Consider the following 57314-nt stretch of genomic DNA (forward strand, 5'->3'; position numbering starts at 1 on the left):
GCCACTTGGGGATTAGCCGTGACCATGGGCGGTTTAATGTTCGCCGGTTTGGTGTACATCGCTTTAAGCGGCTTGGTGAAACTGAAAGGCGCAGGCATCTTACAACGGGTCTTTCCACCGGTGGTGGTCGGGCCGATTATCATCATTATCGGTATGGGGCTGGCGCCGCTGGCGGTGAATATGGCAATCGGCAAAGGCGGTGACGCACAAATTTATCCGTATGAACAGGCAATTCTGGTTTCCATGGTGACCTTAATCACCACGCTGGTGGTCGCCGTCTTTGCCAAAGGCTTGATGAAACTGATTCCGATTATGTTCGGCATTGCGGTCGGGTATATTTTGGCGCTCTGCCTGGGCTTGGTCGATTTCAGCGCAATCCATCAAGCCGCATGGTTTAGCGTGCCGACCCTGACCACGCCGGAATTCAAACTGGAAGCGATTTTGTATTTGCTACCGATTGCGATTGCACCGGCGATTGAACACGTCGGCGGCATTATGGCGATCAGCTCGGTCACCGGTAAAGATTTCCTGAAACAACCGGGCTTGCACCGCACTTTGCTCGGCGACGGCATCGCCACCTCCGCCGCTTCTTTCTTGGGTGGCCCGCCGAATACCACCTATGCCGAAGTAACCGGCGCAGTTATGCTGACCCGTAATTTCAACCCGAAAATCATGACTTGGGCGGCGTGCTGGGCGATTGCCATCTCGTTCTGCGGCAAAGTCGGCGCATTTTTATCCACCATTCCGACCGTCGTCATGGGCGGCATCATGATGTTGGTATTCGGCTCGATCGCCGTGGTCGGCATGAGCACCCTGATTAAAGCACAAGTCAACGTGTCCGAACCGCGAAATTTGTGTATTATTTCCGTCGTCTTGACTTTCGGCATCGGCGGCATGATGTTGAATGTCGGCGAAGTGTCTTTAAAAGGCATCAGTTTATGTGCTATCGTGGCGGTGATTATGAATTTGGTTTTACCGAAAACCAAAGAAGACGGTATGCATTGATTGTAATAAACCGATTAAACAAACACAGGCGGCGTCGGCTTGCCGCCGATTGCAAATAGCGGATAACGTTTTGACAGCACCGATCCAACTGACTTTACCTATTCAGCAAGCAGACGATTTGACCCTGCAAAATTTCTGTGGGGAAAACAACCCCGTGCTGCTGGATTCGCTGTTTCAGGCGCTGCAACAACGGCAGCAACAATTTTTCTATCTGTACGGAGAACACGGCAGCGGCAAAAGCCATTTGCTGAAAGCCTGTTGCCACTTGCTGTTTGATCGCGGCGGACGCGCCAGCTTTATCCCGTTAAAACAAGCCGCACAGTTTTCGCCCGACGTATTGGATAATTTGGAAACGCAGGATCTGGTCTGCATTGACGATCTGCAAACCATCGCCGGACAAGCCAAATGGGAAACCGCACTTTTTGATCTGTACAATCGGATTAAAGAACAGGGCAAAACGATTTTGATGTTGAGTGCCGCCGAATCGCCGCGCCACCTGCCGTTGGAGCTGAACGATCTGCGCTCGCGTTTAAGTTGGGGCGAAATTCATAAGCTGCAACCGTTGGACGAACGGCAAAAATTGAAAACGCTGCAACAGCGTGCCTATCAGCGCGGCTTGGAACTGCCGGACGAAGTGGGATTGTTTCTGTTAAAACGGCTTGAACGCGACAGCAAAAGTCTGTTCGACACGCTGCAACAACTCGATCAAGCCTCGCTACAAGCGCAACGCAAGCTCACGATTCCGTTCGTGAAGCACTGCCTGCAACTATAAAATCGCCAACACAGCCTCCGGCGGCCGTCCGATTTTGGCTTTATCGCCGTTGACCACAATCGGGCGCTCCAACAAGGCGGAATGTTCCACAATCGCCTGCAACAACTGCGCCTGACTCAACGCCGGATCGTCCAGTCCCAAAGTGCGGTACAGTTCGTCTTTCACCCGCATCATAGCCCGCACATCGGCAATGCCCAACTTCTCGGCAAGCTGCTGCAATTCGGCAACCGAATACCGTTTGTTCAGATAGGTTTCGATTTCCGGCTGGATTCCGCGACTTTCCAACAAATTAAGGGTTTCACGGCTTTTTGAACATCTCGGATTGTGTAAAATTTTTATACTCATGCGCTGCTCCTTTTTATTTTGTGAAATTCAAAATAGTTTTAATCTTTCATAAAGTCAATAACTTGTTATAATCGCTCTAGCCGATTCATTAACAACGATACATAAACGCCATAGGGAAAAAACGTTATGTGGGAAATGTTTCAAAACTGGTACCGACGCCGCTTCAGCGATCCGCAAGCGCTCGGGCTGTTCGCCATTCTACTGTTCATTTTTATCGCCATTTATTTTTTCAGTGATATTATCGCGCCTTTGTTGATCGCACTCGTCATCGCCTATCTGCTGGAAGCGCCGATCACCTTTTTATCCAAAACCCTGAAATTGCCGCGTTCGGTGTCGGTCAGTATCTCGCTATTCTTGTTTGTTGCGCTGATCATTTTTATCATGGTGGTGTTTATCCCGCGTTTATGGACGCAAACCATTTCCTTAACCCAAGATCTGCCCGGCATGATCAATCAGTTGCACGACTGGCTGCTGACCCTGCCGGAGCACTATCCGGGCTTGATTGACTACCAAATGCTGGATTCCTTATTCAGCAACACCCGCGCCAAATTGCTGGCGTTCGGCGAATCGGCATTGCGCTACTCGCTTTCGTCGCTGCTGAGCTTGGTGACTATCGGCATTTACGCTTTTCTCGTGCCGTTAATGGTGTTTTTTCTGGTTAAAGATAAACAGGAATTGATTCAAGGCGTTATGCGTTTTATGCCGCGCAACCGCACTTTGGCATCGCAAGTCTGGCGCGAAATGCAAACCCAGATTTCCAACTATATTCGCGGCAAGTTTTTAGAAATCATCGTGGTCGGCGCTTTCACTTATGCCCTGCTGCTGTTTTTCGGTTTACGCTATCCGTTGCTGTTGGCGTTCGGCGTCGGCTTATCAGTGTTAGTACCCTATGTCGGCGCGGTTTTGATCACCATTCCGATTGCACTGGTGGCGCTGGTGCAATTCGGCGTTACCCCGACATTCTGGTATTTGATATTGGGCTATGTCATCATTCAAATTTTGGACGGCAATCTGCTAGTGCCGATTCTCTTTTCCGAGGCTGTCAATCTGCACCCGCTGACAATTATTTTGTCGGTGTTGATCTTCGGCGGTTTATGGGGCTTCTGGGGTGTATTTTTCGCCATTCCGCTGGCAACGTTGGTCAAAGCGGTGGTCAACGCTTGGCCGTCCAACGAAGAAACCGAATCGGCTTAAATCCGGCAACCGCAAACAACGTGTTGTCCAAACACTTGGTTATCTTTAATCATAAAAATCCGCACCTCAATCGTTTGGTTTTGTAATCTAACTTTTGGGGTGCGGATCAGAAACCGCACTTTGCCGTTTTTTCATTCTCCTCAAAACTTTACCCAAATCACATTTTCCGCTTTTACCGCTTGTCGTCGCCGACTATCTTGCTTATACTCGCCTCTCTTGTCGGAGTGCCAATCATGATTGGCTGAGACCGTAAATCGGGATCCGTGGAACCTGCTCGGGTTAAGACCTGCGAAGGGAACAAGTCAATCATCACCTTATTTTGCAAACCGATGATTTTCTCTGATCGCTAAACCGCACTTTGTTGCCGTTTCACACGCGACAATTGCCGTTTACCGACTTCCACCCTTTTTCTTCACTCTGGACAAGCATTTCTTGGTTATTTTTACCGACTATAAAAGGAATTTGCCATGTCTGATACCACTATTTATACCGAAACAAACAGCCGCCGCCAAAAACGGACTGCGGCGCAGCAATTTATCAACACGCTGAAAGGAGCGCACTACCCCAGCTCAAAACGCATTTATCTGCAAGGCTCACGCGCCGATATACAAGTGCCGATGCGTGAAATCCAGCTCAGCCCGACCTTGATCGGCGGCGATAAAAACAATCCGCAATACGAACCGAACGACGCGATTCCGGTGTACGACACCTCCGGCGTGTACGGCGATGAAACGCAAACGATCAATATCGCACAGGGAATCAAGGCATTGCGTGAGCAATGGATTGCGGAACGGCAAGACACCGAAGTGCTAAGTGCGGTCAGTTCCAACTACACTCAAGCCCGTTTACAGGACAAGGCGCTGGACGAATTGCGCTTCCAACTGCAACGTCCTGCCCGTCGGGCGCAGGCAGGCAAAACCGTGACCCAGCTGCATTATGCCCGTCAAGGCATCATCACGCCTGAAATGGAATTTATCGCCATTCGCGAAAATATGGGGCGCGCACGGGTTCAAAGTGCGGTATTGTTGCAGCAACATTCGGGACAAGCCTTCGGCGCCGACCTGCCCGCCGTTATCACACCGGAATTTGTGCGGCAGGAAGTGGCGGCGGGACGGGCGATTATTCCGTGCAATATCAATCACCCCGAATCCGAACCGATGATTATCGGGCGCAATTTTTTGGTGAAAGTGAATGCCAATATCGGCAATTCGGCGGTCACGTCTTCGATTGAAGAAGAGGTCGAAAAGCTGGTGTGGGCGACCCGTTGGGGCGCGGATACGGTGATGGATCTCTCGACCGGCCGCAATATCCACGAAACCCGCGAATGGATTCTGCGCAACAGTCCGGTGCCGATCGGTACGGTGCCGCTCTATCAAGCGTTGGAAAAAGTGAAAGGCATTGCCGAAAATCTAAGCTGGGAAGTGTTTAAAGACACGCTGATCGAACAGGCGGAACAAGGCGTGGATTACTTCACCATTCACGCCGGCACGCTGTTGCGCTATGTGCCGATGACCGCCAAACGCCTGACCGGCATTGTGTCGCGCGGCGGATCGATTATGGCGAAGTGGTGCTTGTCACACCACCAAGAGAATTTTTTATATCGCCATTTTCGTGATATTTGTGAAATTTGCGCCGCCTATGATGTGGCGCTTTCGCTCGGCGACGGGCTGCGTCCCGGCTCTATTCAAGACGCCAACGACGAAGCGCAGTTTGCCGAACTCTATACCTTGGGCGAACTGACCAAAATCGCTTGGCAATATGATGTGCAGGTGATGATCGAAGGGCCTGGGCATATTCCGATGCAGATGATCCGGCGCAATATGACCGAAGAGCTGGAACACTGCCACCAAGCACCGTTTTATACGCTCGGACCGCTCACCACCGATATTGCTCCAGGCTACGACCATTTCACCTCCGGCATCGGCGCCGCTCTGATCGGCTGGTTCGGCTGTGCCATGTTGTGCTACGTCACGCCGAAAGAGCATTTGGGCTTGCCGGACAAAGACGATGTCAAACAAGGGTTGATCACCTATAAAATCGCCGCCCACGCCGCCGATCTCGCCAAAGGCCATCCGGCAGCGCAAATTCGGGATAATGCGATGTCGAAAGCCCGTTTTGAATTCCGCTGGCAGGATCAATTCAACCTATCGCTCGATCCGGAAACCGCGCAAGCCTACCATGACGAAACCTTGCCGCAAGAATCCGGCAAAGTCGCCCATTTCTGCTCGATGTGCGGGCCGAAATTCTGTTCCATGAAAATTTCGCAGGAAGTCCGCGATTACGCTGCTAACCTGTCAAGTGAACAGCAAGCGGGCCTAGCCGAAATGTCACAGCAGTTTAAACAAAAAGGCGGAGAAATTTACCATTTACCGACTGATCTGAAATAGCGCTTTCGCTAACGGCGGCAGGCTGCTCGCTTGCCGCTATTTTTGCAGATAATCCAACACCAGCTGCGCATGATCTTTGGTTTTGAATTTATCAAACACCTGTTCAATCACGCCGTTTTCATCAATTAAAAAACTGATCCGGTGAATGCCGTCATACACCCGCCCCATAAATTTTTTCTCGCCCCACACGCCGAATTGCTCGGCAACTTGATGATCCGGATCGGACAGCAGGGTGAAATTCAACCCTTTTTTCTCGATAAAATTTTGCAGTTTCGCCGGCAAATCCGGACTGATCCCCAAAATCACCACGCCCGATTGTGCCAACTGCGCCTTGCTGTCGCGCAGATCGCAGGCTTGGGTGGTGCAGCCCGGCGTTAAGGCTTTCGGGTAGAAATAGACCAAGACTTTTTGTCCTTGAAAATCAGACAGTTTGACCGCCTGTCCGTCATGGTTCAACAGGCTGAATTGCGGCGCCGTTGTACCGCACTTTAAAATCGATAACATGATATTTCCTCATTTAATGCATTTTATATAGAGTGCAAACTTATCACTAAACCACACTTTTTTCACTTTTTTTGATTTATGTGCAAGAAAATAAAAAAAGCACTTGCAAACTACAACCATTTTGGCAAGCTAAGTTAATGCTTCATCAATATCGAACCCGTTCATTTTCATCAATAAAACCAACAAAAAACCTACAGGAGAAGTTTTATGTCGGCCAATAACCCTCTATTTTCAGGCAGTATTGTTGCCTTAATCACGCCAATGGACAATTCCGGCGAAGTCAATTACAGCGAGCTGGAAGCCTTGGTCAATTTCCATATTGAAGCCGGAACCGATGCGATTGTTTCCGTCGGCACCACCGGCGAATCGGCGACGCTCAGCATTGATGAAAATGTAAAGGTTATTCTGAAGACCGTCGAATACGCCGCAGGCCGCATTCCGATTATTGCCGGCACCGGCGCCAACGCCACCAGCGAAGCGATTACCATGACCAAACTGCTGCACGGCAGCGGCGTCGCCGGTTGTCTGTCGGTCGTGCCTTACTACAACAAACCGACCCAAGAAGGGATGTATCAACATTTTAAAGCCATTGCCGAAAGCACCGACCTGCCGCAAATCCTGTATAACGTACCGGGACGCACCGGCAGCGATCTGAAGCCGGAAACCGTGGCCCGCTTGGCGAAAATTCCGAATATCGTCGGCATTAAAGAAGCGACCGGCGATGTCAGCCGTGTCGGCCAAATCAAAGAATTGGCAGGCAAAGACTTTATCGTGTTAAGTGGTGACGATGCAACCGGACTGGACGCGATTAAAGCCGGTGGCGAAGGCGTGATTTCCGTCACCAACAATGTTGCCGCCGCCGATATGGCGAAAATGTGTCGCTTCGCCCTTAACGGCGATTTTGCCCAAGCCGATGAAATCAACAACCGCTTAATGCCATTGCACAAAGACTTATTTGTCGAATCCAACCCGATTCCGGTAAAATGGGCGTGCCACAAAATCGGCTTAATCAGCGATCCTTTCCTACGCCTGCCGTTGACGGTCTTGAGCGAACAAGCCCAACCGATCATCACCGCCGCCTTAAAAGCATCGGGGTTATTGAAATAACCGGTTTAAACACTCAATCATCATCTAAAATCAAACGTGTGGTTATCCATTTTAAACCGCACTTTGATTTTTTATGATGACATCGACCGATGACTGACAAACAATAATCACCACCCCTTTATAATATTCCTAAACCATCTGTGTAATAGCTAACGAACATTATCGCTTTCAAAATTTGGGGCAAGTTTTCTAAACCATCTGTGTGATAGCTAACGTAAGGCATTTTCTGCTTCAAGCTCTGCAAGACTTTCTAAACCATCTGTGTGATAGCTAACAATAAATTACTTAATTCCACTATCGTCTTTCATTTCTAAACCATCTGCGTGATGACTAACGTTAATAACAGTCGTACGCATTCAGGCGATCATTTCTAAATCATCTGCGTGATGACTAACTAAACCCCGACGTGACAAAACTTCGGGTCGGTTTTCTAAACCATCTGCGTGATGACTAACCTGCAAGGCTTTCCCGAATCACCACTGCGTCATTTCTAAACCATCTGCGTGATGACTAACGCGGATATTGATAAAAATCGGGTGCCTTAAACGTTTCTAAACCATCTGCGTGATGACTAACTTGAGCAGAAATTAAAATCAAGATACTTACAATTTCTAAACCATCTGCGTGATGACTAACGACCTTTTAGAGCGTGGATTGATTAAACCGTTGTTTCTAAACCATCTGCGTGATGACTAACAAGAGCCCCTATCCCACGACTTACAGTTTCATTTTCTAAACCATCTGCGTGATGACTAACAATGTTTTTCTATCCATTTCGGATTGTGTTTCTTTCTAAACCATCTGCGTGATGACTAACTGTAATAGCCCATCAGACGGGCTAAAAATGCCTTTCTAAACCATCTGCGTGATGACTAACGATGACAAGGGGAATTACTTCAATCTCAGGACTTTCTAAACCATCTGCGTGATGACTAACGGTTCAACGCAAGGCACCATTAAAGAGGCTGGATTTCTAAACCATCTGCGTGATGACTAACGTAATTCCAAGGGGGAAACATGGAAAATCAAGATTTCTAAACCATCTGCGTGATGACTAACGGCGCCATTCCCTACACTGACCATATCTGTGACTTTCTAAACCATCTGCGTGATGACTAACACCGCCCAACGGCGTTAATGATAGGTGATGCTTTTCTAAACCATCTGCGTGATGACTAACGCTGTCGCCATCCATACTACCGCCACCACGTTTTTCTAAACCATCTGCGTGATGACTAACTGCTAAATCACAGCAAAGCCCGGTGTCCGGATTTTCTAAACCATCTGCGTGATGACTAACTTTTGAGATCAATCGCTTGATTTTTGATTGTCTTTCTAAACCATCTGCGTGATGACTAACCTTCTCGACCGTCTAATTTGCGGGGCAAGCAATTTCTAAACCATCTGCGTGATGACTAACTTAGCGCGCTTGGCTTCACTTAATTTCCGGTTTTTCTAAACCATCTGCGTGATGACTAACTCCGCCATTTCCTCACGTCCTCGCACGGCTGCTTTCTAAACCATCTGCGTGATGACTAACAGAGAGGTTGTTGTTACCGGATATGTGTTTGATTTCTAAACCATCTGCGTGATGACTAACTAGAACATTATCATAGAAAAAACAAATAAATCAATGGGCTAGAGATAAAATCCGATATTACCCAATTGTTTTTACATAAAACCTAACCAGTTGATAAATAATATATTTTAAAAGAACGTCCAAAAATAGGTTTGTTGAATTCAAAAGATCATGCCAAAGTTTGATGTAAGTGCGGTCAAATTGGCAATCTAACCGCACTTTAACGTCTATATCACCTACAACGTGATCATATCCGAACCCGTTGTGAGTGACCGACACTACCACAGTCGGTATCTACGCTAGGTTAAAACAGATATTAACCTACCACACACCAAAATAAAATACCCAATATCACTTTATTAAATATTCTTATGTATTTATACTATGCGTTTTCATATATACTATCCTTCTACTGATACAGTAGCTTAGAAAAATATCACTTTCTTTTACCCACCACACCGGTGGATTATTCTCCACTGGCGTTATTGCTCAACGCCAGTTGTTTCACTACATCAAACATAAAATCCAATACCTTGTGCTGAGTAAATGCCCGGAGGCATTCTTGGCGGAATTCCTGCTCCGTTGCTTGTTCTTTGGCGCAGATAAACGCCAGTGGCAACACGATGGCATCTTTGATTAGATCGGCAATATCGAAAACCAATGCGCCACGTCGGGTTTTGCCGTGCATCACCGCAAAGCCGTGGGGAATGCCCAGCACCCATGTCGTAGTCGCCGCCAATCCATAAGCAAGGTAATTTCCGTGATTGAGAAAAATATTAGCGCGATCGCCCGCTTCCCGTTCGCGGGTAAATTCGCCATGTTGGGTTGCTTGTGCGGCAAACTTATATAACTTTTTGGTGAAACGGGCTTCCAGTTGCAGCAAATGACTGACTTCATCTTGTAACGCAATTTGTTGCTGCTGTTGCGCTAAAAGTGCGGTGAGTTCAGGATTCGCAGCGTCAAATCCTTCTGCTTTTAATTCGCGATCGTTATCCCAAGCATGGCGTAAAAATTTAACTCTCGCCTGCTGCAAATATTTGGCTGCTTGCAATCGTTTTTGATCATCAAACCACCAACTCAGCCAACCTTGAATATATTCCGTCGGCCGATATTCGCTTTGTGGCGTGAACCATTCAATTTCCGTTCCCATAAAGAGCGGTGTGCCGCCACCGCCACTGAACCCGACCAACACACCGGCTCCGGCTAACATGCGGATTGCTGCCTGTGTGATCGACGTACCTGTGCCTAAAATAATACAAGTGGTATTGGCGATCGGAATATTCCAATACAGATTTTCCTTATCGCTTTCAGTCAAATACAGAATGCGCCCGTCTTTTTGCATCACCCGACAGTGCTCGATGTAATAAATATTGGCACGTTTGCTGTGTAAAATCGTCTTTAAATCGGAAGACGTCAGATGTTGCTGCGTTTGCTGCATAAATCCTCTCCATAATCCGCTCTGCGATAAAAAACAAAAGGACAACATTCTGTTGTCCTTCCTATCAATTGATTGTTATCCCATAAACAGCATTAGCAATACCGCCAACACTTGCGGTGACATGATCCGCATAAACATCACCAGAGGATAGACCGTTGCATAAGAGAGCGCCGCCGCGCCGCTGTCTTCTTTAATGCCGTTAGCAAAGGCAAGCGCCGGCGGATCGGTCATTGAGCCGGCGAGCAAGCCGCTTAATGTCAGATAGTTCATTTTGCCGTACACGCGGGCGACAATGCCGGTGATCATCAACGGCACAAAAGTAATAATCGCACCGAACATCATCCATTCCATACCGTCACCGCTGATAAGCGTATCAATGAAGTTCGCACCGGCCTTGATTCCGACCACCGAGAGGAACAGCACAATGCCGATTTCACGCAGGGCAAGGTTGGCGCTCGGCGGCATAAACCAATAGAGCTTGCCGATACTACCGATACGCGCCAAAATCAAAGCGACGACTAACGGGCCGCCTGCCAACCCCAGTTTTAAGGCTACCGGAAAACCGGGCAATGCAATCGGGATTGATCCGACCAACACCCCTAACAGAATGCCGATAAATACCGGCAGCATTTGCACTTGCTGCAATTTTTGCTGTGCATTGCCGATCACCGCCGTCACCGCTTCAATCGCGTCCAAGCGCCCGACCAGATTCAACACGTCCCCGAATTGCAGGCTGGTATTGCTGGTCGGCACCAGTTCAATCCCGGCACGGTTCAAACGCGAAATCACCACTTCGTATTTTTGTTTGATTTTCAGATCACGGATTTTCTTGCCCAACGCATTTTCATTGGTCACCACCACCCGCACCGAACGCAAATCGGTGCCACGGGTAGAAAGCGACTCCTTCACCACTTCCCCGACCACCAGCTGCACCCGTTGCAAATCCGGCATATCGCCGACCAAATGCATTAAATCCCCCACCTGCACTTCGGTATCCGCATGCGGTACAATCAATTCTGCGCCGCGTTTTAAACGTGAACAAAGTACGTTTTTCGCTTCGAAGCCGGGAATGGCGCGAATTTTCAAACCGCTGATATTCGGATTGGTAATTTTCACATTCAGGCTGCTCAAGCTCTCTTTATCGTGTCCCGATTCTTTTTCAAATTGCTGATGTTCTTCCTCAATCTTGATTTTGAAAAACAGGCGTACCAGCCAAATCGCCAATAAAATCCCGCAAATCCCGAACGGATAAGCGATTGCATAGGCCATACCCATGGTTTCGGTGATATTGGTCATGCCCAATTCCGCCAAAATCTGCTGTCCGGCACCAAGCGACGGCGTGTTGGTCACCGCACCGGAATAGATCCCTAAAATAATCGGTAATTCCACTCCGAAAACAAGGTGTAATGCCACCACCAATAAAGCCCCCAGCAACACAATCAGCATCGCAAACAGATTCAGTTTTAACCCCGATTGGCGCAGAGAAGCAAAAAAGCCCGGGCCGACCTGAATCCCGATGGTATAAACAAACAGAATCAAGCCGAACTCCTGAATAAAATGCAAGGTATGCGATTCGAGGCTCAAGCCGTATTGCTTGATAAAATGCCCGACCAGAATACCGCCGAACAACACACCACCGATGCCGATGCCTATTCCCCGGATTTTTAAATGCCCCAACCACAATCCAATCACGGCAACCAGAGCAAGCAGGCTGACCGTGATAGCTACATCACTCATAACATCTCCTATTATTGAAATTTTAAAAAATAAACTGCGTGTATTATACCTAGGTTAAAATGGCAAAAATTTGTTATAGTGCAAACTTTTGAAACAAAACTGAGATTTTTTATTTAAAAATTTGAGTGTGTTGTTAAACTTTTTAGCTATTTGCGAATCAAATGCTTATCCATTGTTAAATCGGAATTATTATGAACTGGCAACAAGAATTTTTTGACTCCGCCGTTTGGCTGGCACAAGCTTTTATCGGCAGTATCCTGTTTTTAGTGACACTGGCGTTTTTATTGATCAAAATCAGCCGCTGGGGCAAACAATTTTGGCAACTGGCCGCCGACTACATTGATCCCAAAACCAACCTCAAAGCCATTATGCTGTTTTTGGTGATCGTTTTATTATCGCTAATGGCCGTGCGCCTAAACGTCGTGATCTCGAATTGGTACAATATAATGTACGGATCGCTGCAAGATCTGAACGCACCGCTCTTTTGGCAGATGATGGCGGTATTCGGCGTGCTCGCCATCATCAACGTGGTACTGGTTTTAAGCAAGTATTACCTGTCGCAACGTTTTACCATTAACTGGCGCACCACCCTGAACCGCACTTTTGTCGAACGCTGGACGGCAAACCGCACTTATTACAAAACGCAATACAGCTACAATCGCTTGGACAACCCCGATCAACGGATTCAACAGGATATCCAATCGTTTGTATCCAGCTCGCTCAGTTTTTCCACCGGCTTAATCAGTGCAGTCACATCGATTATCGCCTTTACCATTTTGCTTTGGAAACTCTCCGGCTCGATTGCACTTTTCGGCGTGGAAATTCCGCACGGCATGGTCTTTGTTGTCTTCGGCTATGTGTTAATCACCTCGCTGTTCGCCTTTAAATTAGGGCGACCGTTGATTGCGCTCAATTTCTTAAATGAAAAACTCAACGCCAACTACCGTTATTCACTGATTCGGGTAAAAGAGTATGCGGAAAGCATCGCCTTTTACGGCGGTGAAAAAAGCGAACGCAGCACCTTGTTCAGCCAGTTTGAGAAAGTGATCGGTAACGTATGGCAAATCGTGTATCGCAGCCTGAAATTCTCCGGATTTAATCTGGTCGTCAGCCAAACTTCGGTGGTGTTTCCGTTTTTGATTCAAGCCGGCCGTTTTTTCAGCAAGCAGATTTCGCTCGGCGACTTAATGCAAACGGTCAATGTGTTCGGCAAACTGCACGACAGCCTGTCGTTTTTCCGCACCTCCTATGACGAGTTCGCCGCTTACAAAGCCACGCTCGACCGTCTAACCGGCTTCAACAGTGCAATGCGCAACGCTGAACAACTGCCGATGCCGACAATCAGCGCACACCCTAGCCATTTGCAGGTTACTAACCTGACGGTTAAAACGCCGGCGCAGACGCCGTTGATCAAAGGATTGAATCTGGACATTGCGCCGCAAACCCATTTACTGATTCAAGGGCCGTCCGGCGTCGGTAAAACCACGCTGTTGCGCACGCTGGCAGGGTTGTGGGCATATGCCGACGGCGAAATTGCCGCACCAAGCAATGCGCTGTTCCTGTCACAAAAACCGTATTTGCCGCAAGGCAGTTTGTTAGACGCGCTGTATTATCCCGACACACCGCCGCAAAAATCAGACTATCAACATGAACAATCGGTGTTGCAAAAAGTGGCGTTAGCGCATTTAAGCGATAAATTGACGGAGCGCAATGAATGGACGCAGATTTTATCCCTCGGCGAACAACAGCGGGTTGCCTTTGCCCGTTTATTGCTGAACCAACCGCAAGTGGTGTTTTTAGACGAAGCCAGCGCCAGCATGGACGAAGGGTTGGAAGATGCGATGTACCGTCTGTTGCAACAAGAACTGCCGGACAGTACTATTATCAGCGTCGGCCACCGCTCTACCTTGAAGCGTTTCCATAACAGCCTGCTGCATATTGAACAAGACGGCGGTTGGCGGTTAGAGTAAATTTGCGCTAAGTGCGGTTTGGACTTGGTTTGAACCGCACTTTGCTTTTGGTATTCGTTACTTTCATTCATCTAAAAATCGGTCGCCATCGGCGAAGCTCGATAGCTAAATTTTAGATGAAAGTAAAAAGACAAAGTACTATCGCGCAAATCGAAAAAGCGATAGTGATAAAAAAAGCAAACTGCGGTTTACGCCCCTTGAAATCCAATCAACCGCTCCCATATCTATCTCATTCGATTTATGTTTAACCAATAGAAAAACAGGAAATAACAATGAGCACCAATCAAGAAACTCGTGGTTTTCAATCTGAAGTCAAACAGTTACTGCAACTGATGATTCACTCCCTCTATTCCAACAAAGAAATTTTCCTGCGCGAGCTGATCTCCAACGCCTCCGACGCAGCGGATAAATTGCGCTTCAAAGCCCTGTCCGCACCGGAATTGTACGAAGGCGACGGCGATCTGAAAGTGCGGGTCAGCGCCGATAAAGACAAAGGTACGCTGACCATCAGCGACAACGGCATCGGTATGAACCGCGAACAAATCATCGACCACCTCGGCACGATTGCCAAATCCGGCACCAAAGAATTCTTAAGCAGCCTAGGTAGCGATCAAGCCAAAGACAGCAAACTGATCGGACAATTCGGCGTGGGCTTCTACTCTGCCTTTATCGTTGCCGACAAAGTCATCGTAAAAAGCCGTGCCGCCGGTGAAAGTGCGGTTCAGGGCGTGTTGTGGCAGTCTGCCGGCGAAGGCGAATATGAGGTCGCCGACATCGAAAAAGCCGAACGCGGCACCGAGATCACCTTGCACCTGCGTGACGACGAAAAAGAATTTTTGGACGACTGGCGTTTGCGCCAAATCATCAGCAAGTATTCCGACCATATCGACCTGCCGGTAGAGTTGCTGGTCAAAGAGTTCGATGACGAAGGCAAAGAAAGCGGCGTGAAATGGGAAAAAATCAACAAAGCGCAAGCCTTGTGGACACGCAATAAAGCCGACATCAGCGACGATGAATATAAAGAGTTCTATAAGCACATCAGCCATGACTTCAGCGATCCGCTATTGTGGGCGCACAACCGCGTCGAGGGCAAACAAGAGTACACCAGCCTGCTCTATCTGCCGGAAAAAGCCCCTTGGGATCTGTTCAACCGCGAACACAAACACGGCTTGAAACTATATGTGCAACGGGTGTTTATCATGGACGATGCCGAGCAGTTTATGCCGAACTACCTGCGTTTTGTCAAAGGCTTGATCGATTCCAACGATCTGCCGTTGAATGTCTCGCGTGAAATTCTGCAAGACAACAAAGTCACCGCCGCGCTGCGCAAAGCCCTGACCAAACGTGCCTTGGGCATGATTGAAAAATTGGCGAAAGATGAAGATAAACAAAAATACCAAAACTTCTGGCAAGAGTTCGGTTTGGTGCTGAAAGAGGGTTTGGCGGAAGATCACGCCAATCAGCAAGAGATCGCCAAACTGTTGCGTTTCGCTTCCACCCACAACGACAGCAGCGAACAAAACGTGTCGCTGGAAGCGTATGTGGCACGCATGAAAGAGGGGCAAAAAGCGATTTATTACATCACCGCCGACAGCTATGTCGCCGCCAAAAACAGCCCGCACTTAGAGCTGTTTAATAAAAAAGGCATCGAAGTATTACTGCTGTCCGACCGCATCGACGAGTGGGTGTTGGGTTACTTCAACGAATTTGACGGCAAACCGCTGCAATCGGTCACCAAATCCGACTTGGATCTGGGCGACTTAGCCGATAAAGAGCAGGAAGAGAGCCATAAAGCGCAAGATGAAGCATTCGGTTCGTTTATCGAGCGCGTGAAAGGCTACTTGGGCGAGCGCGTCAAAGATGTGCGCTTGACTCACCGTTTAAGCGATACGCCGGCAATTGTCTCCACCGACAACGATCAGATGACCACGCAAATGGCAAAACTGTTCGCTGCCGCCGGACAACCGGTGCCGGAAGTGAAATATACCTTTGAGCTGAATCCGGAACACGCGTTAGTTAAGAAAACCGCCGATACCAGCGACGAAACGCAATTCGGCGAATGGATCGAGTTGCTGTTCGATCAAGCGATGCTGTCCGAACGCGGTACATTGGAAAACCCGACGGCGTTTATCAAACGCATCAATAAACTGCTGGCGTAATCTCTTTAAGCCTTAAGTCATAAAGTGCGGTCAAGTCTGATATTTGACCGCACTTTTTAGGGGCTGTTGATGTTTGTTTTATAATTTGAGTTATAGACTATTAAAAATAGGTATAACGCACCAGATGGAAAAACACCGGGGCGGCAAAAAGCACTGAATCGATCCGATCCATAATGCCGCCATGTCCTGAGATCATCACGCCCCAATCTTTTGCGCCCATGCTGCGTTTGACCGCAGACAATGACAAACCGCCGAGAAAGCCACAAATCACTATCACTAACGAAAACAGCGCAGCATAACCGATACTGAACGGCGTGATCCACCAAAGTGCGGTACCGACCGCCACCGCCAACGCACCGCCGCCCAGCAAGCCCTCGACGGTTTTACTCGGGCTGACTTTTGGCGCAAGTTTATGTTTACCAAACAGTTTACCGACCACATACTGAAACACATCACTCAGCTGCACCACAATTAACAGATACATCAACAGCAATAAGCCTTGCCCCTGAAACTCCAAGTTCTGTAACAATAACAGTGCCGGCGCGTAACTGAGGCAGTAAATCGTCAGCATCATGCCCCATTGGATTTTGGTGGTACGTTCGAAAAATGCCTGCGTATCGCCGGATAATGCCTGAATTGCCGGCAGAATCAAGAAACCATACACCGGTAAACACATCACAAATAAGCCGTACCATTCAATCCCGATCAGCCAATATTGCAACGGAATGGCAATATAAAAACAGAACACCAACGCCCAATAATCGGCACGACGGGTTGGGGTCAGGGTGATGAATTCGCGCAAGGCGAAAAACGAGAGCAAGCCGTATAACACTAAGGTTGCCACTTTGCCGAAGATAAAACACAGCACCAAAATCGCCACCATGCCCCACCAAGCGTTAATGCGGTGATTCAGGTTTTCAATCACCTCACCGCTTTTTTTATGCGCCAACCAACGCCCGATCACCGTCGCAATCAGCAATAATGCCAACATTCCGCTCAGTACCCACCAAAATTTGTGCGGAATACGGTTAAGCGTTTCAATCAATACATTCCACATCGGCGACTCCTATTTCGTTGATGGCAGCGGTTGCGATAAGGCAATCACCGCTTGTCTGGCTTGGCGTAAAAATTCGGTTTTATCCCAACTCGGCTCGCATACTAACGGCTCGCCGAAAGTGACCGTACAGCTGAACGGTAGTGGTAAAAACGCCCCTTTCGGCAAGCTACGTTGGGTATTGTCCAAATAGACCGGCACGAGTTCCAATTGCGGGTAACGTTGGCTCAAATGGTACAAACCGGCTTTAAATTCCGCCGGTTTATTTTCCAGCGAACGCGTGCCCTCCGGAAACAGAATCAACGAATCGCCCTGCTCAAGTGCGGTATATAGCGGTTGCAGCGGATCATCGCTTTTGCCCTCGCGATCGATCAGCACCACATTTAAACCACGCTTGGCAATCAAGCCGCGCAGTCCACCTTTATCCCAATAGTCTTTTGCCGCCACCGGGCGAATCTTGCTGCGATATTCCGCGCTGAAAGACGACCAAATCGCCAGCGTGTCTAAATGACTGGTATGGTTGGCAAAATAGAGCCGTTGCTGCGGGCTTGGACGGTTATTGCGCCAATAGGGATACGCACCGATCAGCAATTTGGTTAGTGCCGCTAATAATTTGGTAATCATTGTGACCTCCCTTGTTGCGCCAATTCGGTAGAAATCTGGTGGGTGCGCAACACGCAGGTCAGCAACGAACCGAGCACAATCGTCAGTAATGCCAAGAATAAGGCATATTGGCTCTGCCATTGCAGCCATTCAAATGCGCCGAACAGGCAAGCGGCGGTTAAGACCGCCATGCGCTGCTGTTTTGCCATTGGACCGCTAAAACGTTGTTCCAATCCCAACGAGCCGCCGAGTACACGGATATAGGCGGTAATCGCCGCCAACAGTGCGCCCAGCCAACCGAGCCATGCCAGCCCGACGGCAAAGCCGAGTGCCAGAATCAACACCGAATCCGCCACCCGATCGGGAATTTCATTGTACAGCGCACCGTTGGCGGTTTTTTTACCGCCCTCCACCGCCACCATGCCGTCGAATAAATTACACAGTAAACGCAGTTGGATCAAAAGTGCGGTCAGGATCAAGCCGAAAGTGTTGGGTAAAAACGCCAGTAATACTGCGCCGAGTAAGGCAAATACGATACTCAGCAGGGAGATCTGATTCGGGGTCGGGGTATTGCGTTGCGCCAGTTTTTTGGCGAACGCCTGCGCCCAGCGGCTGTTGCGCACCGCCAACGGTCGGCGGTTTTTCTCGTTCTCGCTCATCATTATTCCTTATCTAATTGACTTGATAAATCAGCTGTTTTGTCAAGTTAGCAGAATTCATGTCATCGTGCCAAGCAAAAAGTTGCGGCGCTTTTTCATTGTCTTGTTGTAAAAAATAGGCGAGATAAAACGGTAATTCGTCGCTAAAAAACAGCTTGCCTTGCGGCGCATAGGCACATTCGATCTGTAACCTGTCCGGGCGGTGGATCACCGAGCGCAGTTTGACAATCCCGACCCCTTGCGATTTCAATACCGCTTCGCGCGGACACCAAGTGCGGTAAAATGCCGCTTCGGCATATGGTTGTTCGGCGAACCAGCGTTGCTCCTGCTCGGAGGCATAAAAGCGCAGCAAGCCGTTAAAATTGCGTGTTTTTTGCGGGCTTTCGATATCAATCGCCACCGCAACCGCACTTTCGCCTTGCTCGGCAATCGCAATCACCACCGCCACCCAATCCGCCGAGTGGCTGATATTAAAATCAATCTGCGGCGTGGCGGCAAAATAGGGGCGACCGCTGGCGGTGCGCTGAATTTGCGTTAGCAATTCTAACGGTTGTTGGAAATGCGCCAATAGTTTGGCCAGTAAAAAATGCGCCAGAATACTGCACCGCCGCCGTTGCTGCCTGCGGGCATTACTGCCGTCAGCCGCTTGCAGCAGATGAGCGGGCAAATACTTTTCCAGCTCGGACAACGGCGGCATTTGCGCCAAATTTCCCCAAATAACCGCTCTTTGCATGCCGTTTTCCCCAATTGATTAATGACAAGGTGACTTGATTTGATTAGACTAGCTTTTTATTGACAAAATAACAATATTCGCAAAACAACAGCAACATGAAAACCTCTGCTCCCGCAACATCAAATCAACAGACGTGGATCGCGTTAATCAAAATGACATTGCCCATTGCCATGGGTTATTACGCTGCCGGCATTGCCTACGGCATTCTCGGCGTTAGCGCCGGCTTACCGCTGTGGCTTGTGGTCTTGCTGAGCGTGCTGGTGTATTCCGGCGCGGCGCAATATGCCGCAATACCGCTCTTTGCCTCTGCCGCCGGCTTTTTTCCGCTCGTGATCAGCACGCTGCTGATCAGCCTGCGCCAAATTTTTTATACGTTGGCATTGCATCAGGATCTGCCGAAACACGGGTTAAAACGCTGGTACGCCACCGCGGCGATCACCGATGAAAGTTACGCTCTGCTATCCAGCCAAGACAGAAACCAGCGCCAAAACAACGTTACCCGCATTAACTTGTTGTGCCAGTTTTACTGGGTATCCGCTTCGCTGATCGGCGCCCTGCTCGGCGCGGAGCTGGCCGGTGCGATACCGCACTTGGCTTTTGCCCTGCCGTGCCTGTTTATTATTTTGGCTTATGAGCAATATCGCCAAGTGCGGCAAATTTCACCGATTTTTCTTGCCTTAATCGCTTTTATTGCTGCCAAAATTTTTGCCGCCGATTGGGTAATGTTAGCTGCTATTTTGGGCTGCATTTTCGTGATTTTAATCCGCTATAACCTGCAATTGAACGACAAGTTACACAAGGAAAGCCGTTGATGACGACACCTGATATTTTACTGACGTTATTCGGCATGGCGGCGGCGATTTTTCTCTGCCGTGCGCTACCGCTCTTTTTGCCGCAACGCTGGTTACAGCTCGGCTGGCTGCAAAGCCTGAACCAAACCTTACCGCTCTGTATCATGCTGATTTTGCTGTTCGCCAGCCTCAGCGTGCCCACCGCACTTTCCGCCGATTTTTCCGCCTTGTTGTTTGAAAGCGCTGCGCTCGTCGTGGTGCTACTCAGCTATATGTGGCTGCGCAACACCTTACTAAGCGTGATACTCGGCGTGGTGAGTGTCAATTTGCTGTATCTGTTGGGCTAATCCGCCACGCTATCCTTAATCTGATACCAAATCCCACAACAAAAAAGCCACAACCCGATTAATCGAATTGTGGCTGCTGTCTGCCGTCGGAAATTACATATTATCCACAATATCCTGTGCGAATTCGGAACATCTGCGCAACGTTGCGCCGTCCATCAGGCGCTCGAAATCGTAGGTGACGGTTTTGTTGGAAATCGCTTTTTCCATGCCGCTGACCACCAAGTCCGCCGCTTCGACCCACCCTAAATGGCGTAACATCATTTCGCCGCTCAGAATCAAAGACCCCGGATTGACTTTGTCTTGTCCGGCATATTTCGGCGCAGTGCCGTGCGTGGCTTCGAAAATAGCGCATTCGTCACCGATATTCGCCCCCGGGGCGATGCCGATTCCGCCCACTTGCGCCGCCAACGCATCGGAAATATAGTCGCCGTTCAGGTTCATGGTAGCGATTACGTCATACTCTTTCGGGCGTAGTAAGATTTGTTGCAGGAACGCATCGGCGATAACGTCGTTGACGGTGATGGTTTTACCGCTCTTCGGATTTTTGAAACTCATCCACGGTCCGCCGTCTAACAGCTCTGCGCCAAATTCTTCTTTGGCAACCTCATAGCCCCAGCTTTTGAATGCGCCTTCGGTGAATTTCATGATGTTGCCTTTATGCACCAGCGTGACCACTTCACGATCGTTGTCGATCGCATATTGGATCGCCGCGCGCACCAAGCGTTGCGTTCCGGCTTTTGAAGTCGGTTTGATACCGATGCCGCACTCGTCGGTGAAACGGATTTTAGTGACGCCCATCTGTTTGGTCAGGAAATCAATCACTTTCTCCGCTTCCGGCGTACCTGCCCGCCATTCGACACCGGCATAAATATCTTCGGAATTTTCACGGAAAATCACCATATCGGTATATTCCGGATGCTTCAACGGACTCGGCGTGCCGTCATAGTAACGCACCGGCCGCAAACAGATATACAAATCCAGCAATTGGCGCAACGCCACGTTTAACGAACGGATACCGCCACCGATCGGCGTGGTCAACGGCCCTTTAATCGCCACCCGATATGCTTTAATCAAATCCAGCGTTTCTTGCGGCAACCACTCGTTTTCACCGTACACTTTGGTTGATTTTTCGCCGGTGTACACTTCCATCCACTCGATTTTGCGCGCACCGCCGTAGGCTTTTGCCACCGCCGCGTCCAGCACCAAACGCATTGCCGGCGTCACGTCAACGCCGATTCCGTCCCCTTCGATAAACGGAATGATCGGATTATTCGGCACATTTAACCGCCCGTTTTCCAGCGTAATTTTGGTTCCTTGCGTAGGGACAACGACTTTACTTTGCATATCTGCTCCTTTATTCCGTTTTTTGGTGAGGGTTATCGTCGATAAAAATATACTATCTTCAAGCGTTAAGATAGTATAGCTTTTCTCAGATTATTTCTTTTATTCATATCACACTTTAACAAAATATTTAATAATTTTTTAACATTATGCGCAAATCCAACACCTCGAACCGCACTTTCCGCAAACCTGAGTTCTGCAAATCCAAGCCGCATTCAGGTCGCCAACCTGCCGTCACCCTCAGTGCCGCGCAAACCGAAGTGGTTTTATTTAACAAACCGTTCGACGTGTTGACCCAGTTCAGCGACGATCAACAGCGCCGAACCTTAAAGGATTACATTGCACTGAAAGCGGTATATCCTGCCGGACGTTTGGATCGCGACAGCGAAGGCTTGCTGCTGCTGACCAACAACGGCAAGTTGCAACACCGGTTGACCGATCCGAAGTTTAAATTGGCAAAAACCTATTGGGTGCAAGTGGAAAATATCCCCGATGAAACCGCACTTTGCGCCTTGCGGCAGGGGGTGATGTTAAACGACGGCAAAACCTTGCCTGCCAAAGTGCGGTTGATCCCCGAACCGACGGGATTATGGGAGCGCATTCCACCGATTCGGCAACGGAAAAGCATTCCGACCTGCTGGTTGGAGCTGCAAATCCACGAAGGCCGTAATCGCCAAGTACGGCGCATGACCGCCCATATCGGCTGCCCGACCCTGCGTTTAATCCGCGCCGAAACCGCCGGTTTTAACTTGTACGGGTTAAACAGCGGTGAATACCGTACGTTGAGCGAAGCGGAAAAAGTGCGGTTGTTCAAACAACTTAATTTATAATTCAAGAGGTTAGCATGCATAAACCGAATATTACCCTCGCCTGTGTCGTCCACTGCCAAGGAAAATTTCTCTTTGTCGAAGAATGGGATAACGGTATTTTGACTCTCAACCAACCCGCCGGACATCTGGAGAAAGACGAAAGCCTGCTCGACGGCATGCTGCGTGAATTGTGGGAAGAAACCGGCATTAAAAATGTGCAAATCCGCCATTTACTCAAAATCTATCAATGGCGCGCGCCGGCCGACAATACCGATTTTTTGCGTTTTACTTTTGTGTTGGAATTGGAACAGTGCTGCGCAATCACCCCGCACGACAGCGATATTATTCGCGGCTTATGGTTAAGCCGGCAAGAATTTCAGGATTATATCCGACAGCCCGGACAAGGCGCGAGAAGTCCGTTAGTGATTGAATCGGTTGAGGATTATTTTAAAAAACAGTTTTATCCTTCAACATTGCTGCATAATTTTTCTTAAAATGTGATCCAGATCACAAAAATAGCTGTATAATAGCTGCGAAAACGTATTTTTAGCGGAGCTTATTATGTCACAAAAAACCAAAAACATGCTTGCCGAAGTCGCTACACTAAGCGTTCTGTTTGGCGTTACCATTGCTTTTACCTTACTCAATGTGATTCGTTACTTACCGTAATTCGACTATTTTTGTAAAAACAAAGCATAAAAAAATCCGGGCAAACGCTCGGATTTTTTGTTTTTCAACCATGCCCGATGGTTAACGGAACGGAGCCTCTAACGGCACTTCCGCATCCGGTTCGTGAGTGATGCGGTTACGCAGATCACGGCGGATCACCTCGATGGTCCAGAACCAGAAGATGTGACCGACCAGTTCGGAAATATGTTCATACAACGGCCATTCTGAAACCGGCGGGGTCAAGCCCAACAGCGGAAAAGTGATGTAGTGCACACAGATATTGGCGACGATACCGGCTGCGATACCTTGCCATAATTTCACTTTCGGGAAGCGTTCGGCGACAATGCAGTAACCGATAGCGAAAACCAATGAGAAAATCATGTGGGTTACACCAATCCAGTTGAACGCATGGTCAGCAAAAGTAAACACCGCTTCGGTCGGATCAATCCCCAAATAGTCACGCAAGAAAACGTGCGGCGGATTCAAAAATGCACGAGAACAAACCTCTAACGCTTGTGACGGATCTTTACAGGCAGAGGTAAATAGATCTAGCGGGCTGCGCGGTGGAAACGGGTGCTCTGCGCCCCATTTGACAAAAGCGGAGATAATTCCGCCGATGATACCGGCAAATAATGCCACACCATAACGGCGGCGGCTCGGATCGGTTTGTTGAAACAACCATTGAAACATAATGTATAACTCCTGAAGATGATATAGCAAGTCAGGCTTGCTGTATGTTATCGGCTATGCTCAGCCTGAGAATAAACGACAACGCCTCTGATTTTTTATCCCGATACTTTCCGCGATATTTCGTTTTTAGCCAACTACCGATACAAAAAATCCCTGAGTTTTCAGCTCAGGGATTCGATTATACTTATTTTTGAGTATAAATTAAATATCAATTTATGTATGTGATTTCAATTAAACATCAATTCCGTCAAAAAGTGCGGTGCTGAGGTAGCGTTCTGAAGCCGACGGAAGAATAACCACAATTAATTTATCGGCGAATTCCGGCAATTTGGCGAGGCGATCCGCAGCTGCCAACGCCGCACCGGAAGAGATTCCGCCGAGAATGCCCTCTTCCGCCATTAAGCGGCGTGCGGTTGCAATCGCGGTTTCGCTGTCAACGGTTTCAACACGGTCAACCAGCGCCAAATCCAGATTTTTCGGAATAAAACCGGCACCGATCCCTTGAATTTTATGCGGACCCGGTTTGACTTCTTCGCCGTTACGGGTTTGCGTGATCACCGGCGATTCAGCCGGTTCGACCGCAACCGAAGTGATCGCTTTGCCGAAATCCTGTTTGATTGCGCGGCTGACACCGGTAATCGTGCCGCCGGTGCCGACACCGGCAACCAGCACGTCCACTTTTCCTTCGGTTGCGTGCCAAATTTCCGGTCCGGTGGTTTGCTGATGAATATTCGGATTCGCCGGATTCTCAAATTGTTTCAAAATGATATAACGGTTCGGATCAGAGGCGGCGATCTCTTCCGCTTTGGCAATCGCCCCTTTCATGCCTTTGGCGCCTTCGGTCAGCACCAAATTAACGCCCAGCCCTTTCAACAAACGTTTACGTTCCAAGCTCATGGTTTCCGGCATGGTCAATGTGATTTTATAACCGCGCGCCGCCGCCACATAAGCCAATGCGATACCGGTATTACCGCTGGTCGCATCGACGATCTCCTTTTCTTTGGTTAACGTACCGTCTTTTTCAGCCTGCCATACCATGTTGGCGCCGATACGGCATTTCACGCTGAAGCTCGGATTACGCGATTCGATTTTGGCTAAGATATTGCCGTTGTTGCCGAAATTTTTTAAACGGACTAACGGTGTGTTACCGATAGTTTGGGAATTATCTGCAAAAATTGTCATGTTAACCTCTGTCTGATCTAATGAACGGTAAAAAACGATGGTTAGAGCATAATCGCTTTTTTAGTAAAAAAGTAATGGTTTATCGTTATACTTTATAACCTGCGGTTATTTGTTGCGATAAAACTCCGCTACTGATTATTGCGATAAATCGCCGCTGCGCCGTTCGGTGCTGACTTGGCTTGACGTGCGGTTTGCCACGACACCGTTGCCGTTGCCGTTGCCGTTGCTGCCGCTGTTCGCATTAAAATCCGGATCCGCCATCGGTCGGTAGTGATCGACCCAAAGTGCGGTTGCGCCGCAAACTGCGACCGGAATAATGATGAAATTCACAAACGGAATAAACGTACACACCGACACCAAACCGCCGAACGTCAGATTCAAGCTGCGTTTTTCCGCCAGTTGGTAACGCATTCGCATAAACGAAATTTTGTGGTTATCAAACGGATAATCGCAATATTGAATCGCCGCCATCCACGCCCCGTATAGAAAAAACAGCGGTGGAATCACGGTTTGTCCGATGCCCGGCACGAAGCTCAAGACGAATAAACCGAGAAATTTCGGAAAGGAATAGACGAACTTCTGCCACTCCCGTCGCAGCATGCGCGGCGTGTCTTTAATTAAATCCATTGCACCCAAATTCTCTTCGCTGCTCTCTCCGGTCAGCAATCTTTCGACTTTTTCCGCCAGAATACCGTTAAACGGTGCGGCAATAAAACCGGCTAATAAGTTGAAAATAAAGAAAAAGATGATCAAGATTGAAATGATCGCCAAGATATAGATCAGATAGCTGATCCAATCAAGCCAGCCGGGCACAAAACTGACCGCCCACAGGGCAAAGCTGCCGATTTGTCCCAGCATCAGCCAAAAAACGGCGACCAACAATACAATATTAATTAAAATCGGCATTACCACGAAACGGCGTAATCCCGGACGGGTGATCAAATGCCAGCCGCGTAAAAAATATTCTAGTCCTTGTCTGAATTCTGATTGAAACATCGTTTATTGCTCTCACTCCGGTTATTGTTGCTTTGCCGGCTCACTATAAGTGACTGTCGGCGTTAAAGCAAATTTAGCCGTAGAAACTTTTCTTTCGCTAAATCGCTCATCAACACGATTTGTCGGTCTAAACATATTCCTTTGCCGAAAAAATATGATAAGCTACCAAAACCGATCTCCGTTTGTGCGTTTTAACAAATCGCCACAAGCATTTATGTAGCAGGAACAACTTTAAAGCATAGGTTCATAATGGATTTACATATCATTTTAATTGTTCTCATCATACTTATTTTGGTTATTCTCGTGGCGCACGGTTTGTGGTCGAGCCGACGCGAAAAATCACAAATGTTTAAGTCTGCGAATACTTTTACCTATGATTCCAGAACCGATGACGCCAAAAAAGCCGAGGGTGTCGATTTGCTTGATCAGCATACGCCGACCGCCGCGTCCAACCTGCCGCCGCAACATTCCGCCGTGCAAACCGCACTAGAACCTGAATACGCCGAGCCCGAAAACACGCTTTCGCCCCAAGCGCCACAGCCGCAAGTGTCGGTGGAACAAGCCGTCAGCAATATCCGGATTACCCTGCCGCAACAAGCGCAGCAACCGCAACAAAGCGCAAGTGCGGTTATGCCAAACAACAGCGGCGCAGAATCCCTTTCCCGTTCTGCATTACTCAACCGCACGATTGCCGATCTGGAGCAGGAAATCGACAGTGAAGAAGGGATTAACACCTCCTCCAGTATTTTGCGTGAAGAACTGGCCAGAGCGACCCAGCAAAACAAAATTATCCTCGCGGAGCCGGCCATTGAAAATGCGCCGATCAGCCCTACCACTGCCGCTGAAAGCGTGCGTGCGCAGCTGAATCCGCAACCGGCAAGCCAAGTAACTCTGCCGACAGCACAAGCCGCCCAAGTCGCCGCCGAAACAGCAAAAACAGAAGAAGCGCAAGTCCATGCCGCAACGCCGGAAAAACCCAAAACCCTGGTGCTGTATGTCGCCTCCTCCTCTAATCAAGGTTTTCAAGGGGTGCAAGTGGTTCAATCATTGGAAAGCCTCGGCTTTTTATTTGGTCAACACAGCTTATACCACCGCCACTTGGATCTGGACAGCAACTCGCCGATTCTGTTCAGCGCCGCCAATATGATGAACCCGGGCATTTTTGATTTGGACAATTTGGCAGACTTCCGCACCGCCGGTTTGGTGCTGTTTATGCACCTGCCGTCACCGGGCAACGATTTGGCCAATTTCCGCCTGCTACTGCGTGCCGCACAAACGTTGGCGGAACAGCTGGGCGGACAAGTCTTAAACGACAAGCGGCAGCCGTTTGACCAAATCTCAAAGGATTACTACTTAACACTGATTAGCTAATCTCCAATTTGCCAGTCCGATCGATAACCTAAACCGCACTTTTGAAAAGTGCGGTCTTTTTTAGAAAATATGATGAATACACAAACCATTTCACACCAAATCGAACAATTGCGCCAACAATTGCGCCACCACGAATATCTGTATCATGTGCTCGATCAACCGCAGCTGCCCGACGCAGAATATGATCGGCTGATGAATCGCTTAAAACAGCTCGAAGCCGACAACCCCGAACTGATTACCGCCGACTCGCCAACCCAACGGGTCGGCGCCAAACCGCTGGCAGGTTTTCGCCAAATCACTCACGAACTGGCGATGTTATCGCTGGATAACGCATTTTCCGATGACGATTTTCATGCGTTCAACCGCCGTATTCAAGAGCGGTTGGGCAACAGCGACGAACTGACCTTTTGCTGCGAACCGAAACTGGACGGCTTGGCGGTCAGTATTTTATACGTCAACGGCGTACTCACCCAAGCGGCAACCCGCGGCGACGGCACCACCGGCGAGGATATCACCGGCAATATCCGCACCATTCGCAATATTCCGCTGCAACTGTTGACCGACACACCGCCGGCTCGGTTGGAAGTGCGCGGTGAGGTGTTTATGCCGCACCACGCCTTCGAACAATTGAATCAAGACGCATTGCAACACGGACAAAAAACCTTTGCCAATCCGCGTAATGCCGCCGCCGGCTCGCTGCGCCAACTGGATCCGAAAATAACCCGCCAGCGCCATTTAAGTTTAAACGCTTACAGCATCGGCATTTCCGAAGGCATCGAACTGCCGCCCACGCATTACGAACGGCTGCAATGGCTGCAATCGATCGGCATTCCGATCAACAAAGAGATCCGCCTGTGCCAAGGCAGCGCCGAAGTGTTGGCATATTATCAACAGATTGCAAAAAAGCGCGATAGTCTGGGCTACGATATCGACGGCACGGTGTTAAAAGTCAATCAGATTGCGCTGCAAACGCAACTGGGCTTTGTTGCCAAAGCGCCGCGTTGGGCAATCGCTTATAAATTTCCGGCACAAGAGCAGTTGACCGTGTTGAACGATGTCGAGTTTCAGGTCGGGCGCACCGGTGCGATCACGCCGGTTGCCAAACTGGAGCCGGTGTTTGTCGCCGGTGTAACCGTCAGCAACGCCACCCTGCATAACGGTGATGAAATCGAACGGCTGGGCGTAGCGATCGGCGACACCGTGATTATCCGCCGTGCCGGCGATGTGATTCCGCAAATCACCGGTGTACTCTTAGAGCGCCGCCCTGCCGATGCCAAACCCATTACCTTTCCGCAGAACTGTCCGGTATGCGGTTCGGCGATTGTACGGATTGACGGTGAAGCAGTCGCGCGCTGCACCGGCGGTCTGTTCTGCGACGCCCAACGCAAAGAAGCGCTGAAACATTTTGTTTCGCGCAAAGCAATGGATATTGACGGCGTGGGCGATAAACTGATCGAGCAGTTGGTTGATCGCGAACTGCTGCACACACCGGCGGATCTGTTCCGTTTGGATCGGATCACCTTAATGCGTTTGGAACGTATGGGGGAAAAATCGGCGCAAAATGCACTGAACAGCTTGGAAAAAGCAAAGAAAACCACGCTGGCACGCTTCATTTTTTCACTCGGCATTCGTGATGTCGGCGAAGCCACCGCACAGAATCTGGCTAACCATTTTAAAACCCTCGAGGCAATCCGTGCCGCTGATCAAGAGCAGTTGAAAGCGGTGCAAGATGTCGGCGACGTGGTTGCCATGCGGGTCTATCTGTTTTGGCAGGAAGAACACAACGTCAGCGTGGTGGACGATTTACTGGCACAAGGGATTCATTGGGACGCCATCGAAGAAAAAGAGATTGGCGATAATCCGTTGAAAGGGAAAAGCGTGGTGCTGACCGGCACGCTGACCCAAATGTCACGCGATCAAGCCAAAGCCTATTTACAACAATTCGGCTGCAAAGTCAGTGGCAGCGTTTCCGCCAAAACCGATTACCTGATCGCCGGCGAAAAAGCCGGTTCCAAATTGGTAAAAGCGCAAGAATTGGGCGTGACAGTGCTGTCGGAGGACGCATTTTTGGCGTTGGTCGGCGAAGTAAAATAGCAGTAAAATAACGATCAGTTGCTAAGGTAATCTGCTTAGAGAATGCGGATTACCTAGCCGACCAAAATCTGTGCCAACGGCACGTCCCACTCTTCAATCGGCAGTTGTTCGACCTCTTGACAGCGGTGCGCCAAGCCGACCGGAAGAAAATTTTTGCGTTGCCAATGCTGCAAAGTGCGGTCATAAAAACCGCCGCCCATACCCAAGCGGTTGCCTTGCTTATCAAACGCCACCAGCGGCGTAAAAATCATATCCAGTTCGGCTTGCGGAATCAGCGTCGTGAGATCCAACGCCGGTTCAGGGATAGAAAACACATTGGCTTGCAGTACCGAATCAGGCTGGTAACGAAAGAACAGCAAATGTCCGGCGGCAAACGGGTGCAGGCGCGGCAAACACACGGTTTTGCCCGCTTGCCACAGTTTTTCAATCAAAAGTGCGGTCGAAACCTCACCGTTAAACGCTAAATACAATGCAATGGTCTGCGCTTTACGCCGTTCGATCAGCGCCAATGCCTGTTCACAAATGCGCCGTTCGGCTTGTTGCTGCTGTTCGATGCTCAACTGTTGCCGCTGCGCCTGCATTCGGCGGCGGATTTGGCGGCGTTGTGCCTGAACCGATGAAGCCATATTCGAAACGATAGTGCCAAGAGTCATAATCGCTGCTTGTGATGAGTAGAAATGAAGAAAGGAACCCGGGGTGCCGTTGCGAATAATCGGTCCTTGAACCCTACGGTTCAAGGGAGCCAGTCATACCGTCTTCAGGCTTCTCGGCCGAACCGAGCATGCACACCGACAGTGGGGGACCGACTCAATAAAATTTAAGTATCGGCTCAGGGACTTAATCCGCTGACGCACACCCCAGGAAATCTGTTAGTTAGATACTAGCTCAATTTGATAAAAAGCACCAGTGTTACAACGTGATAATGTGCTCACTCGCACATTTTTACGACTATCTGCCTAAAATTTGCATATCGCTGCCGATTTCCGCCAGCGCATTGCTTAAAGAAGTATCAAGCTGTTGAATTCGTGTCATCAGCGTGTCCTGCTGCGAGCTTTTTTGCTTTTCCTGCTGCAACTCAAACGTCAAATTCAGTGCCACAATCGACAAAATCCGATCCAATTGCAAAATACCGGTGCGCTCCTTCAGTTCACCGACCCGCTCTTCCAACTGAGAAGCGGCGGCTCGCAAGGCATCTTGCTGTTCTTCCGGACAATTTAATCGTAAAACCTGACCAAAAATATGTAATTCGATATTTTTAGACATCTGCTGACCCCGTGACTTGCTGATAACACATTTTATAAAAAAGTAGCGATTATTATGCCATAGTCTGTGATTTTCACCATAGACAAAAATTGTTTTCTTGGTCGTCATTCGCTTTGAATGCTAAAATAAGCGCAACTTATCAGGGAAACGACTATGACAAAAAACCTAGACTACCAACAATTCAACCAATTACTTCAATCTCACCAAATCGGCATGAATGCCGCCGAGCTGCACGGCTTTCTCAGCGGACTGCTGTGCGGCGGTTTACAGAACGACAACTGGAAAAGCCTGACTTATCAATTCACTAACGACGGCCATGCCTATCCAAGCGCATTAATCCCGAGTCTGGAACAGTTGCACCAAAGCATTAATGCCGAATTGTCCGACGAAGGCGATTTCGCTTTCGAACTTTGGTTAGATGAAAAAACACTGTTCAGCCGTGCCGATTCGCTGTCGGAATGGGTTAGCCACTTTTTGCTCGGCCTTGCACTGGCAAAACCCTATTTGGATCAGGAAGGCGAAGAAGTGAAGGAAGCGCTCGGCGATCTGAATGACATCGCCAACTTAGGCTACGATGAAAGCGACGATCAGGAAGAACTGGACGTTGCCTTGACCGAAATCAGCGAATATGTGCGTGCGATTGCCATGTTTTTCTATTCCGAATTTCATTCGAAAAGCGAAACGCCATCGAAAACCCTACACTAAAACGGCGCTATCACTATGGATTTAACCTATTTAGCCGCGCTGCCCAGCAGCGAATTTCAACAACGGCGCCAACGCCTGCTGGCGCAGCTGGCGGACAACAGCGCACTGATCGTGTTCTCTGCGCAGGAGAAACAACGCAACGCCGACAGCCACTACCCGTTCCGCCAAGACAGCTATTTTTGGTATTTAACCGGTTTTAACGAACCGGATTCGGCGCTGTTGCTGTTAAAACACGACGGCGAAAGCCAAAGTGCGGTTTTTCTGCGTCCGTCCGATCCGCTGCTGGAAACCTGGAACGGTCGCCGTTTGGGCGTTGACAATGCGCCGACGGCTTTAAATGTGGATCAGGCCTATTCGATTGAGCAAATCGGCAGCGAACTGCCCCGTTTATTAAGCGGCTCGACCGCACTTTATCACGCCGACGATCTGCAACGCTGGGGCGATCAAATCGTGCGTGACAGTTTGCGTTATGCGCGCGAACATCAGCGGCAAGGCTTGAATGCGCCGCCGCAACTGAACGACTGGCGACCCTTGTTGGACGAAATGCGGCTGTTCAAATCGGAATATGAAGTGGCGCTGTTGCAGCAAGCCGGACAAATCTCCGCCCTCGCCCATTTGCGCGCCATGCAGCAAGCACGGCCCAACCGTTACGAATACGAATTGGAAAGCGAAATGCTGCACGAATTCAACCGCCACGGCGCACGTTTTGCCGCTTACAACAGCATTGTCGCCGGCGGTGAAAACGCCTGCATTTTGCACTACACCGAAAATGATCAACTGCTGAAAGACGGCGAATTGGTGCTGATCGATGCCGGCTGCGAATTTGCGATGTATGCCGGTGATATCACCCGCACTTTTCCGGTCAACGGACAATTCAGTCCGGCGCAAAGAGCGGTTTATGAGGTGGTATTGAAAGCGCAAAAACGCGCAATCGAGCTGTTGGTGCCGGGCGCGAGCATTTATCAAGTCAATCGGGAAGTGCTGAAAATTAAAGTCACCGGTTTGATCGAATTGGGCATTTTGCACGGCGAGGTCGAACAGCTGATTGCCGACAAAGCCTATCTGCCGTTTTATATGCACGGCTTGGGGCATTGGCTCGGCTTGGACGTGCATGATGTCGGACATTACGGCGAAAACCGCGACCGCACTTTAGCGGTCGGCATGGTGCTGACGGTGGAACCGGGGCTGTATTTAAGCCGTAACAGCGAAATTCCTGCGCCATATCAAGGCATCGGCGTGCGGATTGAGGATAATATCCTGATTACCGAATACGGCAACAAAGTGCTGACCAGCGCCGCGCCGAAAGAGATTGACGAAATCGAAATCATTATGCAGAAGAAATAACCCGAAGGATCGCGGCAATGGAAAAACAGTATGATCTGGTCATCATCGGCGGCGCAATGAGCGGCTGCTGTCTGGCGTTGGCGATTGCCCAACAACTGCCGCAATGCAAAATTGCCGTGATCGAACAAAAAGCAGCGCAACACCACCGAAAGAGCGGTTTTGATGCGCGCAGTATCGCGCTGGCGCAAGGTTCCTGCCAAAAGCTGCACCGAATCGCCTTTAACGCCGAACAGAGCCTGTGGCAAAAAATCGCGCCGTCGGCGGAAACAATCCGTCACATTCACGTCAGCGATCAAGGCCATTCCGGCATTGTTGAACTATCAGCGCAAGCCTTGAATTTAAGCCGCTTGGGCGTGGTGGTCGAACTGGCGACGATGGGTAAAATCCTGCTTGAAGCGATTGCGCAACAGCCGAATATTGATTACTTGGCGCCGATGAGTGTCAGCGAATTACAGCGCAGCGACAACAGCGTGCAACTGCAACTCAGCGATCACTCGCGCTTGCAAACCGCACTTTTGGTCTGCGCCGACGGCAACCACTCCAGCATTGCGCAACAATGCGGCATTCGCTATCAAACCCTGAACGATTATCAACAAAGTGCGGTGATCGCCAATGTGAAAAGTGCGGTGGCGCACAACGGACAAGCCTTTGAACGCTTCACTGCGCAAGGCCCGCTGGCGCTGTTGCCGCTCAGTGACAATCTGCTGTCGCTGGTGTGGTGCGTCAAGGATCCGGCGGCACTGTTGGCGTTGGACGAAACGCATTTTTTAGCACAACTGCAACGGCAGTTCGGCTGGCGTTTGGGCAAATTCGAACAGGTCGGCAAGCGGATTGCCTATCCGCTCAAGCTGCAACAAGCCGACCGCCCGATTCACCACCGCCTTGCCTTAGTCGGCAACGCCGCGCAAACCCTGCACCCGATTGCCGGACAGGGCTTTAATTTAGGCTTGCGTGATGTGGTTTGTTTGGCAAATATTGTGGTCGACGCAGCGCGTCAACGGCAAGATCTCGGCTCAAGTGCGGTCTTGCAACGCTATCAGCAGCAGCGCCAAGCGGATCGCACACGCATGATTGAGTTGACCGACAGCCTGCTGAACACCTTTGCCAATGATCTGCTACCGTTGCAAATCGCACGCAACGCCGGCTTATTGGCGCTTTCCGCTTTCGCACCGCTGCGACAACAGTTTATTAAACCGACTTTGGGTTGGCTATAACGGGTAGGTAGAACATGAAAAATGTGGATTTAATCATTATCGGCGGCGGTATGGTCGGCTTGGCACTCGCCGCCGCCTTGCAGCACAGCACCTGCCAAATCGCGATTGTCGAAGCCTATCCGCCTGACGAAACCGACTTATCGCAGGTCGGCAATCGGGTCAGTGCGCTCAATCTTGCCAGCCAAAAAATGCTGCACCAGTTCGGTGTCTGGCAGACGTTAAAACAGGGGCGCTGCTGTGATTACCAACACATGGAGGTATGGGAAAAAGACAGCTTCGCCAAAATCGGATTTGCCGCCGCACCGTTAGGCTTGGATCAACTCGGTTATATCATCGAAAACCAGCTGATCCGTTACCAATTGTGGCAAAAAGTCGCACAGCAGCCGAATGTCACCATCATCAATGCCAAGCCGAAAAGTCTGGTCTGCAATCAGCAATGCGCGTTGCTGACGTTAGCAGACGGATCGCTGTTAATGGCGAAATTGCTGGTCGGCGCCGACGGCGCGAATTCGTGGGTGCGGCAACAGGCAGATATTCCACTCAATTTTCGTGATTACGGACATCACGCCTTAGTTTGCAATGTGGAAACGGTTGAACCGCACTTACACACTGCCCGTCAAATTTTCAGCCACGATTCGATTTTGGCTTTTCTCCCGCTGCACCAACCGCACTTGTGTTCGATTGTTTGGTCGCAGCCGCCCGAATCAGCAGAGAAACATCTGAAAATGGACGAGCATGAATTTAATAAAGCGCTGAACATCGCTTTTGATAACCGTTTGGGCTTATGCAAGGTCGTCGGTAAACGCCAAGCCATTCCTCTCACCGCCCGTTATGCACGGGATTTTGTCAAAAATCGGCTTGCGCTAATCGGCGACGCGGCGCACACCATTCACCCGTTAGCCGGTTTGGGCGTAAATCTCGGCTTTATGGACGCCATGGCATTGGCGCAAGAGATCGAGAAAAATTTACAACAACATACCGACATCGGCGAACTGCGCCACCTCCGCCACTACGAACGCTGGCGCAAAAGCGAAGCAAGCAAAATGTTAATCGCCATGCAAGGCTTTAAATCGCTGTTTAACGATGCCAATCCGCTGAAAAAACTGCTGCGCGGTATCGGCATGAACCTGACCGACAACCTGCCGCTGGTAAAAGACCAACTGATGGCGCAAGCATTAGGCTTGCAAGGCGATCTGCCGCAAAAAATTAAACAAATGCCGAATGATGAACTGATTTTTAGTTGAAGGAATATCGAATGCCTGTCATATTACGCTTTAAAGGATATAAATTTTTCTTTTACTCTAATGAAGGAAATCCAAGAGAACCTGCGCATATTCATGTCAGGAGTGCGGAATAAGAGGCTAAATTTTGGTTAGAGCCACAAATATTATTGGCTCAAAATGATGGGTTTAGTGCAAAAGAATTGAAAGAATTATCCCAATTTATTCACGAACACTCGATCGTATTAATGGAGGCATGGAATGACTATTTCTGCTAAAAATATCAAATTTGATGATGACACTATGTGGGTTGAATTGAGTGATGCCAGAACAATTGGCGTACCTTTAGTATGGTTTCCTAAATTACTGAATGCGGATAAATCGGAGCTTAAAAACTATGAACTTAGCAAACGTGGCATTCACTGGGAGCAACTTAATGAAGATATTTCAGTTGAAGGACTGCTTGCCGGACGTGGGGATTTAACCCATAACTACCACCATGTTGCCTAAACCAATTTTGTCTACTATGCCGTTATCTTCACCATCTAAAAAGTGCGGTTTTCCTCTCCGGAAAACCGCCTGTGTATTAAATCAAAACTAAATTTGAAGTTAGATAATCGCGTAAGCCAAGGTGTAACCGACGAAACACGCGGTAACTACGCCGATAATACCCGGCACCATAAAGCTGTGGTTGAAGTAATATTTCCCGATTTTGGTCGTACCGGTCACGTCGAAGTTGACGGTGGCGATATCCGACGGGTAGTTCGGGATAAAGAAGTAACCGTAGGTTGCGGGCAGCAAACCGATTAACAGCGGCGCAGGCAAGCCGATTGCCAAACCGACCGGCAACATCATTCGACCGGTTGCCGCTTGGCTGTTGATCACCACCGAAACCGCAAACAAGGCAAAGGCAAACGTCCACGGATAAGATTCCACCATTTCGGTGACGCCGGCTTTAAACGACGGCATCGCATATTGGAAGTAAGTATCACTCATCCACGCAATCCCGAAGATCGCAATCATCGCCACCATACCGGATTTAAACACCACGCCGTTCGGCACGGTTTGCGGATTGGTTTTGGTTGCAAGCAAAATAATCCCGCCGAATGCCAGCATCATCATCTGAATGATAATCCCCATGGAAATCGCTTTGCCTTCGCCAATGGTTCTGACTTCAGGGAAAATTGCGATGACCACAATGATTGCCAATGCCAAGATAAACAGCAAGACGGCATTGCGTGCCGAACTTGGCAGGGCTTCGTTCAGCGTGGTGCTGGTGGTGTTGGCAATCCGCTCTTTCCAAATCGGATCTTGCAGGCGGCGTTGATATTCCGGATCGTCTTTCAGCTCTTTGCCGCGGCGCAAGCTGTACAGCGATAACGCCAGCACACCGGCAAGGGTTGCCGGAATCGTCACCGCAACAATGCTGATCAAGGTCACATGTCCGTAACCCGGCAGCTCAATGATTTGCGTTAAATAGTAAACCACCGCCGCAGAAATCGGACTACCGGTGATCCCCAATTGGGAAGCCACCGAAGCCGCCGCCATCGGGCGCTCCGGACGGATACCGTTTTTCAAGGCAACGTCACCGATAATCGGCATGATGGTGTAAACCGCATGGCCTGTTCCCAACATCAGGGTCATGGTATAAGTGACCAGCGGCCCTAAAATCGTCACCATTTTCGGATTACGGCGTAAAATACGCTCGGCGATTTGCAGCATATATTTCAAACCGCCAGCCGCTTCCAAAATCGAGGCGCAGGTAACAACCGCAATAATAATCAGCATCACGTCAATCGGCGGCGAAGACGGCGGCATACGGAAAACAAAGACTTCGATCAACAGTCCGATACCGGAAACCACCCCTAAACCGACACCGCCGAAACGGCTGCCGATATACAACATAATTAAGAGAAACAGAAACTCTAAGTACAGCATATTAATTCCTTGTATGAAATAAATCGAAAAACGTAGTTATGATACGAAATTTATATCGGTAAACAAGTGTAAAATACGCAAGAATTGATTTATCTCACTATTAATGGGTAGCGCCTACATTTTGGTTGCATCAATGTGTAATAAACGCAACATTTATATAACTTTTCTCTATTTTCAGGCATAAAAAACGCAACGGCAGTCCACGCACGGCAACGCCGCGCGTGGTTAGATACGGTTCAACGGTTTTGCTCTTGTTTAAACACCTGCCGGCATAACGTTACGGCAAAAACGCTAGCGTTCAACCAGATCATTAAACATCTCCGTCAAACGTTCATCGGATTTTTTAAGATTGTCCTGCGTTTGGTATAACCAAGATTCATGTTGCTGCAGATCAGCCGTCACTTTCGCCAAAATCCGCTGCACTTCCGCCGGATTGGTGCCGCCTAACGCCAAATGGCTGTTAATCATATTGGCAGGTTCGAGCGAGCTGAAAAACTCGGTTTGTGATAACGGAAACGCAACTTTGCTTGGCAGGTTTTTTGCAATCACTTCGTCAAACAGGCTCACCGCCGTTTCGAAAGGCAACTGCTGCGGAGTTAATTTATGCAATTTGCCATATTTGCTCAATCTGGAAGCAAATTCATGGGCGATGTTAAACGGAATCGCCGCTTTACGTTGCAGCAAATTCGCCAGCTCGGTTGTGGTGGAGTAATCGGCGTTGACTTGTTGCAATGCGGCTTCTTTGTCCACCTGCAAACCGTCCAGCACCAGATTTACCGATTTTAACATCAAGCAGGCGCGCTCCAATGTGTCCGGCACGTCCAAGTTTTTATAATCGGTCAAACCGGAATTGACGTTATGCGCGGAAATGCTTGCCCTGAACGCATCGCCGCTCACTTGGCTGGCAAGCAGACGGGCTTTGTCCAATGACGACGGATTGCGTTTTTGCGGCATCAAGGTGCTCGGACTGTTCAATGAATCCTGTTCAAGCAATAACCATGGGCGGGTGTGGTGGAATTGAATATGCAGATCCTGAATCAGCGTGCCGATCGACAGTGCCAACAGCGAGGCGATATAAGCGCCCTCAACCCCGACATCAATCAAGGACAGCTGCGCAGCGTCAAACGCATTTTCGACATAGCCCTCGAAACCTAAGAAGTCCGCCAACGCCGCGCGATTAATCGGGAAGCTGGAGGTTGCCAGCGCCGCTGCGCCGAGCGGACATTTATTCAATCGGACGAAATACGCCGACAGCCGGTTGCCGGAACGTGCCAACGTGGCTTCGTAGCCTAAAAAGAGGTGTCCTAACGTGACGGGTTGCGCTTGTACGCCGTATGTGTAGGACGGCACAATCGTATCAAGATGATCACCGGCAATGTTGAGTAAGCGTTTTCGCGTTTCCAATGATAAATAGTATAAGTAGAAAACGCGATCACGGATTAATAAGCGCTGCAAAGTTGCCTGAATATCCTGCCAGCTGCGCCCGACATGGGTCATCGAGCCTTCCGAGCCGGTTAATTCCAGTAACATCGGCTGCACGTCATAATAATCATGCGGGCGGTGCGAACCGGCGGAGAGTTGTTGCAGCGCTGCCGCCACTTTTTGCGCCACTGCTTTGGTGACGATCCCTTCTTGAAAGGTCATCAAAGTCGACGCTTTCTCAATCTGATTAATCCAATAAAAAGAATCATGATTAAACATAGTTGGTACGCCTTATTTTTTTCCACTTTGTGAATAATAAAAACGGGCAATACAACAAAATTCGTTAAATTAGGATAAAAACAAAATAAATATTCGCTAAAACGATGATATACCTTTGTCGGAAAAACACCAACAATAACAGGGATAAATCAACAAGATTTTAAACCGCCGGACTTACGGAAAGCGGCTACCGCACTTTGCAATCTCACGCTCGACATGGAAAATAACGGGTTTTTAGGCAATAAAAAACGGAAGAACCGTTTCTTCCGTTAATTAATTTATGAAAACCTAGGGCGTCCTGACAATGCGTTTATCAGGAAGCCCTAAAGTGCGGTTTACAGAATGTCCAATAATTCCACTTCAAAAATCAAGGTGCTGAACGGTGGAATCGAAGCGCCGGCGCCACGTTCGCCGTAAGCGAGGTTGTGCGGAATGGTCAAGCGCCATTTTGAACCAACCGGCATCATGGATAACGCTTCAACCCAGCCGCTGATAACGCCGCTGACCGGAAACTCCGCCGGTTGTCCGCGCTGTACCGAGCTGTCGAATACTGTGCCGTCAATCAGGCTGCCGGTGTAATGCACCCGCACTTTGTCTTGGCGGCTTGGTACGGCACCGTTGCCTTCGACCAACACTTCATATTGCAACCCGCTTTCGGTCTCTTTTACGCCGGCGGCTTTTTTGTTTTCCGCTAAGAAGTCTTTACCTGCCTGTTCGATTTCTTGGAATTGCGCCTGTTGCAGTTCCGCCGCTTGTTGCTGCATTTGTTGCAGCGCTTCGCTGACCTGCTGCAATTCAATCGCCGGGGCGTTTTGTTGAATCGCATCGTAAATGCCTTTTGCCACCGCTGCCACGTCAACATTTAACTGGCTTTGCAATAGCTGCTGCCCCATTTGTAAACCGATGCCGTAGCTGCCGTGTTGTTCGGTGGTGTCTAATTTTACGTCTGCAAAAAATTGTGCGCTCATAAATGCGTTGTCCTTAATAATAGAAAGAATAAACCTAAACAGATGAATCTTGCGTAACGGGCGAACGGCTCATCGCCTCGCCCATTTTGACCGCACTTCCGGCGGTCAAAGCCGGTAAGAAATCGATTTTATCCGCTTGGAATAAATTGATGACCGTTGAGCCCAAGCGGAAAGCACCCATTTCTTCACCTTTTTTCAATACCACCGCCGAATGCCCCTCGCTCAGGTATTCCCAACTCTGGATTTTGCCTTTGCGCGGCGGATTAATCACCCCTGCCCAAACGGTACTGATACTGGCGGTGATAGTCGCCCCGACCAAAATCTGCACCATCGCCCCGAACGGGGTGTCGAAATAGCAGATCACCCGTTCGTTGCGCGCAAACAGATTGGGAATATGCTGCGCCAAAAACGGGTTGACCGAAAACAGATCGCCCGGCACATACACCATTTTGCGCAGCGTACCGTCGCACGGCATATGCACCCGATGATAATCACGCGGTGATAAATAGGTGGTGATGAATTTTCCGTTTTCAATGGGGTGATGGTCAAATAACGCCAGCAGCTCGCTGTCATGCGCTAATAAATCCGCCAAACTGAAGTAATGCCCTTTGGCTTGAAAGAGTTGTCCGTTGCTGATCGCGCCTAACTCGCTAATCTGCCCGTCCGCCGGAAAGCAAACCGCACTTTGGTCGGCGTCAATCGGGCGCGCATCCGCTTTCAACGGGCGGATAAAAAATTCGTTGAACGAAGCGTAGTGTTTGGCTTCGCTTTTTTGCGCTTCCTGTAGATTGATTTTATATTTGGCACTAAACGCCTTGATCACCAAATGGGTCACGCTCCCCCACTGTTTTTCGGCAAACCAGCCCGCCAAGCGGGTCAGGGCAAGTTGCGGCACTAAATATTGAAACGCCACTTTCAAATGTTGCCAATATCGGTTTTGTGAAACGTTGGTTGTCATATTTTGAACCTTTTCTCGATGGTATAATCAACAAGCGGAAGAGTATAACAAGTTTAGCCATCAAGCTAAAGCCGTCAAAATCGGCAAAGTGCGGTGCGACGCACAAAAAACTTGGCAAAAATGCATAATTCCTTTTGACTATTTTGGTCTGTACAGTTAATATGCGCACCCTATGCAAAAGGTTAAACTTCCCCTGACTGTCGATCCGGTCAAAGACGCGCAACGCCGTTTGGATTATGTAGGCTACTACTCGCCGAACCAACTCGAACGTCTGCAATCGTCGGTCAGTCGTGTGCTGAACGAAGCACAAGTTACATTGTCGTTTTCGATAGATCCGCAACGGTTAGTCGTGATGAAAGGTCACGCCAAAGTCGATGTGGAGCTGATTTGTCAACGTTGCGATAAGCCTTTTACTGTGACATTGGAGTGCAGTTTTTGCTATAGTCCGGTGTCCGACATGGATCAAGCAGATCTGTTGCCTGAAATTTACGAGCCGATTGAGTTTAACGAATTCGGCGAAATAGATTTGAGAGACGTGGTGGAAGATGAGTTAATGCTGACACTGCCGCTGGCGCCGATGCACGATCCTGAACACTGTGAAGTGTCCGTGGCTGAACAGGTTTTTGGCGAATTGCCTGCGGAAGCAGAAAAACCAAACCCGTTCGCTGTATTAGCTAATTTAAAGCGAAAATAATTTAGGAGTATAGCCAATGGCTGTTCAACAAAATAAAAAATCTCGTTCACGTCGTGATATGCGTCGTTCACATGATGCTTTGACTACCGCTGCGGTTTCCGTAGATAAAGAAAGCGGCGAAACCCATTTGCGTCACCATGTAACCGCTGACGGTTACTACCGTGGCCGTAAAGTTATCAACAAGTAATTTTTTATTACTGTTGACTCTTTAAGGTAAGCAATTGAGTCGTCTAACCCTGGCGTTAGATGTGATGGGCGGGGACTTTGGTCCCCGTATTACTATCCCGGCAAGCCTGCAAGCGTTGGAACAAGATCCAATGCTGGATATCCTTTTGTTTGGCGACAGCCAACTTATCTCGCCTTATCTCGCAAATCTTTCCCACCGCCTGCGACAGCGGATCAGCGTGTGTCACTGCGAACGCGTAATTAAAAACGAACAAGGGCTTTCCCACGCATTACGCCGCAGCAAAGGCAGCTCCATGCGCCTTGCGATTGAAGCGGTGCGCGACAAACGCGCGCAAGCCTGTATCAGCGGCGGCGATACCGCCGTATTGATGGGGCTGGCGAAAGTCTTGTTGCAACCGTTGCCCGGTATTCAGCGGCCGGCACTGGTTTCCAATATCCCGACGATAGACGGCAAACAAAGCATTATGTTGGATTTGGGGGCGAATATTGACTGTTCTGCTGAAACCTTACTGCAATTTGCCCAAATGGGGGCTATTTTTGCGGAAAACTGCTTTGATCTGGTCTATCCACGTGTTGCACTGCTGAATATCGGGATCGAGGAGTTGAAAGGCTTGAAAAATATCCGTGATGCGGCGGAGCTGATTCAACGGCAAACCCAGTTGAATTATATCGGCTATATCGAGGGCAACTATCTCTTGAACGGACATGCCGATGTTATCGTTTGCGACGGTTTCGCCGGAAATATCGCCTTGAAAACATTGGAAGGTACGGCAAAGAATCTGTTCACTTTATTGAAAAACAGTGGCAACGACCGTCCGTCATGGGGAAAAACCGCACTTAAGAAAATACTGCTGCCCTGCGCCAAATATCTGTTGAAAAAATATTTCAAGCAGTTCAGCCAGTTTAATCCGGATAAATACAACGGCGCTTCCCTGCTGGGACTGACATCGGTTGTGGTCAAAAGCCACGGCAGCGCCAATCAGGCAGCTTTTCTTTATGCGATTCAACAAGCTGCATGGCAAGTGCGGTCTGAGATTCCGAATAAAATTTCGAGCGGTTTAGAAAAAAAATAATTTACCGTGAAGCCGTTATTTATTGATAATTCACAATACGAGATGATGATGTTTAGTAAAATTTTAGCCACCGGCAGCTACTTGCCGCAACAGATCCGAACCAATGCCGATCTGGAAAAAATGGTTGATACCTCTGACGAATGGATCAGCGTGCGCACCGGCATTAAAGAGCGTCGTATCGCCAGCGCCGATGAAACCGTCGCCAGCATGGGAACCGAAGCCGCTAAAAAATGTTTTGAAATGGCGGGCGATCTCGATGTCAATGAGATTGATCTGGTGTTGGTTGCCACCACCAGCTCTTCGCACGCCTTTCCAAGCTCCGCCTGCCTGATTCAAAAAGCCTTGGGGATTGAGGACGCTATCGCCTTTGATATTGCCGCAGCGTGCTCCGGCTTTGTTTATGCCTTGAGCGTAGCGGATCAGTTTATCCGTACCGGACAGGTGAAAAAAGCCTTGGTCGTCGGTGCTGATCTGTTTTCACGCAGTTTGGACGAACAGGATCGCAGCACCGTAATTCTGTTCGGTGACGGCGCCGGTGCGGTAATTCTGGAAGCCAGTGAAGAAGCCGGTATTTTATCCACCCATTTGCATTCCGATCCGACCCAAGGTGAGGTGTTGGTGCTGGAAAATGCCAAACGCAGCCGCAATGAGGCTTCCCCGGCTTATTTGACCATGCAAGGCAACGAAACCTTTAAAATTGCGGTGCGCCAATTGGCGAATGTGGTGGAAGAAACCTTAACCGCCAATAATTTGGATAAAAAAGACATTGATTGGCTGGTGCCGCATCAAGCGAATTTGCGCATTATCAGCGCAACGGCGAAAAAACTGGATATGGATATGTCGCAAGTGGTGGTAACACTCGATCGCCACGGCAACACCTCTGCCGGCAGTATCCCGAGCGCATTGGATGAAGCGGTACGCGACGGACGAATCCAACGCAGCCAGCTGATTTTGATGGAAGCCTTCGGCGGCGGACTCACTTGGGGTTCGGTTTTGGCACGGTTTTAGTATCGACAGGCTATAAACGATTTAAGCAGTAAAATTAAGGACGTAATATGAAAAAATTTGCAATGGTGTTTCCGGGACAAGGCTCGCAAGCAATCGGCATGTTAGCCGAATTGGCCGCCCAATTCCCGATTGTGGAAGAAACCTTTAAACAAGCTTCCGACGCGCTCGGTTACGATTTATGGGATTTGGTACAAAACGGCGAAGCCGACCAACTAAACCAAACCTGGCGCACCCAACCCGCACTTTTAACCGCTTCAGTGGCCATTTACCGTGTCTGGCAACAACAATATCCGCAATTAACGCCGGAAGTGATGGCAGGACACAGTTTGGGCGAATTTTCCGCGCTAGTTTGTGCCGGTGTGCTAGATTTTGAAGAAGCGGTCAAACTGGTCGAATTACGCGGTCGCTTAATGCAAAAAGCCGTACCGGCCGGAAGCGGAGCGATGTATGCGATTATCGGGCTGGAAAACCAAGCGATTATCGATGCTTGCGCACAAGCGGCACAAGGCAAAGTAGTGTCTGCCGTCAACTTTAACTCGCCGGGGCAAGTCGTGATTGCCGGTAATAAAGACGCGGTTGAGCGCGCAGCAGTGCTGTGCAAGGAAGCCGGCGCCAAGCGTGCGTTACCGCTGGCGGTCAGCGTGCCGTCACACTGCGCCCTGATGAAACCGGCTGCCGATCAACTGGCAGTGACACTGGAGTCAGTGACTTTTAAAGAACCGACCATCGCCGTAATCAACAACGTTGATGTCAAACAAGAAAAATCCGCCGCTGAAATCCGCAATGCCTTGGTGCGCCAGCTGTACAGTCCGGTACGCTGGACGGAAAGCGTCGAGAAAATGGCTACTGCCGGCGTGCAAGTGCTGTTTGAAATCGGTCCGAATAAAGTATTAACCGGATTAACCAAACGCATCAATAAAGAACTTGATGCCCATGCAGTCAATGACAACGCCTCGCTAAGTGCGGTTGCAGAACTGATTCAAGATTAATCTAATCTGACTATTCAAAAAAGGAGAACCTATGCAAGGTAAAATCGCATTAGTAACCGGTGCCAGCCGCGGCATCGGCAAAGCCATCGCAGAAGAATTGGCCGCCAAAGGCGCAACCGTCATCGGTACGGCCACCAGTGAAACAGGGGCGCAAGCCATTTCTGCTTATTTGGGCGAAAACGGCAAGGGATTGGTGCTGAATGTTGCCGACACCGCCTCAATCGATCAAACGTTGGCGCAAATCAAAGCCGAATTCGGCGACATTGATATTTTGGTCAATAATGCCGGTATTACCCGCGACAACCTGTTAATGCGCATGAAAGAAGACGAATGGAACGATATTATCGACACCAACCTGACCTCTATTTTCCATCTGTCAAAAGCCATGCTGCGCAGCATGATGAAAAAACGCTACGGGCGTATCATCAATATCGGCTCGGTGGTCGGCTCCTCCGGCAACCCCGGGCAAACCAACTACTGTGCGGCTAAAGCAGGTGTAATCGGTTTCTCCAAAGCCTTGGCGCAAGAAGTCGCCTCGCGCGGTATTACGGTCAATGTGGTCGCCCCCGGCTTTATCGCCACCGACATGACCCACGCCCTGACCGAAGAACAGAAACAAGGCATTTTGGTTAATGTGCCGGCCGGTCGTTTGGGCGAAGCCAAAGACATCGCCAAAGCGGTGGCATTTTTGGCTTCTGAAGATGCCGGTTATGTGACCGGTACGACGTTACATGTTAACGGCGGACTTTACATGAATTGATCCGATTGGCGTGCGTATATTTCATTTTGAGCTGTAGCAAAATCGGACAAATTGAGATAAAAGCATGACAACGCCTCTCGGTTAATGGTAAAATCTGCGACGGTATACAATCTTGGTTATAGACTTTCCCAAGAAACAAGAATATAGCCAAATTTTGTCATAGTATGTGTTGTGTTAAGCAATACCTTTCCAACGGATAGGGATCTGTTGGCGGATATTGCAGCAGTTTAAACAATACATACCTTATTCACCTCTCGCTGTGGCGAAATTTAAAACATAGGAAATTTAAAAATGAGTATTGAAGAACGCGTAAAAAAAATCATTGTTGAACAATTAGGCGTTAAAGAAGACGAAGTAAAATCCGAAGCTTCATTTGTTGAAGATTTGGGTGCTGACTCTTTAGATACAGTTGAACTGGTAATGGCTTTGGAAGAAGAATTCGACATCGAAATTCCTGACGAAGAAGCTGAAAAAATCACAACTGTTCAGTCTGCAATTGATTACGTTCAAAATAATCAATAATCTTCTGGATTTAGGCGGTTATCAGACCGCCTAAATTTTGTCAGTCAGTTATACAAATTCTATTTTCAACCTCCCACTCGGAGCATATTCATGTCAAAACGTCGCGTCGTTGTAACAGGCTTAGGAATGTTATCACCGCTTGGTAATGATGTTAATTCAACCTGGCAAAACTTGTTGGCAGGCAAGAGCGGAATCAATCTGATCGAAAATTTCGATACATCAAACCACACCACCAAATTTGCCGGTCAAGTCAAAAACTTCAACAGCGAAGAATATATCTCGCGCAAAGATGCCAAAAAAATGGATTTATTTATCCAGTACGGTATCGCCGCCGGTATGCAAGCCATTCAAGATTCCGGCTTGGAAATCACCGAACAGAATTCCCAACGTATCGGAGTCGCTATCGGTTCCGGTATCGGCGGATTGGGCTTAATCGAAGAAAACCACTCGGCGTTGGTCGCCGGTGGACCGCGAAAAGTCAGTCCGTTCTTTGTGCCGTCCACCATTGTCAACATGATTGCCGGACATTTGTCGATTAACTATCAATTACACGGCCCGAATATCACCATCGCCACCGCCTGTACCACCGGCGTGCACAATATCGGCCATGCCGCAAGGATAATCGCATACGGCGATGCCGATGTGATGATCGCCGGCGGCGCGGAAAAAGCCAGCACCTCATTGGGAATTGCCGGCTTTGGTGCGGCGCGCGCGCTTTCCACCCGTAACGACAATCCGCAAGCGGCAAGCCGCCCTTGGGATATTGATCGCGACGGTTTCGTACTGGGCGACGGCGCCGGCATTATGGTGCTGGAAGAATATGAACATGCCAAAGCCCGTGGGGCGAAAATCTATGCGGAGCTGGTCGGTTTCGGCATGAGCGGCGACGGCTATCACATGACTTCCCCGCCGGAAGACGGTGCAGGTGCTGCCTTGGCGATGAGCAATGCGGTGCGCGACGCACAAATCGAACCGCAGCAAGTGGGCTATGTCAACGCACACGGCACATCGACTCCGGCCGGCGATATTGCTGAAGCCACGGCAATCAGCACCGTATTTGCCGCCAATAAAGAGCGCATTTTGGTCAGCTCAACCAAATCCATGACCGGACATTTACTCGGTGCAGCCGGTGCGGTCGAAGCGATTTTCACCGTGTTGGCATTGAGAGATCAAATCGTGCCGCCGACCATTAATGTGGACAATCAAGATCCGAAAGTCACCTTGGATTTAGTGCCGAATGTGGCGCGTAAAGCGGAATTGGAATATGCGTTATGCAACTCTTTCGGCTTCGGCGGCACCAACGGCTCGTTGATTTTTAAAAAAATCTAATATTCCGAGTTGAATTGACGACAAAGTGCGGTTTGCGAACCGCACTTTTGCTTTCTTTCCGTTAGTTTTTTGCGATTTTCCGCTTTCCCGTAAACCGTCTAAAAATAATCCAAATAGTTCTTGTACCGCACTTCGAATCTCGCTATAATTTTGCGCCTTACAGTCACATTCCATTTTCGTTCCTTGCTTCCGCAGATTGGTGACTGGTCTACCGTCGGAGGCTGATTAACCCGTAAGGAGCAGCAGTAATGCGTCACTACGAAATCGTTTTTATGGTTCATCCGGACCAAAGCGAACAAGTACCAGGCATGATCGAGCGCTATACCGGTTCTGTTAAAGAAGCCGGTGGCCAAGTTCATCGCCTAGAAGATTGGGGTCGTCGCCAATTGGCTTACCCAATCAACAAACTACATAAAGCACACTATGTGTTGATGAATGTAGAAGCACCGCAAGAAGTAATCGACGAGCTAGAAACTACTTTCCGTTACAACGACGCTGTTCTGCGTAACGCAATCATGCGTACTAAGCACGCCGTAACAGAAGCGTCCCCAATGGTTAAAGCGAAAGACGAACGTCGCGCTTCAGCTGAAGTTGAAAACAACGATTATGAGGATGCTGAAGAGTAATTTAACGATTGAGAATCGCCTCTCGATAACCGGAAACGTAGTTTCCCTTCCTCGACGCGATCAAAGCCCAAGCGGAATTGAGCATTGTCGGTTTATGTTGGAACACCGTTCTCAACAAACCGAAGCCGGATTAAACCGGCAAGCCCGGTGCAAAATTGCAGTATCGCTCAGTGGCCAACAATTAATTAAACAATCTCAAAGCATTACGGTCGGCAGTAAACTTTTAATCGTCGGTTTTATCACCGCACATAAAAGCAATAACGGACTCAGTCAGTTAGTATTACACGCCGAGCAAATCGAATTTATAGATTAGGAGACTAGCCCTATGGCACGTTATTTCCGTCGTCGTAAGTTCTGCCGTTTTACAGCGGAAAACGTAGTTGAAATCGATTACAAAGATATCGCCACGTTAAAGAACTACATTACAGAAAGCGGCAAAATTGTTCCAAGCCGTATTACCGGTACTCGTGCGAAGTACCAACGTCAGTTAGCCCGCGCAATCAAACGCGCCCGCTACTTAGCGTTGTTACCGTACACTGACAACCATCAGTAATTAAGAGAGGATACGGTAATGCAAATTATTCTTTTAGATAAAATTGTTCACTTGGGTAACGTTGGTGACCAAGTAAACGTTAAAGCCGGTTTCGCGCGTAACTTCTTAATCCCGCAAGGGAAAGCGGTTATGGCAACCAAAGCGAACATCGAACACTTCGAAGCGCGCCGCGCCGAATTGGAAGCCAAAGTGGCTGAAGTATTGGCCGCCGCACAAGCTCGCGCCGCCCAACTGGAAGCGTTAGCGTCAGTGACCATCAGCTCTAAAGCCGGTGACGAAGGTCGCTTGTTCGGTTCTATCACCACTCGCGACGTAGCAGAAGCTGTTACTGCGGCTGGCGTTCAAATCGAGAAAAGCGAAGTGCGTTTGTCCGAAGGTCCATTGCGTACCACCGGCGAACACGAAGTTCGTTTCCAATTACACGGTGAAGTGTTTGCTTCATTGAATGTGGTTGTTGTTGCCGAATAATTGATTTTATTCTAAGACAAGCCTAAAAAAACCCGATCTTGCATCGGGTTTTTTGTTGCTTACGGTTTGTCCGAACCGCACTTTACACAATCAAAAGTGCGGTATGGCTCGCTTAAACTGCCGTCGCGACTACGCGTTTTCTCACTAACAACGCACGGATATTGTCATAGCTCCAGTTATAAATAATGGTATAGATCAGAATAAAAATCGTCAGCCCCAAATCCATAATAAAGGCTTGATAGAAACTGATTTGCAGCAAATACGCCACCACCGGAATAGTACACAGCAGTAAACCGCCTTCAAATAACGTGGCGTGCAGCAACCGCACTTTTGCGCTGCGTAATACTTTTTCGCCGGTAAAAACACGATCAAAGCCCCAGTTAAAGATAAAATTCCACACCATTGCCATCAAAGAAATCACAATAATCGTGCTCGATAGTGCGCCGACCTGATGTTGGGTAAACAGCAACAGCAGCCCGACCGAAAACAACACCGCAAACACTTCAAATAAGACGGCATGAAAAAGGCGTTCGATAAAAGACATTTTAATTCCTCTGCATCAATAAAAGTAAAGTTGCCGCCAATTATGCCGATAATTTGCGACTAAACAAGTTAGCTTCTATCACTAAATGTGATAAGTTAACCCAAATACAGAGGAAATTTGCATTATGTACAGCTTAGAACAACTCAAAATTTTTGTCACCGTCTGTGAACAAGGCTCGTTTTCTGCCGCAGCCCGTCAGCTAAAACGCGCTCAATCCGGTGTCAGCCAAGCGATTGCCAATTTAGAAATTGAGATTAACCAAACCTTGTTTGACCGCGACAAGAACCGACTCAGCCTTACCGAAACCGGACAAACCCTGTTGCCGGTAGCACATGGCATTTTGCAGCAAACCCGCTATTTTGAACAAAAAATTGATGCCTTAGCGCGACAAGAAGAGCACCAACTCACACTTGCGGTTGAGGAAAGTTTGCTGAATGACGATCTGTTGGCGGCAATGGCCACTTTAGCTGCACAATTTCCTATCACGGATATTGATATCATTTCCGCCTCGACCTTTGACATCGAACCGATGGTGAAAAGCGGGCAAGCGCAACTGGGCATTGTGTATAAAAATGAATCTTTCCCCGAGGAAATGGATTTTATTCTGCTCGGACATAACCGTTTTATCACCGTCGCCTCGCCACAACACCCGTTAAGCCGATTGAGTTCAATCAGCCTGTCAGAGCTGCAACAACACCGCCAACTGGTGCTACGCAGCATCGGCAAAAAAGCGCTTTGGTTCAGTCAAGGGATCACCGGTATGCGTTGGTATGCCAACTCACACCATGTTCTAGCCCAACTCGCCTGTGAAAATATCGGCTGGACGGATTTACCGGAAAAGCTGGCGGAAAAATACCTACGCAGCGGTAGCTTAACAAGCCTAAAACTGGAGATTGAACCCGACGGTAATTTAATTCCCATTGCCGCCCTGCTCTCGCGCCGTCATCAATCCGGACCAGTATTTGACAGCCTGCTCAATTTGCTGAAACAATATTGGAAATAACCGCTTATGACCGCACTTTGCGTTTATTTGTCCGTTCGGTTTGAAATACCGCCATCAATCCCCATTTAGATTACATTGATACCGTATCACAACAAAAAGCAAGGACAAATCATGAACCCGAAATATAATCCGCTCTTTCAACCCTACACGCTTAACAACGGCGTGGAAATCAAAAACCGTTTAACCGTTGCACCGATGACCCACTACGCTTCCAATCCTGACGGCAGCACCAGCGCCGAAGAATTGGCATTTCTGCAAGGACGCGCGCAAAACTTCGGTCTGTTTATCACTGCCGCCACCTTGGTTTCGCCGGAAGGGAAAGCCTTTGTCGGCCAGCCGTATGCAATTAGCGAACGGAATTTGCCGAGCCTGAAATGCGTTGCCCAGACCATTCAGGCACAAGGCGCAAAAGCGATTTTACAAATTCATCACGGCGGCCAATTGGCAGTGCACAATCTGCTTGGCGGCGCCGATGTGGTCGCCCCTTGCGCCAATCCGCAACGCCACGCCCGTGCCTTGAACGAAGAGGAAATTCCAGCACTGATTCAGGCGTTTGCCAACGCTGCCGATCTCGCCATTCAAGCCGGTTTTGACGGCGTGGAAATTCACGGTGCGAATAACTATTTAATCCAACAATTTTTCTCGGCGGCAACCAACCGCCGCCAAGATCAATGGGGCGGTTCGTTAGAAAACCGTTTACGCTTCCCGTTAGCGGTGGTCGATGCGGTGAATGCGGTCAAAGTGCGGTCTGGACGAGACGATTTCATCATCGGCTACCGCTTCTCACCGGAAGAACCGGGCGAAAACGGCTTAACCATGCAGGATACCTTTGCCTTAATCGACGCTTTAGTGCAAAAACCGCTGCAATATCTGCACGTTTCCCTGTGGGATTTCTACAAAAATGTCCGCCGTGGCGCCGATACCGCACTTACCCGCATGCAATTGCTCCATCAACGGATTGGCGGCAAACTTCCGTTAATCGGCGTTGGCCGCCTGTTTACAGCGGATCAAATCCTCGCCGCTTACCAAACCGGTTGGGCGGAGTTTATCGCCGTCGGCAAAGCGGTGATGATGAACCCGGATTTAGCAACCCTGATCGCCGACGGACATGAAGCGGAAATCGTGAGCGAAATCGATCCGAACAGAGCCGATCGCTACCGCATTCCGAGCAATTTATGGGCGCAAAATATGCAGCATTTAGCCTATTTGCCGCCGGTGAAAGGCAATAGTGAGTGGCAGGCGGTGGATATTTAATCGGTTATCACCACACTGACAGGAGAAATATTATGCAGCAGAAAACCGCATTAGTGGTCGGCGCCAGCGGCGTTGTCGGCAGAGAGTTGGTCAAAGGGCTTTGCGCTCACCCTGATTACGCCAAGGTCATTATCTGGTTACGCCGTCCTTTGGCGTTTGAACACCCAAAATTGCAGCAGCAAATTATTGATTTTGAGCATATCGCCGAACAACCACACATTGCCGTTGATGAGGTTTTCTGCGCGCTCGGTACCACCATTAAACAGGCAGGCAATCGGGCACAGTTCTTGAAAGTCGATGTTGAATACCCGACAGCGGTGGCGGCTTGGGCTAAACACGCCGGCGCAACCGCACTTTTCCTTGTTTCCGCTCCCCACGCCAATCCCGACTCGCGCATTTTCTACCTGCGTGCCAAAGGACAAGCGGAACAGCAAATTCGAGCCTTGGACTACCCCAAACTGGCGATTTTTCACCCGCCGTTGATTATCGGCGAACGCCGCGACAAGCGGCCGGCAGAAAAAACCATGGCGGCACTCTTTAAATATCTGCCGAAAAACTGGTTTAAAGCATACCAACCGATGAGCGGCGCGGAAATCGCCGCAGCCATCATTGCCGCAGCAGAAAAACAACCGCTCGGCGTGCATATCTATCGCCTGCAAGCGGCGGGGGCAGAAAAATAGACTCGCGGTCGGGCGGTTGCTCGTTTATCTGCCGTCAAAATCACGCTTGCAACATATACTGCAACCCAAACATATACAATGCAATGGCGAGCAACAATCCGGCCAACAGTTTATTTGCCCAAACCGGCTTTAACAAACCGCGTAATTTCATCGAGAAAAAGCTCATGCACAATGCACTCGACACAGCGACCAAGACCAAGGTCACATTGATATAACCGACTTGCCAAGTATGTGCCATCTGCTGTGCCAGCGGTTTCGACAAATAACCGTACAAACTCCCCAAACCGCCGAAAACCATCAGCCAGTTGCTGTAAACCGCAATTTGTCTTGCCTGCACGCCTTTTAATTGCCCGATTAACGGCGCCATAATCGAGCCGCCGCCAATCCCGGTTAAGCCCGCAATTAATCCACCGAAACTGCAAACCATCGCGCCTAAAAAATAATGCCGAGTAGCGGGATTCGAAATATCAAGTGCGGGGTTAAATGGAGTAAACCAAGTTTTTAACGCCAGCACCGTCAGGGTTAAAATAAAAATCATGGTCATGCTAAAAGCCGAAAGATAAAAACTGATTTCAAACCCCAACTGTACTCCGATAATCATGGCTATTGACCAATAAATAACATTTCTAATATTAATTGCAATTCGTTGGCGGCGGAAATAAATTAAATTGATAATCGAGCTGCACATCACAATAGTTAGTGTGGTTGCCGACACCATTTGAATCGGGAGTTGCGGAAATAATGTGCGCAACACCGGCACCATCAATACACCGCCGCCGATACCGAATAGCGCGGAAACCAAATTCGCACTCATACCGCAAATAATCAAAATAATTAGGCTCAGGCTTGTCATATCGCCTCCTGATAAAATATTGAGGCTATTTTTGCCCAACTTCACAAATTTAATTATGATCGCTGTCATATCTGCACGGTAATTGTTATAACTATAATCCTAGCATTCATTTCTTATTGCCGATAAAAGGATTTAATATGCTGACCCGCCCTTTTCATCTGATGGCAAAATCCGCCTCCTCACTGTGTAATATTCAGTGCGATTACTGTTTTTATTTAGACAAACCGCATCATCGCGCAATGAAAATGAATGATGAAATATTGACGAACTATATCAAAAATTATATTCAACAAGCGCCGCAGCAACAGATCACCTTTATTTGGCAGGGTGGCGAGCCGACCCTATCCGGATTGGATTTTTTCCAGCGTGCGGTCACATTACAACAGCGCTATGCCGGCAATAAAACGATTCATAACAGTTTGCAGACCAACGGCATTTTATTAAATGACAATTGGTGCCGTTTTTTTAAACAGTACAATTTTTTAATCGGTATTTCTCTCGACGGTACAGAGTCTATGCATGACGGTTATCGTAAAAACAAAAGCGGAAAAGGCACTTGGCGACAGGTGATGAATGCGGTTGATTTACTGCAAAAACATGAGGTTGTTTTTAATACGCTCACCGTAATCCACCGTCAAAACGCAAAGTGCGGTCAAGCGCTCTACCAGTTTTTAAAATCGCTCGGCGTTGATTATATGCAGTTTATTCCTTTAATGGACGCACCGGAACAGCAAGCTGCGGCGCAAGATTACGGGCAGCTGCTGATCGATGTGTTCGACACTTGGCGGCGGCAGGATATCGGTGTTATCGCCGTGCAGTTTATCGAGCAGTGCTTAATGGCTTTTTTAGGCTACCAACCCTCGTTATGTATTTTTCGCCCAACCTGCGGCGACCAGATGATTATTGAACAAAACGGCGATATTTACAGCTGCGATCACTATGTTTATCCGCAATACAACCTCGGTAATATTATTGAAACGCCGCTGCGCCAGATAACATCTTGCATAAAACAGCAACAATTCGGCTTGGCAAAACAGCAGCTATCGACAAAATGCCGGCAATGTGAATTCCAGTTTGCCTGTCACGGCGGTTGCCCGAAACACCGCACTTTGCCACAGGAAATGGATTATCCGCATAATCAGCTATGCGAGGCTTATTATATGGCACTGAAACATATGGCACCGCACTTAAGCCGTTTAGCCAATCAAATCAAAAATAACGCATAACCCGATGTTTAAAATTTTAAATTTGTGACAGCTCTCACATGCCGGTAATGATCATAATCATAATACTGAATTGATAAATTTATTTAGACTGAAGCAACACTCATAAATGGAATAGGAGATCGTTATGTTTGCATTATTCACATGTTTGGCATTTATGCTCTTTGTTGCTTGGTACTCTTGGCATAAAACCAAAGGAACCGTTTCAACTTCCGACGGTTATTTTTTAGCAGGAAATAAACTCGGTGCATTATTTATTGCCGGCTCGTTATTATTGACGAATATATCCACCGAGCAATTGGTCGGGCAAAGCGGTTTAACTTATTTTGGTAATATGACGCCGCTGGCTTGGGAAATTTGGGCAATCCGCGGCATTATTTTATTGGCAATTTTATTTCTGCCGATGTATTTGGGCGGTGCATTTTCAACTATGCCCGAATTTCTCAGCTCGCACTACGGTGAAGGCACGCGCAAATTAATCGTCTATCTGTTTATGTTCGGTTATATTTTCGTTTGGTCACCGACAGTATTATATGGCGGTGCGTTAGCCTTGATGAAAATACTGGATCTGGAGGCGTGGCTCGGACTCAGCAAAATGCAGGCGTTATGGCTGACCACTATTGTGGTCGGGGTGATCGGCGCGATTTATGCGATTACCGGCGGCTTAAAAGCGGTTGCGGTATCGGATACTCTGAACGGTGTCGGCTTATTGGTTATCGGTTGTCTGATTCCGATCTTGGGCTTAATGGCGTTGGGCGATAAAATTCAAGGCAATATGCTTGATGCGCTGCATTATATTACCGTCACCAATCCGGAAAAACTGGACGCGATCGGGGTCGGCAGCAAACTGGACGCTATCCCGATTGCGGCGGTGTTCACCGGTTTGATGGTGACGGCAACCTTCTATTGGGGAACTAACCAATTCGTTATCCAAAGAGCCTTAGGCGCAGAAAGCCTGAAAGCCGGTCAAAAAGGGCTGTTAATGGCCGGTTTCTTTAAAATGCTAGTACCGTTTATCGCAATGTTTCCGGGCTTGCTGGCATATCATCTATACGGTGCCGGACTGGAACCGCGTGATTTGGCTTATCCGACATTGGTCGCCAAAATTTTGCCTGCGCCGCTGTTGGGGCTGTTTGTGGCGGTCTTGTTGGGGGCGGTATTCTCCACCTATAACTCGTTAATCAATTCGGCCTCCACCCTGTTTGCCGTAGATATTTATAAACCGTTGATTAACCAACAAGCCGATGATGCTAAAGTGATCAAGGTATCGAAAAAGTTCGGTATCTTCTGCTCGGTGTTAACCATCATCATTGCTCCGAATTTGGTCTATGCGCCGCAAGGGTTGTTTATTTTCCTGCAGCAATTCTCCGGCTTTATCGCCATTCCGATTGTCAGTCTGGTACTCATCGGACTGTTCGGCAAACGCTTGAGAGTGTCCGAAGCGGCGGCTAAGTTCATCATCATTTTCCACTTAATCACCTATTATCTGCTGGTGTTTGCGTTAAAAGAGTACATTCATATTCACTGGATGCACGTTTACGGCTTGCTCTTTATCCTTGAAATGGCGATGTTGATCATCTGGGCAAAAGCCAAACCTGCGGCGGAAAAAGAAGTTAAAGCCGTGCGTAAAGCCAAAATCAATATGCAGGCGTGGCGCTATTCCCTGCTCACCAGCGGTATCTTGCTGTCATGCGCCACGTTAATTTACGTCACCTTCTCTAAAGTCGGGCTGGCTTATGCCGAAGCCGTGGTTTCACCGGATTTCGGTTTCTATTTCGGCTTGGCCGCACTGATTTGCGCGCTGTTCTGTGCGTGGCTGCATATTAAAATTCAACCGATTTACGAACGTTATATCAACAGCCGTTATCAACAAACTTCAGCAAACGGAGGAAAATAGCAATGTCTGCCAGCAAAAAACCGAATATTTTATTTATCCTGCTCGACGATTACGGTTGGAGTGACACCGGTTGTTACGGTAGCAGCTTTTATGAAACACCGCGTTTGGATCAACTGGCACAAGAGGGCGCGCGCTTTACCGACGCTTACGCCTCTTGTCCGGTCTGTTCGCCGACCCGAGCCAGTATTTTAACCGGTAAATATCCTGCCCGTTTAGGCATGACCCAATGGCTCGGCGGACGCTCCGAAGGGAAATTAGCCGATGTGCCTTATATCGATCATCTCAGCACCGACGAATTCTCGTTAGCCAAAGCGTTAAAACAAGGCGGTTACCGCACTTGGCATGTCGGCAAGTGGCACTTAAGCCAACACAACGAGCAGCGTTTCGAGACCTATCCGGATAAACACGGCTTTGATATCAATATCGGCGGTTGCGACTGGGGACATCCGTTTAACGGCTATTTTTCGCCTTACGGCATCGAAACGCTGGAAGACGGTCCGGAGGGCGAATACCTGACTGACCGCCTCACCGACGAAGCGATCAACTTAATCAACCGACAAGACGATGATCGGCCTTGGTTTATGTATCTGTCCCACTACGCCGTGCATACGCCGATTGAATGTCACGAACACTTAGTGGAAAAATACCGTAAAAAAGCGCGTATGTTAGGAATTGATAAAATCAATCCGTTTGTGGTCGGCGAAAATTTCCCTTGCGAACATAAAAAAGACGACCACGTTATCCGCCGTACCATTCAAAGCGATCCGGTTTATGCCGCAATGGTAGAAAATATGGATTGGAATAT

Annotated in this window: 56 protein-coding genes, 1 other RNA gene, 1 pseudogene, 1 CRISPR repeat array and 1 riboswitch (2 of these 60 running past the window's edge); of the genes and pseudogenes, 37 read left to right on the forward strand and 21 right to left on the reverse strand. The window is 48.8% G+C overall.

What is annotated here, in order from left to right; genetic code table 11:
• A protein-coding gene (locus tag B8880_RS06615) for a uracil-xanthine permease family protein (protein ID WP_084256829.1) crosses the window boundary here: on the forward strand, positions 1-1005 show its 3' portion. It extends 255 nt beyond the left edge of the window; the window shows 1005 of its 1260 coding nt (coding positions 256-1260); its start codon lies beyond the left edge, outside the window; its stop codon occupies positions 1003-1005.
• 70 nt (positions 1006-1075) lie between these two features.
• Positions 1076-1777: a DnaA inactivator Hda gene (gene hda, locus B8880_RS06620; protein ID WP_084256830.1), complete on the forward strand. Its 702-nt coding sequence runs from the start codon at positions 1076-1078 to the stop codon at positions 1775-1777.
• Here the strand turns inward: hda and arsC are convergent.
• Positions 1772-2122 carry an arsenate reductase (glutaredoxin) gene (gene arsC, locus B8880_RS06625; protein WP_084256831.1) on the reverse strand — a complete coding sequence of 117 codons (351 nt, stop codon included), beginning with the start codon at positions 2120-2122 and terminating at the stop codon, positions 1772-1774. The two genes, hda and arsC, sit on opposite strands and share 6 nt — an antisense overlap.
• A 126-nt stretch (positions 2123-2248) precedes the next feature.
• Between arsC and B8880_RS06630 the strand changes: the two genes are divergently transcribed.
• Both B8880_RS06630 and thiC read left to right on the forward strand, forming a co-directional pair.
• Positions 2249-3316, forward strand: coding sequence for an AI-2E family transporter (locus B8880_RS06630; protein WP_084256832.1), 1068 nt, complete (start codon positions 2249-2251; stop codon positions 3314-3316).
• 210 nt (positions 3317-3526) lie between these two features.
• Positions 3527-3630, forward strand: a riboswitch (TPP riboswitch).
• A gap of 153 nt (positions 3631-3783) precedes the next feature.
• Positions 3784-5703, forward strand: coding sequence for a phosphomethylpyrimidine synthase ThiC (gene thiC / locus B8880_RS06635; RefSeq protein ID WP_084256833.1), 1920 nt, complete (start codon positions 3784-3786; stop codon positions 5701-5703).
• 36 nt (positions 5704-5739) lie between these two features.
• Here the strand turns inward: thiC and bcp are convergent, their stop codons facing one another.
• Complete coding sequence (gene bcp / locus B8880_RS06640; protein WP_084256834.1) at positions 5740-6207, reverse strand: thioredoxin-dependent thiol peroxidase; 468 nt, start codon at positions 6205-6207, stop codon at positions 5740-5742.
• A 207-nt stretch (positions 6208-6414) separates the two neighbouring features.
• Here bcp and dapA point away from each other — a divergent pair, with 207 nt between their 5' ends.
• Positions 6415-7314: a 4-hydroxy-tetrahydrodipicolinate synthase gene (dapA, locus tag B8880_RS06645; protein WP_084256835.1), complete on the forward strand. Its 900-nt coding sequence runs from the start codon at positions 6415-6417 to the stop codon at positions 7312-7314.
• A 126-nt stretch (positions 7315-7440) separates the two neighbouring features.
• Positions 7441-8914: a CRISPR direct-repeat array (repeat unit 28 nt; unit sequence TTTCTAAACCATCTGCGTGATGACTAAC).
• 445 nt (positions 8915-9359) lie between these two features.
• Here the strand turns inward: dapA and cas1f are convergent.
• Positions 9360-10331, reverse strand: a complete 972-nt coding sequence (gene cas1f, locus B8880_RS06650; protein WP_084256836.1) for a type I-F CRISPR-associated endonuclease Cas1f — start codon at positions 10329-10331, stop codon at positions 9360-9362.
• Positions 10332-10406: 75 nt separating this feature from the next.
• Positions 10407-12068 (reverse strand): putative transporter, encoded by a 1662-nt coding sequence (locus B8880_RS06655; RefSeq protein ID WP_084256837.1) that lies wholly within the window; start codon positions 12066-12068, stop codon positions 10407-10409.
• 191 nt (positions 12069-12259) lie between these two features.
• Here B8880_RS06655 and B8880_RS06660 point away from each other — a divergent pair, with 191 nt between their 5' ends.
• Together B8880_RS06660 and htpG are read left to right on the forward strand one after the other, a co-directional pair.
• Positions 12260-14038, forward strand: a complete 1779-nt coding sequence (locus B8880_RS06660; protein WP_084256838.1) for an ABC transporter ATP-binding protein/permease — start codon at positions 12260-12262, stop codon at positions 14036-14038.
• 272 nt (positions 14039-14310) lie between these two features.
• Entirely contained in the window at positions 14311-16197 is a 1887-nt protein-coding gene (gene htpG, locus B8880_RS06665; protein ID WP_084256839.1) for a molecular chaperone HtpG, read from the forward strand.
• Positions 16198-16297: 100 nt separating this feature from the next.
• Here the strand turns inward: htpG and B8880_RS06670 are convergent, their stop codons facing one another.
• From B8880_RS06670 to B8880_RS06685, 4 genes are read right to left on the reverse strand one after another with little or no spacing between them, the layout of a single operon-like run.
• Positions 16298-17254, reverse strand: a complete 957-nt coding sequence (locus B8880_RS06670) for a phosphatidate cytidylyltransferase (protein WP_084256840.1) — start codon at positions 17252-17254, stop codon at positions 16298-16300.
• A 9-nt stretch (positions 17255-17263) separates the two neighbouring features.
• Positions 17264-17875 carry a lysophospholipid acyltransferase family protein gene (locus B8880_RS06675; RefSeq protein WP_084256841.1) on the reverse strand — a complete coding sequence of 204 codons (612 nt, stop codon included), beginning with the start codon at positions 17873-17875 and terminating at the stop codon, positions 17264-17266.
• Positions 17872-18513 (reverse strand): CDP-alcohol phosphatidyltransferase family protein, encoded by a 642-nt coding sequence (locus B8880_RS06680; protein ID WP_208610892.1) that lies wholly within the window; start codon positions 18511-18513, stop codon positions 17872-17874. Before B8880_RS06680 ends, B8880_RS06675 begins: the two co-directional genes overlap by 4 nt.
• 13 nt (positions 18514-18526) lie before the next feature.
• On the reverse strand, positions 18527-19246 hold the full coding sequence (locus B8880_RS06685; RefSeq protein ID WP_084256843.1) for a 4'-phosphopantetheinyl transferase family protein: 720 nt from the start codon (positions 19244-19246) through the stop codon (positions 18527-18529).
• A 152-nt stretch (positions 19247-19398) separates the two neighbouring features.
• Here B8880_RS06685 and B8880_RS06690 point away from each other — a divergent pair, with 152 nt between their 5' ends.
• Entirely contained in the window at positions 19399-20058 is a 660-nt protein-coding gene (locus B8880_RS06690) for an AzlC family ABC transporter permease (protein ID WP_159460732.1), read from the forward strand.
• The gene (locus B8880_RS06695; protein ID WP_084256845.1) at positions 20058-20384 is read left to right on the forward strand and encodes an AzlD domain-containing protein; all 327 of its coding nucleotides are present in this window, start codon (positions 20058-20060) and stop codon (positions 20382-20384) included. Before B8880_RS06690 ends, B8880_RS06695 begins: the two co-directional genes overlap by 1 nt.
• Before the next feature lie 93 nt (positions 20385-20477).
• Here the strand turns inward: B8880_RS06695 and icd are convergent, their stop codons facing one another.
• Positions 20478-21728, reverse strand: coding sequence for an NADP-dependent isocitrate dehydrogenase (gene icd / locus B8880_RS06700; RefSeq protein WP_084256846.1), 1251 nt, complete (start codon positions 21726-21728; stop codon positions 20478-20480).
• Positions 21729-21874: 146 nt separating this feature from the next.
• On the opposite strand from icd, the gene B8880_RS06705 reads away from it, so the two are divergent.
• Both B8880_RS06705 and B8880_RS06710 read left to right on the forward strand, forming a co-directional pair.
• Complete coding sequence (locus tag B8880_RS06705; RefSeq protein ID WP_084256847.1) at positions 21875-22555, forward strand: pseudouridine synthase; 681 nt, start codon at positions 21875-21877, stop codon at positions 22553-22555.
• A gap of 14 nt (positions 22556-22569) precedes the next feature.
• Positions 22570-23028: an NUDIX hydrolase gene (locus tag B8880_RS06710; protein WP_084256848.1), complete on the forward strand. Its 459-nt coding sequence runs from the start codon at positions 22570-22572 to the stop codon at positions 23026-23028.
• 256 nt (positions 23029-23284) lie between these two features.
• Here the strand turns inward: B8880_RS06710 and B8880_RS06715 are convergent, their stop codons facing one another.
• The 3 genes from B8880_RS06715 to cysZ form a co-directional block, all read right to left on the reverse strand.
• A complete protein-coding gene (locus B8880_RS06715) occupies positions 23285-23893 on the reverse strand; it encodes a YagU family protein (protein WP_084256849.1) in 609 nt (202 codons plus the stop codon).
• 231 nt (positions 23894-24124) lie between these two features.
• Positions 24125-25075 carry a cysteine synthase A gene (gene cysK / locus B8880_RS06720; RefSeq protein ID WP_084256850.1) on the reverse strand — a complete coding sequence of 317 codons (951 nt, stop codon included), beginning with the start codon at positions 25073-25075 and terminating at the stop codon, positions 24125-24127.
• A 135-nt stretch (positions 25076-25210) separates the two neighbouring features.
• Positions 25211-26071, reverse strand: a complete 861-nt coding sequence (cysZ, locus tag B8880_RS06725; protein ID WP_084256851.1) for a sulfate transporter CysZ — start codon at positions 26069-26071, stop codon at positions 25211-25213.
• 249 nt (positions 26072-26320) lie between these two features.
• Between cysZ and zipA the strand changes: the two genes are divergently transcribed.
• Both zipA and ligA read left to right on the forward strand, forming a co-directional pair.
• A complete protein-coding gene (gene zipA / locus B8880_RS06730; RefSeq protein WP_084256852.1) occupies positions 26321-27442 on the forward strand; it encodes a cell division protein ZipA in 1122 nt (373 codons plus the stop codon).
• A 69-nt stretch (positions 27443-27511) separates the two neighbouring features.
• Positions 27512-29536, forward strand: coding sequence for an NAD-dependent DNA ligase LigA (gene ligA / locus B8880_RS06735; protein WP_115306336.1), 2025 nt, complete (start codon positions 27512-27514; stop codon positions 29534-29536).
• Between the two features lie 53 nt (positions 29537-29589).
• Here ligA and B8880_RS06740 read toward each other — a convergent pair whose 3' ends face one another.
• From B8880_RS06740 to B8880_RS06750, 3 genes are all read right to left on the reverse strand, one after another.
• Positions 29590-30162 carry a 5-formyltetrahydrofolate cyclo-ligase gene (locus B8880_RS06740; protein WP_084256854.1) on the reverse strand — a complete coding sequence of 191 codons (573 nt, stop codon included), beginning with the start codon at positions 30160-30162 and terminating at the stop codon, positions 29590-29592.
• A gap of 58 nt (positions 30163-30220) precedes the next feature.
• A non-coding RNA gene (gene ssrS, locus B8880_RS06745) (6S RNA) lies at positions 30221-30403 on the reverse strand.
• 81 nt (positions 30404-30484) lie between these two features.
• A complete protein-coding gene (locus tag B8880_RS06750) occupies positions 30485-30799 on the reverse strand; it encodes a cell division protein ZapA (protein WP_084256855.1) in 315 nt (104 codons plus the stop codon).
• A gap of 153 nt (positions 30800-30952) precedes the next feature.
• On the opposite strand from B8880_RS06750, the gene B8880_RS06755 reads away from it, so the two are divergent.
• The 6 genes and pseudogenes from B8880_RS06755 to B8880_RS06780 all read left to right on the forward strand — a co-directional run bounded on the left by B8880_RS06755 (position 30953) and on the right by B8880_RS06780 (position 35792).
• A complete protein-coding gene (locus B8880_RS06755) occupies positions 30953-31504 on the forward strand; it encodes a YecA/YgfB family protein (protein ID WP_084256856.1) in 552 nt (183 codons plus the stop codon).
• 15 nt (positions 31505-31519) lie between these two features.
• On the forward strand, positions 31520-32848 hold the full coding sequence (pepP, locus tag B8880_RS06760; RefSeq protein WP_084256857.1) for a Xaa-Pro aminopeptidase: 1329 nt from the start codon (positions 31520-31522) through the stop codon (positions 32846-32848).
• Positions 32849-32865: 17 nt separating this feature from the next.
• Positions 32866-34062 carry a 2-octaprenyl-6-methoxyphenyl hydroxylase gene (ubiH, locus tag B8880_RS06765; RefSeq protein WP_084256858.1) on the forward strand — a complete coding sequence of 399 codons (1197 nt, stop codon included), beginning with the start codon at positions 32866-32868 and terminating at the stop codon, positions 34060-34062.
• Positions 34063-34076: 14 nt separating this feature from the next.
• Positions 34077-35306, forward strand: coding sequence for an FAD-dependent monooxygenase (locus B8880_RS06770; RefSeq protein WP_084256859.1), 1230 nt, complete (start codon positions 34077-34079; stop codon positions 35304-35306).
• Positions 35307-35317: 11 nt separating this feature from the next.
• Positions 35318-35560: pseudogene (locus tag B8880_RS06775) on the forward strand (DUF4160 domain-containing protein).
• Entirely contained in the window at positions 35544-35792 is a 249-nt protein-coding gene (locus B8880_RS06780; RefSeq protein ID WP_084256860.1) for a DUF2442 domain-containing protein, read from the forward strand. The pseudogene B8880_RS06775 and the gene B8880_RS06780 overlap by 17 nt, the downstream one beginning before the upstream one ends.
• Before the next feature lie 99 nt (positions 35793-35891).
• Here the strand turns inward: B8880_RS06780 and B8880_RS06785 are convergent, their stop codons facing one another.
• The 4 genes from B8880_RS06785 to asd form a co-directional block, all read right to left on the reverse strand.
• A complete protein-coding gene (locus B8880_RS06785) occupies positions 35892-37220 on the reverse strand; it encodes an anaerobic C4-dicarboxylate transporter (protein WP_084256861.1) in 1329 nt (442 codons plus the stop codon).
• 291 nt (positions 37221-37511) lie between these two features.
• On the reverse strand, positions 37512-38921 hold the full coding sequence (locus tag B8880_RS06790) for a lyase family protein (RefSeq protein ID WP_084256862.1): 1410 nt from the start codon (positions 38919-38921) through the stop codon (positions 37512-37514).
• A 335-nt stretch (positions 38922-39256) separates the two neighbouring features.
• Positions 39257-39889, reverse strand: a complete 633-nt coding sequence (gene bamJ, locus B8880_RS06795; protein WP_084256863.1) for a BamJ family beta-barrel-assembly machinery protein — start codon at positions 39887-39889, stop codon at positions 39257-39259.
• 34 nt (positions 39890-39923) lie between these two features.
• Positions 39924-40847: an archaetidylserine decarboxylase gene (gene asd, locus B8880_RS06800; RefSeq protein ID WP_084256864.1), complete on the reverse strand. Its 924-nt coding sequence runs from the start codon at positions 40845-40847 to the stop codon at positions 39924-39926.
• A 172-nt stretch (positions 40848-41019) separates the two neighbouring features.
• On the opposite strand from asd, the gene yceD reads away from it, so the two are divergent.
• The 12 genes from yceD (at position 41020) to rplI (ending at position 49055) form a co-directional block, all read left to right on the forward strand.
• On the forward strand, positions 41020-41541 hold the full coding sequence (gene yceD, locus B8880_RS06805) for a 23S rRNA accumulation protein YceD (RefSeq protein WP_084256865.1): 522 nt from the start codon (positions 41020-41022) through the stop codon (positions 41539-41541).
• Between the two features lie 16 nt (positions 41542-41557).
• On the forward strand, positions 41558-41728 hold the full coding sequence (gene rpmF, locus B8880_RS06810; RefSeq protein WP_084256866.1) for a 50S ribosomal protein L32: 171 nt from the start codon (positions 41558-41560) through the stop codon (positions 41726-41728).
• Between the two features lie 34 nt (positions 41729-41762).
• The gene (gene plsX / locus B8880_RS06815) at positions 41763-42800 is read left to right on the forward strand and encodes a phosphate acyltransferase PlsX (RefSeq protein WP_084256867.1); all 1038 of its coding nucleotides are present in this window, start codon (positions 41763-41765) and stop codon (positions 42798-42800) included.
• A gap of 48 nt (positions 42801-42848) precedes the next feature.
• The gene (locus tag B8880_RS06820; RefSeq protein WP_084256868.1) at positions 42849-43808 is read left to right on the forward strand and encodes a beta-ketoacyl-ACP synthase III; all 960 of its coding nucleotides are present in this window, start codon (positions 42849-42851) and stop codon (positions 43806-43808) included.
• A 47-nt stretch (positions 43809-43855) separates the two neighbouring features.
• Entirely contained in the window at positions 43856-44797 is a 942-nt protein-coding gene (fabD, locus tag B8880_RS06825) for an ACP S-malonyltransferase (protein WP_084256869.1), read from the forward strand.
• 31 nt (positions 44798-44828) lie between these two features.
• Positions 44829-45557 (forward strand): 3-oxoacyl-ACP reductase FabG, encoded by a 729-nt coding sequence (gene fabG, locus B8880_RS06830; protein ID WP_084256870.1) that lies wholly within the window; start codon positions 44829-44831, stop codon positions 45555-45557.
• A gap of 291 nt (positions 45558-45848) precedes the next feature.
• On the forward strand, positions 45849-46079 hold the full coding sequence (acpP, locus tag B8880_RS06835; protein ID WP_034617387.1) for an acyl carrier protein: 231 nt from the start codon (positions 45849-45851) through the stop codon (positions 46077-46079).
• Positions 46080-46169: 90 nt separating this feature from the next.
• Entirely contained in the window at positions 46170-47408 is a 1239-nt protein-coding gene (gene fabF / locus B8880_RS06840; protein ID WP_084256871.1) for a beta-ketoacyl-ACP synthase II, read from the forward strand.
• A gap of 248 nt (positions 47409-47656) precedes the next feature.
• On the forward strand, positions 47657-48034 hold the full coding sequence (gene rpsF / locus B8880_RS06845; protein WP_084256872.1) for a 30S ribosomal protein S6: 378 nt from the start codon (positions 47657-47659) through the stop codon (positions 48032-48034).
• Positions 48021-48347 carry a primosomal replication protein N gene (gene priB, locus B8880_RS06850; RefSeq protein ID WP_084256873.1) on the forward strand — a complete coding sequence of 109 codons (327 nt, stop codon included), beginning with the start codon at positions 48021-48023 and terminating at the stop codon, positions 48345-48347. The genes rpsF and priB overlap by 14 nt, the downstream gene beginning before the upstream one ends.
• A gap of 12 nt (positions 48348-48359) precedes the next feature.
• Positions 48360-48587: a 30S ribosomal protein S18 gene (gene rpsR / locus B8880_RS06855; RefSeq protein WP_005759927.1), complete on the forward strand. Its 228-nt coding sequence runs from the start codon at positions 48360-48362 to the stop codon at positions 48585-48587.
• An 18-nt stretch (positions 48588-48605) separates the two neighbouring features.
• Positions 48606-49055 (forward strand): 50S ribosomal protein L9, encoded by a 450-nt coding sequence (gene rplI, locus B8880_RS06860; protein WP_084256874.1) that lies wholly within the window; start codon positions 48606-48608, stop codon positions 49053-49055.
• Between the two features lie 112 nt (positions 49056-49167).
• Here rplI and B8880_RS06865 read toward each other — a convergent pair whose 3' ends face one another.
• Positions 49168-49599 (reverse strand): PACE efflux transporter, encoded by a 432-nt coding sequence (locus tag B8880_RS06865; RefSeq protein WP_084256875.1) that lies wholly within the window; start codon positions 49597-49599, stop codon positions 49168-49170.
• A 124-nt stretch (positions 49600-49723) separates the two neighbouring features.
• On the opposite strand from B8880_RS06865, the gene B8880_RS06870 reads away from it, so the two are divergent.
• From B8880_RS06870 to B8880_RS06880, 3 genes are all read left to right on the forward strand, one after another.
• Entirely contained in the window at positions 49724-50602 is an 879-nt protein-coding gene (locus B8880_RS06870; protein ID WP_084256876.1) for a LysR family transcriptional regulator, read from the forward strand.
• A 111-nt stretch (positions 50603-50713) separates the two neighbouring features.
• On the forward strand, positions 50714-51856 hold the full coding sequence (locus B8880_RS06875) for an NADH-dependent flavin oxidoreductase (protein ID WP_084256877.1): 1143 nt from the start codon (positions 50714-50716) through the stop codon (positions 51854-51856).
• A 32-nt stretch (positions 51857-51888) separates the two neighbouring features.
• A complete protein-coding gene (locus B8880_RS06880; RefSeq protein ID WP_084256878.1) occupies positions 51889-52536 on the forward strand; it encodes an NAD-dependent epimerase/dehydratase family protein in 648 nt (215 codons plus the stop codon).
• Positions 52537-52576: 40 nt separating this feature from the next.
• Here the strand turns inward: B8880_RS06880 and B8880_RS06885 are convergent, their stop codons facing one another.
• Positions 52577-53389 carry a sulfite exporter TauE/SafE family protein gene (locus B8880_RS06885; protein ID WP_084256879.1) on the reverse strand — a complete coding sequence of 271 codons (813 nt, stop codon included), beginning with the start codon at positions 53387-53389 and terminating at the stop codon, positions 52577-52579.
• Positions 53390-53526: 137 nt separating this feature from the next.
• Between B8880_RS06885 and B8880_RS06890 the strand changes: the two genes are divergently transcribed.
• The 3 genes from B8880_RS06890 to B8880_RS06900 all read left to right on the forward strand — a co-directional run.
• Entirely contained in the window at positions 53527-54615 is a 1089-nt protein-coding gene (locus tag B8880_RS06890) for an anaerobic sulfatase maturase (RefSeq protein WP_084256880.1), read from the forward strand.
• Between the two features lie 124 nt (positions 54616-54739).
• Positions 54740-56509, forward strand: coding sequence for a solute:sodium symporter family transporter (locus B8880_RS06895; protein WP_084256881.1), 1770 nt, complete (start codon positions 54740-54742; stop codon positions 56507-56509).
• A 2-nt stretch (positions 56510-56511) separates the two neighbouring features.
• Positions 56512-57314, forward strand: the 5' portion of a protein-coding gene (locus B8880_RS06900) for a sulfatase (protein WP_084256882.1). Its footprint extends 607 nt past the window's final position; the window shows 803 of its 1410 coding nt (coding positions 1-803); its start codon is at positions 56512-56514; its stop codon lies beyond the right edge, outside the window.

Source organism: Pasteurella testudinis DSM 23072, assembly GCF_900176075.1.
Lineage (GTDB): Bacteria > Pseudomonadota > Gammaproteobacteria > Enterobacterales > Pasteurellaceae > Chelonobacter > Chelonobacter testudinis.

Bases quoted from the DNA above. Each gene is read 5' to 3' on its own strand.
- arsC (WP_084256831.1), bottom strand. From the start codon at position 2,122: ATGAGTATAAAAATTTTACACAATCCGAGATGTTCAAAAAGCCGTGAA.
- B8880_RS06630 (WP_084256832.1), top strand. From the start codon at position 2,249: ATGTGGGAAATGTTTCAAAACTGGTACCGACGCCGCTTCAGCGATCCG.
- thiC (WP_084256833.1), top strand. From the start codon at position 3,784: ATGTCTGATACCACTATTTATACCGAAACAAACAGCCGCCGCCAAAAA.
- bcp (WP_084256834.1), bottom strand. From the start codon at position 6,207: ATGTTATCGATTTTAAAGTGCGGTACAACGGCGCCGCAATTCAGCCTG.
- dapA (WP_084256835.1), top strand. From the start codon at position 6,415: ATGTCGGCCAATAACCCTCTATTTTCAGGCAGTATTGTTGCCTTAATC.
- cas1f (WP_084256836.1), bottom strand. From the start codon at position 10,331: ATGCAGCAAACGCAGCAACATCTGACGTCTTCCGATTTAAAGACGATT.
- B8880_RS06655 (WP_084256837.1), bottom strand. From the start codon at position 12,068: ATGAGTGATGTAGCTATCACGGTCAGCCTGCTTGCTCTGGTTGCCGTG.
- B8880_RS06660 (WP_084256838.1), top strand. From the start codon at position 12,260: ATGAACTGGCAACAAGAATTTTTTGACTCCGCCGTTTGGCTGGCACAA.
- htpG (WP_084256839.1), top strand. From the start codon at position 14,311: ATGAGCACCAATCAAGAAACTCGTGGTTTTCAATCTGAAGTCAAACAG.
- B8880_RS06670 (WP_084256840.1), bottom strand. From the start codon at position 17,254: ATGTGGAATGTATTGATTGAAACGCTTAACCGTATTCCGCACAAATTT.
- B8880_RS06675 (WP_084256841.1), bottom strand. From the start codon at position 17,875: ATGATTACCAAATTATTAGCGGCACTAACCAAATTGCTGATCGGTGCG.
- B8880_RS06680 (WP_208610892.1), bottom strand. From the start codon at position 18,513: ATGAGCGAGAACGAGAAAAACCGCCGACCGTTGGCGGTGCGCAACAGC.
- B8880_RS06685 (WP_084256843.1), bottom strand. From the start codon at position 19,246: ATGCAAAGAGCGGTTATTTGGGGAAATTTGGCGCAAATGCCGCCGTTG.
- B8880_RS06690 (WP_159460732.1), top strand. From the start codon at position 19,399: ATGACATTGCCCATTGCCATGGGTTATTACGCTGCCGGCATTGCCTAC.
- B8880_RS06695 (WP_084256845.1), top strand. From the start codon at position 20,058: ATGACGACACCTGATATTTTACTGACGTTATTCGGCATGGCGGCGGCG.
- icd (WP_084256846.1), bottom strand. From the start codon at position 21,728: ATGCAAAGTAAAGTCGTTGTCCCTACGCAAGGAACCAAAATTACGCTG.
- B8880_RS06705 (WP_084256847.1), top strand. From the start codon at position 21,875: ATGCGCAAATCCAACACCTCGAACCGCACTTTCCGCAAACCTGAGTTC.
- B8880_RS06710 (WP_084256848.1), top strand. From the start codon at position 22,570: ATGCATAAACCGAATATTACCCTCGCCTGTGTCGTCCACTGCCAAGGA.
- B8880_RS06715 (WP_084256849.1), bottom strand. From the start codon at position 23,893: ATGTTTCAATGGTTGTTTCAACAAACCGATCCGAGCCGCCGCCGTTAT.
- cysK (WP_084256850.1), bottom strand. From the start codon at position 25,075: ATGACAATTTTTGCAGATAATTCCCAAACTATCGGTAACACACCGTTA.
- cysZ (WP_084256851.1), bottom strand. From the start codon at position 26,071: ATGTTTCAATCAGAATTCAGACAAGGACTAGAATATTTTTTACGCGGC.
- zipA (WP_084256852.1), top strand. From the start codon at position 26,321: ATGGATTTACATATCATTTTAATTGTTCTCATCATACTTATTTTGGTT.
- ligA (WP_115306336.1), top strand. From the start codon at position 27,512: ATGATGAATACACAAACCATTTCACACCAAATCGAACAATTGCGCCAA.
- B8880_RS06740 (WP_084256854.1), bottom strand. From the start codon at position 30,162: ATGGCTTCATCGGTTCAGGCACAACGCCGCCAAATCCGCCGCCGAATG.
- B8880_RS06750 (WP_084256855.1), bottom strand. From the start codon at position 30,799: ATGTCTAAAAATATCGAATTACATATTTTTGGTCAGGTTTTACGATTA.
- B8880_RS06755 (WP_084256856.1), top strand. From the start codon at position 30,953: ATGACAAAAAACCTAGACTACCAACAATTCAACCAATTACTTCAATCT.
- pepP (WP_084256857.1), top strand. From the start codon at position 31,520: ATGGATTTAACCTATTTAGCCGCGCTGCCCAGCAGCGAATTTCAACAA.
- ubiH (WP_084256858.1), top strand. From the start codon at position 32,866: ATGGAAAAACAGTATGATCTGGTCATCATCGGCGGCGCAATGAGCGGC.
- B8880_RS06770 (WP_084256859.1), top strand. From the start codon at position 34,077: ATGAAAAATGTGGATTTAATCATTATCGGCGGCGGTATGGTCGGCTTG.
- B8880_RS06780 (WP_084256860.1), top strand. From the start codon at position 35,544: ATGACTATTTCTGCTAAAAATATCAAATTTGATGATGACACTATGTGG.
- B8880_RS06785 (WP_084256861.1), bottom strand. From the start codon at position 37,220: ATGCTGTACTTAGAGTTTCTGTTTCTCTTAATTATGTTGTATATCGGC.
- B8880_RS06790 (WP_084256862.1), bottom strand. From the start codon at position 38,921: ATGTTTAATCATGATTCTTTTTATTGGATTAATCAGATTGAGAAAGCG.
- bamJ (WP_084256863.1), bottom strand. From the start codon at position 39,889: ATGAGCGCACAATTTTTTGCAGACGTAAAATTAGACACCACCGAACAA.
- asd (WP_084256864.1), bottom strand. From the start codon at position 40,847: ATGACAACCAACGTTTCACAAAACCGATATTGGCAACATTTGAAAGTG.
- yceD (WP_084256865.1), top strand. From the start codon at position 41,020: ATGCAAAAGGTTAAACTTCCCCTGACTGTCGATCCGGTCAAAGACGCG.
- rpmF (WP_084256866.1), top strand. From the start codon at position 41,558: ATGGCTGTTCAACAAAATAAAAAATCTCGTTCACGTCGTGATATGCGT.
- B8880_RS06820 (WP_084256868.1), top strand. From the start codon at position 42,849: ATGTTTAGTAAAATTTTAGCCACCGGCAGCTACTTGCCGCAACAGATC.
- fabD (WP_084256869.1), top strand. From the start codon at position 43,856: ATGAAAAAATTTGCAATGGTGTTTCCGGGACAAGGCTCGCAAGCAATC.
- fabG (WP_084256870.1), top strand. From the start codon at position 44,829: ATGCAAGGTAAAATCGCATTAGTAACCGGTGCCAGCCGCGGCATCGGC.
- acpP (WP_034617387.1), top strand. From the start codon at position 45,849: ATGAGTATTGAAGAACGCGTAAAAAAAATCATTGTTGAACAATTAGGC.
- fabF (WP_084256871.1), top strand. From the start codon at position 46,170: ATGTCAAAACGTCGCGTCGTTGTAACAGGCTTAGGAATGTTATCACCG.
- rpsF (WP_084256872.1), top strand. From the start codon at position 47,657: ATGCGTCACTACGAAATCGTTTTTATGGTTCATCCGGACCAAAGCGAA.
- priB (WP_084256873.1), top strand. From the start codon at position 48,021: ATGCTGAAGAGTAATTTAACGATTGAGAATCGCCTCTCGATAACCGGA.
- rpsR (WP_005759927.1), top strand. From the start codon at position 48,360: ATGGCACGTTATTTCCGTCGTCGTAAGTTCTGCCGTTTTACAGCGGAA.
- rplI (WP_084256874.1), top strand. From the start codon at position 48,606: ATGCAAATTATTCTTTTAGATAAAATTGTTCACTTGGGTAACGTTGGT.
- B8880_RS06865 (WP_084256875.1), bottom strand. From the start codon at position 49,599: ATGTCTTTTATCGAACGCCTTTTTCATGCCGTCTTATTTGAAGTGTTT.
- B8880_RS06870 (WP_084256876.1), top strand. From the start codon at position 49,724: ATGTACAGCTTAGAACAACTCAAAATTTTTGTCACCGTCTGTGAACAA.
- B8880_RS06875 (WP_084256877.1), top strand. From the start codon at position 50,714: ATGAACCCGAAATATAATCCGCTCTTTCAACCCTACACGCTTAACAAC.
- B8880_RS06880 (WP_084256878.1), top strand. From the start codon at position 51,889: ATGCAGCAGAAAACCGCATTAGTGGTCGGCGCCAGCGGCGTTGTCGGC.
- B8880_RS06885 (WP_084256879.1), bottom strand. From the start codon at position 53,389: ATGACAAGCCTGAGCCTAATTATTTTGATTATTTGCGGTATGAGTGCG.
- B8880_RS06890 (WP_084256880.1), top strand. From the start codon at position 53,527: ATGCTGACCCGCCCTTTTCATCTGATGGCAAAATCCGCCTCCTCACTG.
- B8880_RS06895 (WP_084256881.1), top strand. From the start codon at position 54,740: ATGTTTGCATTATTCACATGTTTGGCATTTATGCTCTTTGTTGCTTGG.